Genomic DNA, 55,427 nt, shown 5'->3' on the forward strand with positions numbered 1-55,427 from the left:
GTGGGAGATGACCCGCGAGGCCGAGCTGAAGGCCCGCGACTTCGTCACCCTGGTCGCCGGCGGGTTCGACACCGAGTCCGAGATCGGCGTCGTGCAGCGGCTCCTGCTGCAGGCCCAGACCGCGACGGCGTCGTACTGCACCCCGGAGTGGGCGCACGGCCGCGGCTGGCCGCTGCTGACCGACGCGCTGCGGTTCCGCCTGGACACCGCCCCGCCCGGGTCCGACGTCCAGCTGGCGGTGGTCAACGCGCTGACCGCGTCGGTGCTGCCGGAGAACACCCTGGACCGGATGAAGGGCTGGCTGCTCGACATCGACGTGCCGAAGGGCCTGACCGTCGACGCCGACCTGCGCTGGCGGCTGCTGCACGCACTCGTCGCGCACGGGAAGGCCGGCGAGACCGAGATCGCCGAGGAGGCCGAGCGCGACGCCACCTCCACCGGGGCGCGGCAGGCCGAGCGGGCCCGCGCGCTGATCCCGACCGCGGAGGCCAAGGAGCGGGCGTGGCAGCGCGCCGTGCACGACGACTCCCTCCCGAACGCGATCAACGAGTCGGCGATCTCCGGGTTCTCCCACCCCGCGCTGTCCACGGTGAACCCCGGCCTGCTCGACGGCTACGTGCGGCGCTACTTCGACGAGATCGACGGCGTGTGGGCCCGCCGGACCTCGGAGCTCGCGCAGAACGTCGTCGTCGGGCTGTTCCCGTCCTGGGCGGTCGCGGAGCCGACCGTCGCGGCGGCGGACGCCTGGCTCGCCGACGAGTCGAAGCCGGCGGCGCTGCGCCGGCTCGTGTCCGAGGGGCGCGCCGGGATCGTGCGCGCGCTGGCCGCCCGCGAGTTCGACGGTCAGGCCACTCCGGACCCGGAGCGGACCACCGCGGTCCAGCAGCCCTGACCCACACGAACGGCGCCCCGGAAGCACGTGCTTCCGGGGCGCCGTTCGTGTGTCGGGGTGTGGTCAGCGGCGGCGCAGCCACCGCCTCAGGGGGTTGGCCGGCGCCGGTTCGTCGGCGGAGCGGAAGCCCGCGCAGACACGCGGCCCGCAGCTGCCGCAGTCGGTGCCCGGGCGGTAGTGCTCGTGCACCTCCTCCGGGTGGCCACAGGTGCACAGTCCCACCTGCGGTACGGCGGGCGCCGGCGGACCTGCCGGGGTCCGGGGCTCGGACGGGGTGCGCGGCCGGGGCAGCGCCGGGACGGGCTGCAGGCCCGTCGGCGGTGTCAGGACCGCGGCCGTGGGGGCGGCGGGGGTCCCGCGGTCGGTGCCGTCGTTCTCGTGCGCCATGTGACCTCCTTCGTGCCGGCGAACGGCAGCGCGGACGACCATTGCGTCATCGCACCGTGCCGCTGCGTCACCAGTATGAGATCGCGTGGGGCGCGTGGGAATGGCTCGGAGCGACGAATAGACCTTCCGTGGACGGATCGGCAGCTCACGGACACGGCATCACCCGATCAGCGGGCCACCGGAAGTGTGAGTACGGCGAGACAGCCGCGGGGTGCGTGCACCGTACGGAGCACCAGGTTGCCGCCGTGCTCCTGAGCCAGCTGGGCGCTGATGTGCAGCCCGAGCCCGGAGCCGCCGGCGGCCTCGTCGTGCCGCCCGCGGACGATCTCGAGCTGCTCCTGCCCGCCGGGCAGGCCGGGGCCGTGGTCGCGGACCTCGACGGCCACCAGCCCCGGCTCGTCGGCGAGCCGGGCCCGCACCACCACCGGGGTCCGGGGCGCGTGCCGGTCGCAGTTGGCCAGCAGGTTCGTCACGACCTGGCGGGTCAGCGACTCGGGCGCCGCGACCGGGGGCAGGTCGTCCTGGGTGTCGAGGGTGATGGAGCGGCCGTCGCGCAGGTCCACCAGGGTGCGCAGGGCCGCCCCGACGTCGTGCTCGCCGCCGGTGTCCGCCCCCGGCGGGGAGGCGACCGGGGCGTACGCCGGGCCGAAGTCGAGCAGGGCGGCGTCGCTCCGGCCGGTCGTCGGGTCGGCCGCGGCGTCGTCGACGGCGACCGGGGTCTGCAGCATCTGGCGCAGCCGGTTCAGCTCGGCGAGCACCGCCTCCCGCATCCGGTCGACCTGGGGGTCCTCGCCGCCGGGGCGGGTGGTCAGCAGCTGCGCCGCTCCGGCCAGACCTGCCAGCCCGTTGCGCAGCTCGTGGTCGCGCTCGGCGGTCTGGCCGGTGGCCCGTTCGAGCAGCGCCGAGGCCTCGCCGAGGGTGTCCTGGAGCTGGTCGTAGTCGTCCTGCATCCGGGTCACCGTGCGCAGCGCCATGGTCAGCAGCGCGGCGAGCACGACGCCCATCCCGAGCACCCGCAGCGACGGGTAGACCAGGCCGGCCATCGGCTCCTGGCCGGGCACGATCGCCCGGTACAGCTGCGACACCGCGATGATCAGCAGGCCGAGCCCCATGCGGGCCCGGACCCGGCTCGGGCGCCGGTAGCCGTCGAGCAGGAACAGCACCGCGACCAGGGCCCAGCCGCTCTGCACCACGACCGAGTACAGCGGCGAGGTCGCCAGCATCCGGGTGAACGGACTCTCCGTCTGCAACGCGACGACCCCGCCGACGACGAGACCGACCGCGGCCAGCGCCCAGCCACCCCAGGCCCCGAGGACCGGCGGCGGCCGGAGCCCGGCGACCAGGATGCACAGGCTGATCACGAACATGGTCAGCACGGCCAGCCGCGGGGTGCCCGCCGGGTACTGGGGCAGGACCAGCGCGGACAGCGGAAGGAGCACCACGCCGTAGAGCAGGAGGGCGGCCCCGAACCACGACGGACGGGGGTCACCGGACAGCCGGCCCGTCACCAGCGCGACGATCGCCGCCGCTGACCCGACCGCGGCAGCGACGAGGGTGAGCACCGCCGTCGCGTCGGAGAGGTCGACCCGGCCGTCGACGACCGCGGGGCGGCTCACGGCCACCACGACGACGGTCATCACCGCGACGACCAGCACGTCGGTCAGGTGACCTGCCAGGAACCGGGCCCGCCGCTGCGGCCCCAGGACCTCGCCGACGACACCGGACGCCACGTCGTCTCCGCTCTGCAGATGTCGCCGGACTGGTTGAGAACGCGATGATAGGACTCGTCATTCTCGGTGGCCCCCGGCGGCGGCGCCGAGGGCCGAACGGGTCAGATTCCGGCGGCCTTGCGGTACAACGCGACGGCCTCCAGCTGGGAGCCGACCTCCAGCTTGGTCAGCACCGCGCGGATCTGTGTCCGGACCGTCGCCAGCGAGACGACGAAGTGGTCGGCCACCGACTGCGCCCGCTTGCCCCCCGCCAGCAGGGCGAGGACCTCGCGCTCGCGCTGGGTGAGCCTGCCCAGCTTCTCGTGCAGGTCGCGGCGCTCGTGCTCCCGGTCGCGGTGCAGCCGGATGAACTGCTCGCGGCGGCCCGGCGGCATGATCGAGCGCCCGGCGTGGGCCTCGCGGATGGCGCTGAGCAGCGCCGGGAACGGCGCGTTCTTCGGCACGAACACGAACCCGCCCGCGGCCAGGGCGGCGCCGACCCGGCCGGCGTCGGAGCTGCCCGACAGCACCACCACCCGCCAGCCCGCCTCGCACAGGGGGCCGACGAGCCGGACCCCGTCGATGCGGTTGCCCTCCGGATCACGCCCCAGGTCGAGGTCGAGCACGATCAGCCCGGGCGTGACCCGCCGGGTGTGCTCGAGCACGGCCGCCGCGGAGCGGACCGGGAGGAACGTCGCGTCCTCACCCTCGGCGCGCAGGTTGAGGGCGAGGGCGGACCCCACCAGCTCGTGGTCGTCGACGATCAGGATCGGGCTGCCGGTGGGCCCGGTCACCGCTCGGTCCTCCCACTACGCGACATGCTGACACCTTAGAGCCGTGACACCGATCGTGGTGGCCCACGGGTGCCCTCCGGTTCAGGGGCGGCTTCCGGCCTGGTCCGCCAGCATCCTCAGCCCGGACAGGATCCCACCGAACAGATCGCCCTCCTTGAAGGAGGCGACCATGCTCATGAGAGCGAGCTTGGCGCCGCGGTCGGGGAGGCGGACCTTCGCCTCGGCACCGGTGACGATCTCCAGCAGGCGCTGCTCAGGGCTCACGGCGACGAGCACCGCGTCGTCGTGGTGGTCGATGCGCCCGTGCAGGTCGACCGCGGTCGCCCGCGCGTCCGAGCCCAGATCGCCCAGGTACAGCGCGAACCGCAGACCGGTCTCGCGGCTGGCCAGGTAGAGGGCCTCGTCCAGGCGGGTCAGCTGCACCGGGGTGAACGGGTGCGCGGCAGCGGACGGCTCGACGAAGTTCTCGGCCACCGAGAGGCGGCCGGAGTTCGTGACGACCGCCCCTTCGGGCAGATCCTCCTCGTTGCCGGTGAAGACGGCGAGGTCACCACTTGCCACCGGTACCTCCTCGGGTGTCGCCGCCCTCGGACGGGGCGGTGTCGCCGTGTCCGGCGTGCGCGGCGTGGTGCCCCGCGCCGGACGGCTCGGCGATCCAGAACAGCGGCTCGTACGGCCAGGGGTCACCCGCGTGGTAGCGGGGGCGGTTGCTCCGGTTCCGCATCGCGATCCAGCCCCAGATCGCGAAGTAGAGGACAGCCGGCGCGACCACGAAGACCAGCAGGGTTTCGACGACGGTCACGGGGCCAGAACCTAGCCGATGGCCGTGCCCGGCACCTGCTCAGGTGTCCGATCCGACAGCCGCCCGGACCGCACCGCGCGGACCAGTGCGTCATGATCGGCTTCGGTCTGGTCGGCGTAGGCCCTGGCGAAGGTCGTCAGCGCCCCGGCCACCTTGCCGCCCTTGCCCAGGTAGCCGGCGATCATCGACGCTCCCGAGGTGCGGGCGTGCCCCTTGGCGAGCAGCTTGCCGCAGACGTCGGCGTAGTCGGCCAGGGCGGTGGCGTCGAGGGTGTCGGGGACGATCGCGCCCTTCATGTCGCGGAACTGGCGGACGTAGTACTGGCGGCCGTTGATCGTCGTCCAGCCCAGGAGCGGGTCGGAGACGGTCTGCAGGGCCTGCTGGTACTCCACGACCCGCTGCCCCTGGTGGGCGTGCCACGCCTCGCCGCCGTGCACCCACGGCGCGACGACGGACCGGCGCGCCTGCTTGAGCTGCAGGAACAGCACGTCGTCGGGGCTGGAGCCCTCGCAGAGCACGAGGTAGGCGCGCAGCCCGACCGAGCCGACCCCGACGACCTTGTGGGCGACGTCGACGGCGTGGTAGCCGCCGAGGATCCGGCTCCAGTGCGGCGGCAGCGTCGTGAGGTAGCCGTCGAGGGCGGCCAGGATACGCGCGGTGTGCTCGTCGTCGGGGTGGGTGATCAGCGGCGGCTCGGTGACGATCCGCCGCGCCCCGCCCTCCTCGGTCACGAACCGGGGCAGCGCGCGGTCGCTGGTCCGCCGGCGCGCCCGCTCGGCGGCCTTGTCGATGGCCCGGCGCGAGGTCTCGTGGTCGGCGTCCGAGCGCAGCGTGTCGACGTCCATGACGTCGAACGAGCGGGCGAGCAGCGGCTCGTCGGCGAGGTGGCGCAGGTGCTCGGCGTAGGAGGTCACGCAGCGGGTGACGGCCTCGCCGCACTGCTCCTCGGTCGCGCCGGAGACCCGGCCGGCGACCCAGGTGGAGGACACCAGCCGGCGCAGGTCCCACTCCCAGGCACCGGGGTGGGCCTCGTCGAAGTCGTTGAGGTCGAAGACGAGGTCGCGCTCGGGCGAGGCGTAGAAGCCGAAGTTGCCCAGATGGGCGTCGCCGCAGATGACGGGGTGCACGCCGGTCTCGGGCAGCACCGCGAAGTCCGCGGCGTGCAGGGCGGCGGCGCCGCGCAGGAACGCGTGCGGCGAGGCGGTCATCCGCTGGATCCGCAGCGGGACGAGCTCGTGCACGCGCCCCGCGTTCTGCGCCTCGACGACGTCCACCGGGTCGGCCCGACGCACGTCCGCCGACCACGTGGCGAGCCCGGACCGGGGCGCGACCTTCCGCAGGCCCTTCCCGATGCGGTAGCGCTCCGCGCGTGGCGTCGAGGCCCGCTGCAGCGAGTCGAAGGCCGCGCGGTCCGATCCGGCGAGGACGGGGTGGGAGGTCACGCCTGCGTTCTACCGCAGCCGGACGTCCGCAGCCCCTCCACGGTCAACTGCAGCAGCCTCCGTGCGGCAGCCGGGTCCTCTCCCGCGGCCGTGGACACGGCCGCGGTGAGGGCGACGACGTCCTCGGGGCGGGCGTCGGGATGCAGACCACCCGCGGCCGCCGCAGCGGCGACCAGCGGGTGGGCGGCGGCACACACCCGGTCGCTGTGGCACACGGGGGCCTCCGGGGACGGCTCGGCGAGCAGGACCTCGACCATGCCCCGGGCGGACGCCACGTACTGGACGAACTCGTCGAGCCAGACCCACAGCGCGGTGGCGGGCTCGGCGCGGCAGAGCGCCTCGGCCCGGGCGCAGAGCGTGTCGACGCCGTCGGCGAACACCGCCTCGAGCAGCACCCTGCGGGAGGCGAAGTGCCGGTGCATGGTCGCCGACCCGACACCCGCCCGGCGGGCGATCTCCTCCATCGACGCCTGGGCACCGTCCCGCGCGACGACCTCCATCGCGGCTCTGAGCAGGCGTTCCCGGTTGCGGAGGCGGTCGGCCCGTGGGGTGGCCGTGGCGTCGCGCGGCATGGGGTCTCCCGGACTGCTCGACAAAACGGGGTGGTCCTCCATATCGTAGCGGACAGAAAACGGGGGACCACTCCGTTTCAACGGGAGGAGCACGTCATGAACGCACCGGTTCTGGTCACGGGGGCGACCGGCAAGCAGGGCGGGGCGGCGGCCCGGGCACTGCTGGCCACGGGCACGCCGGTCCGGGCGCTGGTCCGTGACCCCGGCACCGCCGCGGCGCGGGCACTGGCCGACGCCGGCGCCGCGCTGGTCACCGGCGACCTCGACGACCCCCCATCGGTGACGGCGGCCGCCCGCGGCTCCCGCGGGGTGTTCTCGGTGCAGATGCCCGACCTGGAGGACCTGCTCGGCGGCCGGGAGCTGCGCCACGCGGAGTCGATCGCGGCCGCCGTGCGGGAGGCCGGCGTCGCGCAGGTGGTGCACACCTCGGTGTCCGGGGTCGCCGAGCTGGGACACCCCGGCGCCGTCGACGCCGCGGTCTGGGGTGAGCACATGGCCCACTACTGGCGGTCCAAGGCCGCCGCGGAGGAGGCGCTCGCCGGGGCCGGGGCCCGGTGGGTCACCCGGCTGCGGCCCAGCGGGTTCATGGAGAACTTCGTGCCGTGGTCGATGTACCTGGCCGGCGGCGACGCGCCGCGGCTGCTGCTGGCGCTGGATCCGGACCTGGTGCACCCGTTCGTCGCGGTGGCCGACATCGGGGCCGCGGCGGCCGCCGCGTTCGCCGACCCGGACCGGTTCGACGGCGTCGCGCTTGACCTGGTCGGCGAGCGCCTGAGCTACCGGCAGGCCGCCGCGGCGCTCACCGAGGCCTGGGACGTGCCGTTCACCCTGACCGAGAGCCCGGAGCAGGCCCGCGCGGAGGGGCTGGTCGAGGCGTTCGTGCAGTCCCACGCCTTCCTCGACGCCCACCCCCGCGCGGCGGGTCCGGAGCGGGCCCGGGAGTTCGGGCTCGACCCGGTCGGCTTCGCGGCGTGGGCACGGAGGGTGGGCAGGCCTCAGACGTTGCGCCTGCCCAGCGCGCGGTAGGTCCAGCCCGCGGACTCCCAGGTCTCCCGGTCCAGGGCGTTGCGGCCGTCGAGCACCCGGCGGGTCTTCACGACCTTGCCGAACGAGCCCGGGTCGAGCTCGCGGTACTGCTTCCACTCGGTCAGCAGCAGGACGACGTCGGCGCCTTCGGCCGCCTCCTCGGGGGTGTCGACGCAGTCCAGCTGCGACCAGTGCCGCCGCACGTTGGGCAGCGCCTGCGGGTCGGTCACCCGGACGTTGGCGCCCTGCAGCTGCAGCTGCGCGGCCACGTTCAGCGCCGGGGAGTCGCGGATGTCGTCGGAGTCGGGCTTGAACGCCGCGCCGAGCACGGCGATCCGCTTGCCGAGCAGCGAGTCGTCGCACACCTGGCGGGCGAGCTCCACCATCCGGATCCGGCGCCGCATGTTGATGTTGTCGACCTCGCGCAGGAAGGTCAGCGCCTGGTCGGCGCCCAGCTCCCCGGCACGGGCCATGAACGCCCGGATGTCCTTGGGCAGGCAGCCGCCACCGAAGCCGAGCCCGGCGTTGAGGAACTTGCGGCCGATCCGGTCGTCGTGGCCGATCGCGTCGGCGAGCTGCTTCACGTCGGCGCCGGTGGCCTCGCACAGCTCGGCCATCGCGTTGATGAAGGAGATCTTGGTGGCGAGGAAGGAGTTCGCGGCGGTCTTGACCATCTCCGCGGTGGCGTAGTCGGTGACGACCTTCGGCGTGGCGTCGGCGACGATCCGCGCGTAGACGGTGTCCAGGACCTTCTCCGCGTCCACGTCGGCGTCCACACCGGACAGCGACGGGACGCCGTAGACGAGCCGGTCCGGGTGCAGGGTGTCCTGCACCGCGAACCCCTCGCGCAGGAACTCCGGGTTCCACGCCAGCGCGGCGCCCGGCACCCGGGCGGCGACCTGCTCGGCGAGCCGGGCCGCCGTGCCCACCGGCACCGTGGACTTCCCGACGACCAGCTCGCCGGGGCCCAGCACCTCGATCAGCGACGCCGTCGCCGCCTCCACGTACGTCAGGTCCGCGGCGTACTCGCCGCGCCGCTGCGGGGTGCCGACGCACACGAAGTGCACCGCCGCGCCCCGGGCGTCGGCCATGTCCGAGGAGAACGACAGCCGCCCCGAGTCCAACGACCGGCGCAGCAGCTCCTCGAAGCCCGGCTCGAAGAACGGGACCCGGCCCGCGGCCAGTGACTCGGCCTTCGCGACGTCGGCCTCGATGCCGACGACCTCGTGGCCCAGCTCCGCCATCGACGCCGCGTGCACGGCACCCAGGTAGCCGCACCCGATCACGGAGAGCTTCAGCCCGGTGGTGGTATCCGACATGGGCGGAGGCTATCTCCCCGTCCGGGGGACGGGTCGCGCACGTCGGGCAGTGGGCGTGAGGGTGACGCTGCGGTGGCGCGACGGTGCCGTCGGCCGGGCGATAGCGTCACCGGGTGTGAGGACGCTGCTGCTGGCCGAGGAACTGCTGCTGCTCGGGCTGGACCGGGCGACCGGCCGGATCAGCGACCGGTTCGACGCCCGGGTGCTGCCGGTGGCGCTGGTGCGCGACCTCGTCGACGCCGGTGCGCTGCACCTCGACGCCGGTCCCGCGGGTGCCGGGGAGCCTGCCAACACCGTGACGCCCTCGGGCGGGGAGCCCGAGCACCCGGCCCTGGCCGCGGCGCTCGCCGCGGTGACCCACGACGGCACCGACTCGGGCTCGCGGACGGTCACCGCGGCCGCGGTGCACCTGGCGCGGACCCCGGCAGGGAGCGCAGGCGGCGCCGTCGGGCAGCTGGTGGCCGACGGGGTCCTCGGCGCACAGGAGTACCGGCGGTTCGGTCTGTTCCGCCGGGTGCACCTGACCGAGCAGGACCCGGAGCCCGCCCGTGCGCTGCGGACCCGGCTCGCGGCGGCGCTGGTGACCGACACCCCGCCCGGCGATCGCGACGGGCTGCTGCTCGTGCTGCTGTCGCACAGCGACCTCGCCGTGGACGTGCTGCCGCCGGAGATCGACGCCGGGACGCGGGAGCAGGCGGCGCGGCGGGCGGCGCTGCTGGCCGAGGGCGCCGCGCGGGACCCGTTCGTCCGGGCCTACTTCGCGGTGCGGTCCGGCTGGGCCGGCAACTGAGCCGCTACCCGCGCAGCTGCGCCAGGCGGGCGCGGCAGTCCTCCCAGGTGGGCAGGGCGCCCGCGGCGAGTGCCTCCTCCAGGGTGGGCGCGGCGCGGTCCTTCTCCGACAGCACCGGCTCGACCCCCTCGAGCCAGGGCAGTGCCAGCGCCGGGTCCAGTGGGCTGATCCCGTGCTCCGCCGCCGGCGCGTACGACGTCGAGCACAGGTACCCGACGACGGTGGTGTCGGCGAGCGCCTGGAAGGCGTGCCCGAGCCCCTCGGACAGGTAGAGCGTCCGCGGGGAGGCGGCGTCGAGCTCGACGGCCTCGAACCGCCCGAACGTCGGCGACCCGACGCGCAGGTCCACCACGACGTCGCGGACGGCACCGGCGGCCACGTAGAGGTACTTGGCCTGGCCGGGCGGCACGTCGGCGTAGTGCACGCCGCGGACGACCCCGCGCGTCGACACCGACTGGTTGGTCTGGGCGACGGTCAGGTCGAACCCGAGCGCGTCGCGGAACGCCGGGCCCTGGAAGGGCGCGGTGAACGAGCCGCGGTGGTCGGCGAACGTGGTCGCCTCGAACAGCCAGGCCCCGTCGATCGACAGCGGTGTGGCCTTCATGCCCACCAGCTCCGGTGGTCGCGGTACCAGGCCACCGTCGCGGCCAGGCCCTCGTCGAAGGGCACCCGGGGGGCGTAGCCGAGCTCGTCGCGGATCTTCGACCAGTCCACCGCGTACCGGCGGTCGTGTCCCTTGCGGTCGGCCACCCGTTCGATGCGGTCCTCCCCCACACCGACGGCCGCGAGCAGCGCGCGGGTCAGGTCCAGGTTGGTCAGCTCGGTCCCGCCGCCGATGTTGTAGACCTCTCCGGCGCGGCCCGCCGTGGCGGCCAGGGCGATGCCGCGACAGTGGTCGGAGACGTGCAGCCAGTCGCGGATGTTGAGGCCGTCGCCGTAGAGCGGCACGGTGCCGCCGTCGAGCAGCCGTGTGGTGAACAGCGGGATCACCTTCTCCGGGAACTGGTACGGCCCGTAGTTGTTCGAGCAGCGGGTGATCACCACGTCGAGGCCGTGCGTGCGGTGGTAGCTGCGTGCCAGCAGGTCGCTGCCCGCCTTCGCGGCGCTGTAGGGCGAGTTCGGCTCCAGCGGGTGGGTCTCGGGCCAGGAGCCCGACTCGATGGAGCCGTACACCTCGTCGGTGGAGACGTGCAGGAACCGGCCGACGCCCGCGTCCAGCGCCGCCTGCAGCAGCACCTGGGTGCCGAGGACGTTGGTCGTCACAAAGTCCGCCGCGCCGGTGATGGAGCGGTCGACGTGGGTCTCGGCGGCGAAGTGCACGAGCAGGTCGGCGCCGCCGTCGAGCACCTCCGCGACGCGGCGCGGGTCACGGATGTCGCCCCGCTCGACCGTGAGCCGCGGGTCGTCGGCGACGGGGGCGAGGTTCTCGATCCGGCCGGCGTAGGTGAACGCGTCGAGCACCCGGACCTCGGCCCCGGCCAGCTCGGGATGCTCCCCGCCCAGCACCTCCCGGACGAAACAGGACCCGATGAACCCGGCCCCCCCGGTCACCACGATGCGCACGTGCCCTCCCCGCTCACTGTCCGCCCCCACCAGCGTGTCAGAGTCGGTCGCGACGATATCCGGAGGTGGGCGAGTGCGCGCGTGTGTGCTGGGGGCGAACGGGCAGCTCGGGCGGGCGCTGGTCGCCACCCGGCCCGATGCGGTGGCACTCGACCGTGCGGCACTGGACATCGGCGACGCCGACGCCGTCGCCGCGCACGACTTCACCGGCGTCGACGTGGTGTTCAACGCGGCCGCCCACACCGCCGTCGACCGCGCCGAGACCGAGCCGGCCGGCGCGTGGCGGGCCAACGCGGCGGGCCCCGCGCACCTCGCCGCGGCGGCCCGGCACCACGGCTTCCTGCTGGTCCACGTCTCCACCGAGTACGTGTTCGACGGCACCGCGCCCGGCCCGGTGCCGGAGGACGCCCCGCTGTCCCCGCTCGGGGTGTACGGCGCGTCGAAGGCCGCCGGGGAGCTTGCGGTGCGGGCGGCACTGCCGGATCGGCACGTGATCGTGCGCACCAGCTGGGTCGTCGGCGACGGCGGCAACTTCGTCGCGACCATGGCGCGGCTGGCCCGCGACGGGGTCCGCCCCGCCGTCGTCGACGACCAGGTGGGGCGGCCGACGTTCGCGCCGGACCTGGCCACGGCGCTGCTCGTGCTGGCCGGGTCCGGGCAGCACGGCACGTTCCACGCGACCGGCGACGGCGAGCCGGTCAGCTGGTACCAGCTGGCCCGGGAGGTGTTCGCCCGCTGCGGCCGCGACCCCGGCGACGTCCGACCGGTGTCGAGCAGCGAGTACGCCGCGGACAAGCCGCACCTGGCCCGCCGCCCGGCGAACTCGGTGCTCGAGCTGTCCCGCGCGACCCGGGCCGGGGTCGCGATGCCCGCCTGGCGCGACGGGCTGGACCAGGTCCTCGCCCGGACCCCACGGTGAAGGGCATCGTGCTGGCCGGCGGCACCGGGAGCCGGCTGTTCCCGCTGACCGCGGCGGTGTCCAAGCAGCTGCTGCCGGTCTACGACAAGCCGATGATCTACCACCCGCTGACCACGCTGATGCTGGCCGGGATCCGGGACATCCTGCTCATCTCCACCCCGCACGACCTTCCCGGCTTCCGGCGTCTGCTCGGCGACGGCAGCCGGCTCGGCCTACGGATCACCTACGCCGCCCAGGAGCACCCCAACGGCCTGGCCGAGGCGTTCGTCATCGGCGCCGACCACGTCCGCGGCGGGCCGTCGGCGCTGGTGCTCGGCGACAACATCTTCCACGGCGCCGGGTTCGGCGACCTGCTGCGCCGCCGCGCCGCCGAGGTCACCTCCGGCGACGCCGGCTGCGTGCTGTTCGGCTACCCCGTCCGCGACCCGCAGCGCTACGGCGTCGGCGAGGCCGCCCCCGACGGCACCCTGCTCTCGATCGAGGAGAAGCCCGAGCACCCCCGCTCGGACCGCGCGATCACCGGCCTCTACTTCTACGACGACAGTGTCGTCGACATCGCCGCGCGCATCACCCCGTCGGCCCGCGGCGAGCTCGAGATCACCGACGTCAACCGCGCCTACCTCGAACAGGGCCGCGCCCGCCTGCAGGACCTCGGACGCGGCTTCGCCTGGCTCGACACCGGCACCCACGAGTCGCTGATGGAGGCCGGTCAGTACGTCCGCGTCCTGGAGAACCGCCAGGGCATCCGGATCGCCTGCGTCGAGGAGGTCGCCCTGCGGATGGGCTTCATCGACGCCGACGCCTGCCACGCCCTGGGGGCACGGCAGGCGGGCTCGGGCTACGGCGAGTACGTCATGGCCGTCGCGGATCAGTTCAGGTCGTAGATCCGTTACTTTCCGTTACCAAATGGCTGCAGCGGTTACGGCGGCGCGACACACTCTCTCATAACACTGTGCGTTCTCCTTGAAAGAGCAAGCAGAGCAAAGGAGTGATGCACGTCCCACGTTCGCCGATGTAACGAACGGAACGAGCGTGACGAGCGTGCAGGTCGTACGGCAAGTTCCCAAGGACACCTCCGAACGGACTAATGCCGTGCCCGCAGCTCGGCCCGTCTCTGCGATTGGTGGTTACTCATCGTGACAACGCCGGCACCACCCTCCGCTACGCTCCGTCGCACGAACACGCGGTCCGCGGTGTGGTTCTCGTTGTCGCAGAGCACCTTCCGAAGGGCCGGCCGGCCATGAGCTCCGGATCGATGCAGACCCGTCGACCCGGGAGCGCCACGCCCCGCACCCACCACCGGCTCGTGGACCGGCGGCCGGTCCGGGCCGCGGGCCCCGCCGGACGGGCCGGGTCCGGGGCGCGGGCCGACTCCTCTGCCGCGCCGGCGCCGGTGCGCAGGCTGTCCGCGCGGGTCAGCCTCGTCCGGTCGGCGCTGGTGCTGACCGACGTGGTGGCCGTCGGGATCGCCGTACTCGTGGTCGCGCCGACCGGCGGCAGCGGAGTCGTCGCCGCGTCCGTGCTGCTGCTGGGGGTGCGCTCGGCGGCCCGCCTGCACCGTTCCCGGCTGCGGCTGTCCTGGTTCGACGACCTGCCCCGTGAGCTGGCCGCCCTCGTCGTGACGATGGGCCTCCTGCTGGCCGGGGCGATGGCCGTGCAGCAGAGGCTGGACACCCGCATCGACGTAGCCGGACCGGTCCGGGTCGTGCTGCTGGCCACCCTGCTCGCCCTGGTCCTGCGCGCCGTGGTGCTGTCCGCCGCCCGACTGCTCCGGGTCCGATGGACCGTCGGCGAGCCCACGCTGATCGTCGGCACCGGGACGCGGGCGGTGGAGCTCGACGAGACCATGCGGGCGCACCCCGAGTACGGCCTGCGCCCGCTCGGTCACGTCCTGTCCGAGGACCTCGACCTCCTGGTGGAGCGCGAGCGGGCGGCGCTGGCGGCCCGGATCCGGGCCGCCACCGAGCAGCACCGGGTGCGCGTCGTCGTGTTCGCCTGTCACACCGTCGACGACGCGGCCGTCCTCGACGCGGCGATCGAGGCCCGTCGCGACGGGCTCGACGTCCTGCTCCTCCCCTGGCTCTCGGAGCTGGTGCACGACCACTCCGGCGTCGAACGGCTGCGCAGCATCCCGCTGCTCCGGCTGCCCGCGGACCCCATGAACCGGCTCTCCTGGCGGCTCAAGCGCCTCGCCGACATCGTGGTGTCCGCATCGGGGCTGGTGCTGACCTCGCCACTGCTGCTTGCGATCACGGTCGCGGTGCTCGTCGAGAGCGGGCGGCCGGTCATCTTCCGCCAGGAACGCATCGGGCTGGGCAACAAGCCCTTCACCGTCCTCAAGTTCCGCAGCATGCGGCCGGTCGACGAGCGCGAGCAGCAGACACAGTGGTCCATCGCGAGCGACTCCCGGGTCGGCCCGGTCGGCAGGTTCATCCGCCGCACCTCGTTCGACGAGCTGCCCCAGCTCTGGAACATCCTGCGCGGCGACATGAGCCTGGTCGGTCCGCGCCCGGAGCGGCCGTCGTTCGTGGAGCGCTTCGCCACCGAGCACGAGCGCTACACCGCCCGCCACCGCGTCCCGGTCGGACTCACCGGGCTCGCCCAGATCTCCGGGCTGCGCGGTGACACCTCGATCGCCGACCGGGTCCGGCACGACAACTACTACATCGCGAACTGGTCGCTGTGGCTCGACGCCCAGATCGTCGTGCGCACCGTGCGGGAGCTGGTCCGACGCGGCCAACACTGAGCGGTGGCCGGGAACCGGCGGCTCAGAGCGGCAGGTACCCCGAGAGCACGACGGCCACGGCGACCGCGGCGGTGAGCACGACCAGGACCGCGGCGACCCTCGTCCGGCGGCGCACGGTCGTGGGCCCCGGCGACGTGGCGGATCCCGGGTCCGGCCACACCGGCTCGCCCGTCCGGCGGGCGGCCGGCCACGGGGCGACGCCGTCGTGCTCCCGGCGCGCGGCCGCGGTCAGCGCCGCGGCCCGGTCGGCCGTGGCGGGGTCGACTCCCCCGTCCCCGGCCAGCGCGGCGAGCAGCGCGCGGGTCGCGGCCTCGTCGTCGGGCAGGATCCGCCCGCGGGCGATGCCGCGGACCCGCGCCACCGGGGTCCGCAGCCTGCGCGCGATGTCGCGCTCGGACCGGCAGCCGTTCCGGTCGTGGACGGCGCCGAGCAGGTCCAGGAGCTCGCGGTGCGGGCCGTGCTCGGGCCAGGACGTCCGGTCGAAGCGGCGCAACGGCACCCGTCGCCTCCTCACGCAGGATGATCGTTCGATCACCTGTCGCATTCGGGCGGGCCGGCGTTACGCAAAACTGATGAGTCGCTCAGGCGAAGAGCTTCTCCTGCTCCTCGCGCAGCACGTCGACGAGCCTGCCCGGGGGCAGGGTCACGTCGTCGTAGGTGAGCACGGCGTCCTTGGCGACGTCGCGGGTGAGCGTGCACCCCTCCGCCACACCCATCGGGAGCAGCCGCTCCGACCGCGTGACCGGGGAGGCCTCGGCGACGCCGTAGGTGTCGTAGCCGCCCAGCCCGTCGAGGGTGTGCCCGGCCCGCAGGTTCTGCTTGGCGGTGGCGACGACGTCGACCCGCTGCCCGGCGGGCGGGCTCAGCGCGGCGTCGGCGAAGTCCACGGCCCGCACGATCGTGTTCGGGACCTCGAAGTGGCACAGGTGGTAGGGCGTGTAGAAGCTGTACAGCGGGCCCTCGCCGAGCTTGTACAGGTTCAGGTAGTGACGCTGCTTCGGGTCGTCGTGGGTGCCGAGCACGTAGATGCCGGGGCCCGGCTTGGCGCCGACCACGTAGTCCACGACCCCGCCGAGCTCGCGCAGCTCGTCGACGTCGTAGGCCTGCGTCAGCTCGTCGACGTGCCCGGCGTGGTCGCGCCCGTACATCCCGCGCTTCCCGACGGTGAAGCCGAACGCGTTGGCCACGATCGCCTGCTCGAACGACACCTTGGTGCCGTCGGCGAAGCTGGTGACCATGTAGGGGTCCTGTCCCCACTTCTCGGCGAACGCCTGCTGCGTGGTGGGGGTGCGGTACTCGTCCTGCAGGCCCTTGATGTTGCCGGCGACGAGCGGGGTGACCCCGATGCCCTTCACGAAGCGCAGCAGGTTGGCCTGGACGCCGGGCTGGTCGCCGTCGGCGCCGGTCAGGACGACCCCGGCGGCGCGGGCGCGGTGCGCGAGCAGCGGGCCGACGGTGCCGTCGAGCTCGGCGTTCATCGTGACGACGGGCAGCCCGCGCTCGATGGCGGCGACGGTGACCCGCGCGCCGAACTCCACCGCGCCGGTGACGTCGACGAGCACGTCGATGTTCTCCGCCGCGAGCAGCGCGAACGCGTCGCCCAGCACCGCCGGGACGCCCTTCGCGATCATCGCCTCGACCTGCGCGGTGCTCGACACCTCGACCGGCTCCAGCCCGGCCTCGGTGTAGGCACGCACCCCGGTGGCGACGCTGCGGTTGGCGATCGCGACGACGTCCATCCCGGGGGTGGAGTTCACGATCTGGTTGACCAGGCCGCGGCCCATGAACCCGGCACCGACCAGGCCGACCCGGATCGGTCGGTTCTCGGCGGCGCGCTTCGCGAGCGCGGTGTCGAGGATCAGCATCAGCGGCCCGCCGCCCCGGTGGCGACCGACGGGAAGTCGGCGTTGTCGGCCAGCAGGGGCCAGTTCGCGTCCTTGTCCGAGACGTGGTCGACCGAGTGCGGCCACGCGACGTCGAGCGCCGGGTCGTTCCAGCGCAGGCCGCGCTCCGCACCGGGGGTGTAGGGCGTCGAGACCTGGTAGATCGTCGTCGCGTCCGGGGTGAGGGTGAGGTAGGCGTGCGCGAAGTTCCGCGGCACGTACATCGCCCGGTAGTTGTCCTGGGACAGCTCGGCGCCGAACCACTGCAGATAGGTGTCGGAGTCGGGGCGCAGGTCCACGATCACGTCGTAGATTGCGCCGCGGACGCAGCGGATGACCTTGACCTCGGCGTTGGGCTCCAGCTGGTAGTGGAAGCCGCGCAGGGTGCCCGCCTCGTGGTTGTACGAGAGGTTGCACTGGGTGATCGTCGGGTCGAGCCCGGCGTCGGTGAACTCCTGCTCGCAGAAGGAACGCGCGAAGAAGCCACGGTCGTCCTCGAGTCGCCTCAGGTCGATGAGAGCCGATCCGGGGAGCGGGGTCGGATGGATGTCCATGCCCCTCTTGTACGTCACGACCGTGGCTTCGTTAACCGCAGGGTGGCGACGCCCCGGTCACACCGAGCCGGGCGCCACCGGGTGGATGTAGGTGCCGGGGCGGGTCGCGCCGTCCTGGCGGAGCACCGGACCCTGGTCCCACCTCAGCGTCGTCGACGTGGTCTCGTCCGGCGCGGTCACGACGATCTCGGTCGGCGTCCAGCTGCCCCCGGGCAGCCAGGTGATGACGGTGTGCGCGGTGCCGCCCGGCTTCACGACGAGCGTGGTCGGCTCCTCCGCCGCGCGCGGCAGCGAGTAGGACGGCCCCCACTGCGGGTCGTCCGGTCCGCGCAGGTCGACGCCGCCGAAGCCGGTCATGGTGCAGGGCGCGGCCGAGGTGTTGCGCCAGACGATGGTCGTGTCCTTCTGGTCGTTGCCGAGGGTGGTGCCGACCGACGCCTCGAGGCTCTGGCTGGTGCAGCGGGCGACCTGGCCGGCTTCCCCGGTGGGCTGCTGCGCCGCGGTGGTGGGCGGGGACGACAGCGCCGCCGGCGCCTGGTTCGCCGGCTCGGCCGCGCCGCCGCACCCGGCGACGAGCAGGCCGGCCGACAGCAGTCCGATCAGCAGTGGTGCGCGGTGAGTGGTCATGCGCGACACCGTTCTCCGGTTCGTCCGATCACGCTGGGCCGCGGCGGCAGAACCACCCGGCCGTGACGACGACCTGTGACCCGCGTCGCCGGTAACGATCACCGGCCGTCGCCGAGGCCATTCCCGTGATCGTTGCCCCGTCCCGTGTGCCGGCCCTCGACGGCCTGCGCGGCGTCGCCTCCCTGGTCGTCGTGGTGAACCACTGCCTGATGACCGACCCGACGCTGGCCGCGGTGGCGGCCGGAACGGGCCACGCGGCACCGGGAACGCTCGCCTGGTGGCTGGCCTACACCCCACTGCACCTGGTGTGGGCGGGCACCGAGGCGGTGCTGCTGTTCTTCGTGCTGAGCGGCTTCGTGCTCACCGGATCGGCGACCCGGGACGGGTTCGGGTGGGGCTCCTACTACGCACAGCGGCTGCCCCGCCTGTACCTGCCGGTGTGGGCAGCGCTGCTGTTCGCGGCGGGCTCGGCCGCCGTGGTCGCACGTGGTGTGCCGACCGGCGGGAGCTGGTGGGTCGACGCGCACACCGCCCCGGACCTGCCGGGCGCGCTGCGCGACGCGGTGCTGCTGGGCGGCACCGGTTTCCTGGACAACCCGCTGTGGTCGCTGACCTGGGAGGTGTGGTTCTCCCTGGCCCTGCCGGCGTACGTGCTGCTGGGTGTGGCGAGCCGCCGGCGGCCGTGGTTGGTGGTCCCGTCGGCGGCCGGGCTGCTGGCGGCCATGATCGCCGGGTCGGTGTTCGACGCCGACGCCCTGCGCTACCTGCCCGTGTTCGGCTTCGGCGTGCTGCTGGCCGTGCACCGCGAGCGGGTCGTGCAGGCCGCCGCACGACTCGGTGCGGTGTGGCCGTGGCTGGTCGTGGTGGCGCTGCTGCTGCTTGCCTCCTACTGGGTCGCGCGGGTCTCGCCGGACGTGCCCGGGATCGTGGTGTCCGGGGCCCGGGCGCTGCAGATCGTGGGTGCGCTGCTGCTGGTGGTCGCGGCGCTGTGCCGGCCTCCGGTTCTCCGCGTCCTGGAGCGGCCGTGGGTGCAGTGGCTGGGCAGCCGGTCGTTCAGCCTGTACCTGACCCACGACGCCGTGGTGATCTCGACGGTGCTGTTGTTCGGCGGCCGGCCGCCGGTGTGGCTGACGATGCTGGTCGCCGTGCCGGTCGCGTTGGTCGTGGCAGAGGTGTTCTTCCGGGTCGCGGAGCGCCCGGCGCACCGGCTGGCCCGCAGGATCGGTCGTCGTGTCGAGGGAGCGGCGCAGGTCCGGCCGGTGGCCTGACCCGGCACACCGGCCCGGGCGATCACGACACCGGCCCGCGGCCGGCACCGGCGCCGACGAGATCCTCGATCGGCACGGGTGGGTCGTCGCCGTGCGCGCAATGATCGTCGCCGCCGAGCAGGTCGGGACGGTGCAGGAGGTTGCGGTGGGGGCCGCCCGGTATCCAGGGCGGCGGGTGGAAAACCGGGAACCCGCTGGTGACCAGCACCAACCAGTCCCCCGTGTGGATCATGCGGTGGTGGTGCGGGCACAGCAGCACCAGATTGTCCAGGTCGGTGGCTCCGCCCGAGGCCCAGTGCACGACGTGGTGGGCCACGCACCACTGCGGTGGGGCCTCGCAGCCGGGGAAGACGCACCCGCCGTCGCGTTGGGCCAGGGCCCGGCGCTGCGCCCGGGTCGCGAGCCGGTGCTCGCGCCCGACCGCCAACGGCTCCCCCGTGCCCGCGAGCACGACCGGCACCACCTTCGCGTCGCAGGCCAGCCGCAGCGCGTCCTGCGCAGGGACCGGCGCGGCCAGTCCGCCCGCACCGAACCCGAGCAGCGCCGCCCCGGTGGCCGTGGTCAGGGTCTCCAGCGGCACGGTCACGGTGAGCGCGACCGGCTGCCCGTTCTCGATCCCGAGTCCGTCGGTCGCGAGCATGCGGCGGGCCAGTTCGGCCAGCCCGTCGCCCATGCGCTCGGCCGTCGATCGCTCGTCGCGCCCCGCTCCGGCCGGCCCGTCGGCAGGGGCCGGAGCGGACAGCGGCGACAGGGCGGTACGCAGCAGCGCCGCGGACTCGATGTCCAGCCAGCCCCGCGCCTCGAACCCCGCACCCTGCGGGCGCAGCGTGAGCCGGTTGCGCGACGGCGTGGGCTCCTGGGGACGGGGCCCGTCCGGGTCGAGCATCGCGATCGCGCGCCGGCCCAGCTTCTCCACCGCGTCGGGGTCCAGGCCGCGGGCGTGGTGGACCAGGTCGGCCTCCAGCGCAGGCCGATGTTCGTCGAGGTGCGGCGGGAGCGCAGCCAGCACCCGGACGATCACGCGGACGTGCTCGGGCGTCGCCGCGCCCTCGGCGAACGCAGCGGCCAGTTCGGGGAGCTCGGCGTCGACCTGCTCGCCGGTGATCAGGAACAGCGGCGAGAGCTTCCGGGCGGCGTCGACGCGGGCGCGCGCGGTCGACAGCGACACGTTCTGCACCGTACGCAGCAGGTCCGCGGTGTGGCGGAAGCCCCGTGCCTCGGCCAGGCCCCGGGTCGCGACCTCCGCGACCAGCGCCACCAGGGCGTGGGACTCGCGGTTGATCCGCTCCTGGACGGCCGCGACCGCGAGGAGAAGCTCCTCGTCGCCGGTCTGCCAGGTTCCGTCCACGCACTCCACTCTACTCGAACTAATGTTCGACTCATGGCGTCTGAGCTGGGCGGCAGACTGGTGGAGACGAGCGGTCACTCCACCGCAAGCCAGGTCAGCGTAAGTCCCACCCGTACACAGGTGGGCAACACGAGCGGAGCCTGCCAGCCGGGAGCTTCAGCCGTACGGGGTCACGCCACGCCGTACCGGTCTCGACCAACCAGTCTGCCAGGTGGGCAAAGCCTCATTGGCGAGAGTCGTCCAGGATCACGCATACTGAACGATTCAACGCCGCTCTTGCGCTAATGTCATGGCGAGGTGTCTGATTCTTGAAACGCTGACCTCCCAAGAGTGTTTGCTCTGCCACCACGAGGGTTCGATCGGCATAGCAGGCTGATCGCAGACCTGACGTATTCCTCGACTAATATCTTGAACGTTATTCGGATTGACAAACACGGCATTATCTTGAAGTGTCTCACGGAACACAGGAATGTCACTCACCACCGACTTCGTGCCGAAGAATGCCGCTTCGACCGGAGGCATCCCGAAGCCCTCATCGAACGACACGAAGACTAGCGCTCGAGTATTCTTGTACAACCACGTCAGCTCTGAGTCGCCGATATACCCAGTAAACAGAATCTCATTCCGATCTATCCCTTCGCGTGCGGATTCAGACAACTGTGATTGACGCCCATCACGCTCGCCGACCACTACCAGCGGAAAATCCTTGCATACAAGCCCGCTCGCTCGAGCTGCGTCGATCGCCCGTCCAAGGTTCTCTCTCTTATTGAGGCGTCCAACAGCGAGAATGAAGCTATCGGCGACCAGGCCGAGTCGCATCGCGACAGATTTCGTTGGCGTGATCTCGGTCAGTTCACTACTGAGGCCGAGACCGACTGCATCTACAGGCCGGGAGACATGCCTTGCGATTCGCTTGGCCTCAGATTCAGACGAGGTAACGATCGAGTCGGTGAATCGAGCGGTCAGACTCATGCCGCGAAAGTATGCACGCTCGACGAAGGAGAACCACTCCGGGTGCTCGAGGAACATCAAGTCGTGTATGTACGTCAGTTTAACGGCGGGATTCTTCAAGATCGGAGTAAAGTTCTGACCGATGTACACGCACGGCTGAAAGTCTCTCAAAGCCGCCCCGCTGCCCAACGCCACACCCAAGCCGTGGGGGCGCAGCCGGGTCCAATAGTAGACACCTGGGAAGTCGCCACCCTTGGCCAGCTCGTTGCGGTTGTTTTCGTAGAACACTCCGGCCAACTCGTCCTGCGGATATTCCGTGCTCCACGTGGTCACAATATCGCGAAGAACATGCCTGTTCGACGGCGGGCCCTCGAACCACCAGTAGCAGTCGAACATGACTCTCAAGCTTCTCTCCTAGCGGATAGGTGCAGCATCTCGGTCCTTCGGACGACAGGATCTACCAGGCTCGACGCATCACGAATTCTGCTCCGCACTGACTGTGTTGATCAAGCAAAGTCTGAGGTGGCGCTCGAGCACACAATCGATCATACTATTGACGTCTGTGTCAGCAGCCATACTGACATGCGCACCGGCCGGACGATGGGCTGTGATCGCAGCAGCAGTCCTGTTTTAATTGTTCCGCGGTCGGGCATAACCGGCCTCGGTCTCACAGAGGGCGTATCAGGCTTGCCACTCGTGCCGCTCTCCCACGGCGTCGTGCACGGCACCTTCTCACCACTCACCGTGACCGCGCTGATCCCGCGATCGCAGCCGAGGGATCAGGACACCGGCTACGCCGCGTCGCCGTTCGTCGCTCCCCGACGCTGCTGGCAACACAGCACCACGTGCGGCTCCACTCTCGCGGCCCGGTTCGACCGGGCGGACGACCTGCGGCTGTCCGGACTGGAGTCCGACGACGCACCGAACGGCCGCACCCGCCGGGCGCTCGACGTCACCAGGCCCGCCTGCAGCGTCGAATGCGAGAACGGTTCGTCAGCGTCGACCGTCCGCTACCCGCGTTGGTAGCCCGGTGCCACATGCGCGTCCTCGATCCACCCATGATCGACCGCTGAGCGTGACCGCACCGCCGGCCGCGCCTACACGGTCCTCAACGCCGTCGCCGCGCTGCTGCATCCTTCTGCTCGCCCCGGTAATGCTGGCCGTCGCGATCGCGGTGAAGCTCGACGGCGGCCCGGTGCTCTTCCGCCAGTCCCGCGTCGGCAAGCACGGCACCGAGTTCGGGATGCTGGCCCGCACCGCCGGTGCGATCGCCCGCGCCGGGGGCGCCTACTGACCCCGTTCCCCCACCTCCTCCACGACGGCGGAGATCATGAGGTGCATGACCGGGGTCGGGTCACCGCGGTCGACCGTCCACCGACCTGCGCCGGCCGGGTATGTTTCCGAACCGGAAGCACCGGGCCGAGGCGGCGTCGCTGCGGCGCCCCAGGTCGCAGCAACGCACCATCGCGCTGCGTAAAACTAGAGTTACGGACCGTGTCCGTTCCCGCACGGTGTGAGCCGGCGAACAGACACACGGCGCTAACAGTGCGGTAGTGGTGTTCGGTTCCCCTGTACGACAGGCGCCGCCGCCCACCACGCTCCCCACGAAGGAACGGATACTCAGCCCATGGATCCCGAGACCCCCGTCGTCATCCTCTGCGGAGGCAAGGGCACCCGCATCCGGGAGGCCTCCGAGAGCCTGCCGAAGGCGATGGTCGAGATCGGCGGACGGCCGATCGTCTGGCACATCATGAAGACCTACCGGGAGCACGGCTTCCGCCGGTTCGTCCTGTGCCTGGGCTACAAGAGCTGGGCGATCAAGGAGTACTTCCTCGACTACCGGGCCCGCTCCGCGGACTTCACCCTGTCCATGTCGGACCGGCACCGCATCGACTTCCACAACAGCGTCGACGAGGACTGGGAGATCACCTTCGCCGAGACCGGCCTGGAGGCCGCGACCGGCTCGCGCGTCCGGAAGATCGCGCAGTACGTCGACACCGAGAACTTCTTCCTCACCTACGGCGACGGCGTCGGCACCGTCGACATCACCGCCCTGGCCAAGGAGCACGAGGAGTCCGGGAAGATCGGCACCGTCACCGGGGTGCACCCGACCTCCAAGTTCGGCGAGATGAACGTCGAGGGCGACCGGGTCGTGGAGTTCAACGAGAAGCCCACCCAGGTCACCGGCTTCGTCTCCGGCGGCTTCTTCGCCTTCCGGCGCGAGTTCCTCGACAGCTACCTCGGCGAGCCCGGCGACGACGGCGTCTGGCTCGAGCACGAGCCGCTGCAGCGACTGGCCCGTGACGGGCAGCTCAACGTGCACCGCCACGAGGACTTCTGGTCGGCGATGGACACCTTCAAGGACTACGAGTACCTCAACGACCTGTGGTCGCGCGGCGAGGCGCCCTGGAAGATCTGGGCCTGATCGGCCTTCACCGCGGGTCGGGGAGCGACGGCTCCCCGACCCGGTGGCTCATCAGGTCCCCCGGCTGGCAGCCCAGCACCGCACAGATCGCCGACAGCGTCGAGAACCGGATCGCGCGGGCACGGCCGTTCTTGAGCACCGACAGGTTCGCGTGCGTGACACCGACCCGGCGTGCGAGCTCGGTGAGCGTCATCCCCCGCTGTGCCAGCAGCGCGTCGAGGTGGATCTCGATCGCCGCCCCGTCCTCCGCCGGCACCGCTACACCGTCCCGTCGAGCTCGCGCCGCATCCCGACGCCCTCGACGATGATCGAGCGCAGCAACAGGACCCCGACGCCGACGGCCACCGTCGACCACTCGAGCGCCGCGCCGAACGCCGGGCCCAGCTCACCGCCGACGGTCGCACCTGCCAGCACCTGGCTGCGCAGGTACGCGGTGGTCGTCGCCTCGACCAGGGCCCACACCGGCTGGCCCGCCAGCGCCCAGCCCAGCAGGCCCACCCTGTGCGGCAGGCCGTCGCAGAACAGGCCCCGCTCCCGCGCCAGGTCCAGTGCCCGCAGCGCGAGGCCGATGACCACCGCCCCGTAGAGAGTGGGCAGGAGCTGCGGCAGCTCGGCGAGCACCGAGCCGAGGCGCGGCGAGTCGTGGCCGGTCACCAGGGGCGCTCCCTCGACCATCCGCGCGGAGTCCGCCAGCGGCGGGTGGTCGTACCCCAGCTCGAACACGTACGACGTCGGCTCCCCGGCCAGCGACTGTCCGATCTTCCCGACCGCCGCCGCGGCGAGGACCGCCAGCCCGACCGCCAGCAGCACGAAGTAGAGCCTCGCGACCAGCCTGACGGCGCTGAGCACCCATGAATCCACTGTCATGACACCCCCCCAGATGCATCGTTCCTCGATACATCGAAGAACAGTACATCGAGGAACGATATAGATCACGACGGCGTCGAGCTCAGCGCCTCCGTCGGGTTGCGGTCCGCGTACTGCGCCACCGACCCGTTGCGGACCGCTCCCCACAGCTCCGCGCTGCGCTGCTCGTCCAGGTGGACGACCGACTGCTCGCCCTCCCGGCCCAGCCCGGCCACCGGCGCCGTCACGAACGCGACGCCCGACCCGCGTAGGTTGCGGTTCTCCAGGGCCAGCCGGACCAGCCCCGTGTTCGACAGCGAGTCGTCCACGCTCACCGCGTCGCCGACACTGGTCGCGAACGAGTAGAGCGCGGTCGGGTCCGTGGTGGCCTTCTCCTGCACCGTCGCGAGCAGCGCCTTGATCGCGTTCTGCTGGCGGGCGGCGCGGTCGATGTCGCCGTTCGGGAGGCCGTGGCGCTGACGGACGTAGGCCAGGGCCTGGGCGCCGTCGAGGTGGTTCTCCCCCGCCCGGAAGTCCACCCCGGCGTTGCTGGTGGCGTGCGCGACGGTCACGTCGATGCCGCCGACCGAGTCGACGAGCGAGGTGAACCCGGCGAAGTCGACGACGCCGAAGTGGTCCACCCGCACCCCGGTCAGCTTCTCCACGGTCTCGATGAGCAGCGGGGCACCGCCGAAGGCGTAGGCGGCGTTGATCTTGTTCATGCCGCGGCCGGGGACGTCGACCCAGGAGTCGCGCGGGATCGACACGACGCTGGCGTGCTCGCCGTCGGGGGCGAGGGTGCCGAGCATGATCACGTCGGACCGCTGGGAACCGGCGTCGACCCCCGGGGCGGCGTCGGTGCCGGTGGTGGGTGCCTCGGCCCGGGAGTCGGTGCCGACGAGCAGGAACGTGGTGCCGCCGGACGTGGCGGGACGGCTGCCCCCGTCGATCCCGCGGAACGCGTCCGGGATGCGGGCGATGCCGCCGCCGATGCTGGAGGTCAGGTAGGCCACCACGCCGCCGACCGCGAGCAGCAGCACGAGCACCAGCGCCAGCAGCACGGCCAGCACCCGCCGCCCGCGCCGACGGGGAGGCCCGCCACGCGGGCCGGGCACCACGTCGTCGTGCCGGGTCGGGGGGACGGCATTGCGCATCGGGTCTCCTGGGTCGGGCGTGGGCGGTCGTCCGGTCCGTCGCGGCCACGCGCACGGCGTTACGCGACACCGCACGGTCCCACTCCCGGTGGTGCGACACGCCACCGGACCGTGCACGACAGACCTTCAGTGTGCACACAGCGCAGTCACAGGGACGTGCTGTGTCATCAGATGCAGGGAACCCACGGCGCTGGTGCTGACGGTCCCGACGGACGGGGCGATATCAGGGGCAGCACGGCCGCACGGCCCTCGTGCACCGAGGAGGAACCATGAACGTCACGCCCGAGACCCCCGCCACCACCGTCCCCGTCGGCACCGCCCCCGCCGCCGCGATCCCGGCTCCGCGGGCCGCTGCCGAGAACACCGCACTGCCGCCCGTCGCGACCACCTCGGTCGCGGTCGACCTGTGCCGCTGCGGTCACGAGCGCGACGCCCACGACCACTACCGCGCCGGCACCGACTGCGGTGTCTGCGGCACCTCCTGCCGCGCCTTCCACGCTCGCACCGGTTCCGCCCACGGCCGCCCGTCCGGTCGCGCCGCCCGGCTCACCTCGGCCCTGCTGCGCCGTCGCTGATTCCCTGCGTCCCCGGACGGTCCGCCGGGAGGCGGGGCACGAAGGCCCTCCCGGCGCCGGCCGGGCCGGGTCACGCCCGGACCGGGAGCGTGTCGGGGAGCAGCCACCGGCCGCCGGTCGCCTCCACCTGCGGCAATGCGCGGCGCATCTCCGGGAGCAGATCGTCGACGAACAGCAGCACCGACCGCGGCGCCGCCGCGACGAGCGCGTCCGGGGCGACGATCGGGATCGCCGTCCCCGGTGTGCGCCTGCCCTGCTTGGCGACCGAGCCGTCGGCGATCGCGGGCAGCAGGTCCGGGCCGATCCCGGCCCGCGACAGCAGCGCCACCGCCCGCGACGCCGCGCTGTAGCCCCACACCGGGCGACCGGCGGCGCGCTCGGCCTCCAGGAACTCCCGCACACCCGTCGTCGTCCGGTCCGCGGCCCGCTGCAGTGACGAGACCGTCGCCGCGTCGCGCACGCCGGCGGCGTCCTCGGCGGCGACCATCGCCCGCACCGACTCCTGCTGCTCGCCGCCCGCCCGCGCGACGAGCAGCACGGTGCCGCCGTAGAGCGGGAACCACCAGGCCCGGACCGCGGCGAGGCCGACGGTCTCCAGCATCCCGACCAGCGCCGGGGTCGAGTAGTAGGCGAAGTGGCCGTGGCGCAGGGCGTTCCACTGCGCGCCCTCGACGATCGCGTGCAGCGTGTGGAACCCGATCACCAGCGTCCCGCCCGGCCGCAGCCGGGCGGCCCGCTCACGTACGGCGGTGGCCTGGTCGGCGTCGTGCATGAGACCGAGGTTGTCGACGACGACGTCGGCCGGTTCGTCCGGTGCCACCGGCGTCGCGCCGGTCGCGGAGAGGTCGGCCACCCAGGAACCGCCGTGCGGGCTGCCGTACTCGACGAAGGACACCCCCGGTCCGACGACGCCGGCCGCGGCGAGGGCGGCGACGGCGGACCGGCCCTGCTCGACCAGTGCCGCGGGCTCCAGGCCGACGACCTCCTCCACCCCGCCCGGGTCCTCGGCGAGCTGGGCCAGCCCGCAGGCGTCGCACAGCCACATGCGCAACGGGGACGTCGCGTCCGGCCCCGGGTCGGCGGCGGGCGGGAAGGTCGCGCAGTCCGGCTGGACACCGAGGTCGAGCACGACCTCCCCGTCGGTCCCCGCGCAGAACCGGCAGGCCGTCATCGGCGGCCCTCGTCGCGCGTGCTGGGGACCTCGACCGGAGCGCCGTCGAGGGTGCGCAGGTAGTCCGCCCAGGACGGCGCGACACGGTCCCGTTCGCTGGTGGCCGACGGCGGCATCGGCCAGTCGACGCCGAGGTCGGGGTCGGCCCAGTGCACCGAGACGGCCTGGATCGGGTCGTGCACGCGGTCGATGGCGTAGCAGACGTCGGCGACCTCGCCGACCACCTGGAGCCCGACGAGCATCCGGCGCGGCACCCGGATCGAGACCAGGTCGCGGTCGTCGAGCCGGACGGCGACGTGACGGCCCAGCGTCGGCGACTCCAGTCGTCCGTCGACGACGACCAGGTGCGCCGCGCCGTGCGCCACCCGGATGATCTTGCCCTCGCCCCCGTGGTTGCGGCCGTGCAGCCCGCGGAGCACGCCGTGCCCGGAGCGGGACTGGCTGTCCTGGACGTAGTCGGCGCGGGTGATGCCCCACTGTCGCGCCACGGCGTCGTCGTAGGTGCGGGAGAAGAAGCCCCGGTCGTCGCGGAAGGGGCGCGGCCGGAAGAGCAGCACGCCCTCGATCGCGGTCGTCTCGACGTCCATCAGTGGTTCCTCCACCGCCGGCGGCCCGGTCGGCCGCACCGCGGGCGAGGTCGCCCCACCACTGATCAACGTTACGGGGTGTCGCGACGACGACGGCCCGTGCGGCGCAGACCAGCAGGAACCGGGGCGTTGCGCAACCGAACAGTGACCTTCAGTGACGATTGCGGCGGCCGAGCATCCGCACCACCGGGCCCAGGACGCGGCCCGCGGCGTCCCGCATCCGGGTGTCGGGCACCTCCACCACCGCGGTGTCCCGCCGCTGCGCGTCCAGCGCGGCCGACGCCACCTGCTCCGGGGTCGCCCACCGCCACGCCGGGACCCAGGACACGTCCTCGCCGTGCCGCTCGTGGAACGGGGTCCGGGTGAACCCCGGGCGCACCACGGTCACCCGCACCCCGTGCGGCGCCGCCTCGTGGCGCAGCGCCCCGGCGAGCGCCTCGACCGCCGCCTTCGTCGCCGAGTAGACGGGGGTGCCCGCCGTGGGGTGCACCGCCGCCGAGCTGGACACCATGACGACCCCGCCCCTACCGCGGCGCAGCATCGGGGGCAGCGCGGCCCGGGAGAGCCGCGCCACGGCGGTGAGGTTCAGCGCGACCTGGGCGTCGATGTCGTGGTCGGTGTGCTCGGAGAGCGTGCCCGGCCCGGCCGTCCCGGCGTTGTTCACCAGCAGCCCGACCGGGGCCTCGGCGATCGCCTGCTCGGTGGCGGCCAGACCGGCGTCGGTCGCCAGGTCGGCGACGAGTGTCCGGGACCGCGGCACCCCGGCGGCGACATCGCCGAGCCGCTCCGCGTCGCGCGCCACCGGCAGTACCGGGACCCCGCGGCGGCCCAGCTCCCGGGCGAACGCGGCGCCGATCCCGCTCGACGCGCCCGTCACGACCGCCTGTTCCGTCATCACGGTCCCTTCCGTCCCCCACGCCCCGGGTCCGGGATCTTGGCATGATCGGAGGTGTGTGTCACCGCCGCGTCCTCGTCACGCTCGTGCTGGTCGTGGCGGTGCTCGCCGGCTGCGCCGCCGCGGCCGCACCCCCGGCACCGTCGGGATCCGAGCCCACGAGCGCCCCCGCGGTGTGCGGGCTGTGGCTCGCCACCGGTGGCACCCCGACCGACGAGCAGGTCCGCTACGCGGCCGGGCGCTACGGCGTCGTCGTCCTCAACGCCTGGGAGACCGACGTCGCGCAACGGCTGCGCGCCCAGGACCCGGGGATCGTCCTGCTCGTCTACAAGGACCTGTCCTCCACCCGCGGCTACGCCGAGGTCGGGCTGCACGGCGGGCTCCTGCCGACCGGCGTCGACGGCGCCACCGCCGACCCGGCCTGGTTCGCCACCGACACCGCGGGCCGGCGCATCGAGTGGGCGCCCTACCCGCAGCACTGGCAGATGGCGGTGTGGGACGAGGCCTACCAGCGGGCCTGGACCGACCGCGTCGTCGCCGAGACCGTCCGCGACGGCTGGGACGGGGTGTTCGCCGACAACGACATGTCCTCGCTGCGCTTCTACTCCGACGCCGTGGTCGCCGGGACCCCCGACCGCAGCGGCACCGACGCCCTGCTGCGTGACGGCCTCGACGCGCTGGTGACCCGCGCCGGGACCGCGCTCGGCGAGCAGGGCAAGGTGCTCGTGCCGAACCTGTCCGAGGCGCGGCTGTTCCCCGGCCGCTGGACCCGGCACGCGCGCTTCGGCGGGGCGATGGAGGAGAACTTCGCCCAGTACGGCGACGACGGCGCCCTCACCACCTGGCAGGGCCACCAGTGGGCGGAGATGCTCGCCGCCCCACCGCAGGACCTGACGCTCCTGGTCACCGCGACCGCCGGACGGCCCGAGGCGCGGCCCGGCGCGGCCGAGCGGGCCGGGTTCGCCGGGGCCGCGCTGCTCGGCGGGCCGTCGCGCTCCTGCTGGACGCCGTCGACCACCCGGGACTACTCCCTGCCCGAGTGGTCCGGCTACCGGTCGCTCGACCTGGGCGCGGCGACCGGACCCGCGGTCCGCGACGGACGCACCGGTGTGTGGACCCGCGGGTTCGCCGGCGGCTGGGTGGCGCTCAACCCCACCCCCGACGACGCCGAGGTGCCGGCCCCGGGCGGGCTGCGGACCCTCGACGGGGGCCAGATCGGGGACACGGTGAGCATCGGATCCGCCGACGCGACGATCCTGGTGCGACGCTGACCCGCCCACCCCGGTCAGCCGAGCAGCGAGCGGTAGAGCGCCAGGTGCGACCGGGCCGACGCCGACGCCCAGTACCGCTCGGCGGCCCGGGCGGCGAGCAGCTTCCCGGTCAGGCCCGGGTCGGGGTCGGCGAACAGCGCGCGCAACGCCGTCGCCAGTGACTCCGGGTCGCCCGGGGCGGCGGTGAAGCGGGCGGCGCCGGGGGCGGCGAGCATCGTCGTGGTGTCGCCGGTGTCGGTGGCGAGCACCGGCTTGCCCGCGGCCATCGCCTCGATCACGACCAGCGGTTGCTGCTCCATCCGCGACGGCACGACGACGGCGTCCGCGGCACGCATCAGCTCCGGCACGTCGGTGCGGAACCCGAGCAGCCGGATCCGGCCGCCCGAGGCGGCCGCGCGGGCCTCGATCGCGGCGCGCTCGGGGCCGTCGCCGACGACGGTCAGCGTCGCGTCGGCGGGGAACACCCCTGGCCGCTCCACCGCGTCGATCAGGTCGGTGATCCCCTTGCGGGGCAGCAGGAGCCCGGCCGTGAGGAGGTGACGCACCGGCCCGGCGGGCGGGTGGGGCGGGCCGAGATCCAGGCCGTTGTCGATGTGCACGAGGCGGCGCGCGGGCACCCGCAGCCGCCCGGACAGGAACCGGCGCATCGGTTCGGCGCAGACCACGGTGCGGTCCAGCACCCGCCCGACGACGGCGTCCGCGGCGAGCGTCGCGCGGGTGTAGCGGGACGGGGCGGGCGCTGCGGCGGTGCCGCGGAACCACGCCTCGCCGACGTCCTCGGGGACCCCGTGGTAGGTCTGCAGCAGCCACGGGCGGCGGCGGCGCCACGCCGTCGTCGCGAGGACGAGGCCGGCGCGGCGGTCGTGGGCGTGCACCAGGTCCGGGCCCCAGTCGTCGATCCGGGCGAGCAGCGCACGGGCCGCGGCGACGTCGGTCTTGTCCCCCACCCCCGACTCGGTGAACACCTCGGCCGGTACGCCGGGCCCCCGGGCGGGCCGCGGGCCGAACACCCGGACCGTGGCGGCACCGGTGCGGTGGAGCTCGCGGGCCAGCGTCAGGCACACCTCGACCGGGCCGCCCCGGTCCTGGGTGAGGACGAACGCGACGCGCGGCGGCCCCGCGGGGCTCACTGGGCGCCCCGGTACTCGCCGGGCATCGCCGACGCGGGCAGCGGGGTGTCCGAGCGCGCCCCCAGGAACCACACGCCGCTGGCGCCGTCGGACTGGAAGGGCTCCGGGATGACGCGGTCCAGCAGACGCAGCCAGGACAGGGCCAGCCGCACCGCCCGCCCGGCGGCGCGGGAGCGGGTCAGGCCGGTCACGACGGCACCGATCGTCCAGATCAGCTGCACGCCGGGCCCGCCGACCACCCCGGACCCGATGCGGTCGAAGCCGCGGAACAGCCAGCGGTGGCCGGACTCGGTGAACCGGGTGAAGTCGTAGGGGCCCTCGTGGACCTGCTGCAGGAACGGCGTCTCGGCGTAGACGAGACCGCCCGGGACGAGCACGCGGTGGATCTCGGCGACGACCGTCGCCGGATCGAGCACGTGCTCCAACACGGCCTGCACCACCACGCCGTGCACGACCCCGGCGGCGAACGGGATGCGGTGCCCGTCGGCGACGAACTGCACGTGCGGGCTCGCGTAGATGTCGAAGGCGAGGACCTCGACGCCCGCGTCGGAGTAGAGCCGGTCCGCGCCGTTGCCGATCTCCCCGCCCCCGACGACGAGCACCGTCGGGCGGGGGTGCCGGGCGCGGAGCCGGTCGAGGAACACGTCGAGGTTGCGACGGGTGCCGCTGTCGGGGTTGGTGATCCGGCGCAGGTTCCGGCGCAGCGCGGCGAGCGCGCCGTGCCCCCGGTCGATCTCGCTGGCGGCGCCGCCGGCGAGCAGCCGGTCCTTGTCGAGGACGCTGGTGGCGAAGTCGACGTACACCGGGGTGCCGCCGACGTGGAGCGGCTCGTCGGGCCACTCGACGAACGCGCTCAGCCGCTCTGCGGGTGCGAGCATGTTCCCACCTCCGGGTCGGTCGGGCGGGCCCCGTCGTCCGGGGCGTCGCGAAGCCCACCGCGCAGGTCGCGCAGCAGGTCGAGGTTGGTCACCGCGGCGACGGCGGCCACCGTCACGACGACGACGGTGCCGGCCGCCAGCAACGCGGGCACCGAGGCCGGGTCGTCGGCCCCCGCGGCGCGGACGGCGAGGTCGGCGAGCTCGCCCGCGGCGAGCGCCGCGGCCAGCCCGCCCACGGTCCGCAGCACCGGCCACGGCCGGGGGAGGCCACCGGCCCGGTACAGCACGAGCAGCGCGGGCGGGACCACCAGCCACACCGCGACGAGCTGCGCCCAGGCCGTCGCGACGACGCCGTGGGGGACCAGCAGCGCCAGCCCGGCGACCAGCAGCGCCAGGTGCGCGAGCTGCAGCAGCAGGTAGGCACCCGGCCGGTCCACGGCCCGCACGACCTCCTGCAGCATGTACTGCAGGCCGAAACCGAGGCCGTACCCGCAGAGCACGACGAGTACCGGGGCCGCCGGGGCCCAGCGGCCGTCGAGCACGACGATCCGTTCGGCGAGCAGGGCGAAGGCCACGTAGGGCACCCCGGCGAGCACGAGCAGCGCCCGGACGAACCGGGTGACCGCGGGCCGCAGGTCCCGGCGCTCACGGCGCAGCCGGGCGTACACCGGGAACGACACCGCACCCAGCACCAGCGACACCATCACGTACGGCGCCCAGGCGATCCGGAAGCCCAGCGAGTACACGCCGACCGCGTGCGGGCCGAGTGTGCGGGACACGGCGAGGTAGTCGACGTTCACCAGCAGCACCGCGACGACCGCGCCCGGGCCGACGACCCGGGTCCAGCGCAGCGCCTCGGCGGCGGCCGCGGTGTCCCAGCCGGGGCGGATCCGCACCCCGGCGGCGATCCCGAGCAGCGGCAGCGCAACCGCACCGGCGAGCAGACCGACCGGCAGCGACAGCGCGCCGAACCCGCCCGCCGCGAGCGAGACCGCGAGCACCGAGGAGACCAGCGCGGACCCGACGTCGGGGACCATCCGGCGGCGGAACTGCAGGCTCCGGTGCATGAGCCCCATCTGCACGCCGCCGGCCGCGGTGAACGGCAGCGACAGCGACGCGATCCGCACGAGCGGTTCGGCGTGCGGCGCGCCCATCGCCGCCGCGATCGGGGCGGCGCCGAGCAGCCCGGCCAGCGCCAGCAGCACCCCGATGCCGACCGAGATCGTCATGAGGACGCCGGCCATCGTGCCGGGGTCGCGGTCGGTGCGGGCGACGATGTCGAAGACGCCCATCGACTGCACGACCTGCCCGACGCCGATCAGCGCGACGGCGACGGTGACCAGGCCGAGCTCGGACTCGGTGAGGAACGCGGCGAGCACGACCGTCAGGACGATCTGGCTGCCCTTGGCCAGCAGGTTGACCAGGCCGAGCCACAGGGTCCCGCGGGTGGCGCTGCGGGCGAGACCGGAGGCGGACCCGGTGTCGGCCCCGGTCGGGGTCACGGTCATCTCAGGACACGACGGCGGCGAGCACCCGGGTGCCCGGGCGCAGGGAGCGGACCACCGCGTCCAGGTCGGCCCCGTCGGCGGCCCGGTCGACGACGAGCACGAGCGACTCGTCGGCCCGCCCGCCCGCACGACCGCCGGGTTCCCGGGCCAGGTCGGCCTGCAGAGCGAGCACCGCGTCGGCGACGCCGGGCGACCCGGCAGCGACCTGGACCGGGCCGCCCGCGGCGCGGGCCAGCACGAGCAGGCGCTCGCCGGCGTCGGGGTCGCGGGCGCTCAGCACCGGGACGATCCCGTGCCCGGCCGCGACCAGCGTCGAGAGCACCGAGCGGCGCACGTCCCCGCGGCGGGCACGCATCCGGCCGACCAGCACCACGGCGGTGCCCAGCCCGGCGAGCGTCCCGGCGATCAGGCCCAGCCCGACGCCGAGCGTGAGGTCCGGGCCCTTCTCCAGCAGGGTGGCCTGCCGGTCGAGGACCCGCAACGTCCCGGCCGGGGCGAGGAGGTCGGCGGCGGCGACGCGGCCGGCGAAGGCCTCGGCCAGGCGCGCGGCGAGCTCCGGGGACCCCGCCGAGACCGACACCCTGGCCACACCGGAGCCGGCGAGCAGCTCCACCGACACGTCATCGGCCAACTCGGTGGGGGCCGGACTCCCGGGCACCGCGGCGGCGACGGCGTCGAGGGTCGACGGGGAGGTCACCAGGTCCGCGATCGAGGGCATCGCCAGGGTGACGACCTCGCCGTAGCTGGTGGACACCCCGGACTCGCTGATCAGCGCGGAACCGGTGGAGCCCGAGGGCAGGGCGAGCAGCCCCACCCGACCCTCCCAGCGGCCGGGCAGCACCGCGAACACCCCCGCGACGAGCGCAGCCACCAGCAGGCCCACGAGCACCGCGACCGCGGCGACGCGCAGTCCCGGGCGGCGCGGCCCGGCGGCCGGGGCCGTGCGGGTGGGCGGCTGGGCGGGGCCCAGAGGCGTCGTGCCCGGGGCGTGCCGATCGCGCACCACACCGTTCGACCTGCTCACCACGTTCCTCCCCCACCGGGCGGTCCTGTCGATCTCCCGGCTTCCCCTGACTCGTTCCCGGCCGTCGATCCGTTTCCCGGAGCCGTCTCCGGCGGGGATGACATGGGCCACTCCCCAGCGACCAGCTCGGCGACGAGCGCGGCGACCCGGGCCGTCACCCGGCTCCGGTCGAACAGCTCCTCGGCCCGGGCGCGGGCCGCCCGGCCCTCCCCGGCGGCCAGGCCGGGCGCGGCGAGCCGCAGGGCGATCGCGTCGGCGAGCGCGGGCACGTCGCCGGGCGGGACGGTCCGCCCGGCCGGTCCGACCGCCTCGGCCATCCCGGTCACCGCGAAGCCGACGACCGGTCGAGCGCTGGCCATCGCCTCCAGCGCCACCAGCGGCATGCCCTCCCACCGCGACGGCAGCACCACGACGTCCGCGGCCCGGTGGTACGGCGCGGGGTCGGTCGTCGGCGGGTGCAGCAGCACCGAGTCCCGCAGCACCGGGTCGGCCGCGCAGCGTGCCCGCAGCGCGTCGGCGTCCGGTCCGTCGCCGACGACCAGCAGCCGCGCACCGGGAACCCGGGCACGGACCGACGGCCAGGCGTCGAGCAGCAGGTCCTGGCCCTTCTGCTCGGTGACCCGGCCCAGGCACAGCGCCCACGGCCCCGGTCCGAGGCCGAGCACGGAGCGGGCGTCGTCCGGCCCGCCCGCGGTGAACCGGTCGAGGTCGACCCCGTTCGGGACGACGACCGCGGCACCGCCGATCCCCGCCGCGCGGCCGGTGGCGAGCTCGTCGGCGGAGACGCACAGCAGCAGGGAGGTCCAGCGGGCGCCGACCCGTTCCCAGGTCCGGGCGGCGCGGGCGAGGGGCCCGGCGACGGCGTCGAAGGACCAGGCGTGCGGCTGGACGATCGTCGGGACCCGACCGCGGACGGCGAGCCGCCCGGCCAGCCCGGCCTTCGACGAGTGCAGGTGCACGACGTCCGGTGCGGTGCGGGCCACGATCCGGGCGAGCGCGCGGACCTCCGCGAGGACCGACCGGCCGGGCGAACGGGTCGCCTGCCAGGTCCGTACCGGCACACCGGCACCGCGGGCGGCGTCGGCGAGCGGACCGTCGGGGCAGGCGAGGCTGACGTCCCAGCCGCGCTCGTGCTGGTCGGCGCACAGCGTGCGCACGACGGCGGCCACCCCGCCGTCGACGGGCTGGCTGACGTGCAGGACGCGTAGGGGGCGGCTCATCGGGGCTCCGCGGGGTGCGGTCGGTGGCGGCGTGGCGGCATGGAGGTTCAGTGGACGGACGCGAACACGACGATGTTGTCGGTGTAGGAGCGGACGGCACGGTCGAACGACCCGCCGCAGGTGATCAGCCGGAGCTGGGCGTTCGCGGTGCCGCCGTAGACCTCGGCGGCGGGGAAGGCGTCCTTCGGGTAGGTCGCGACCCGGTCGACGGTGAAGGTGGTCCGCTTGCCGTCGGTGCGCGGGACGACGATCTGCGCGCCGACCGGGATGTCGCGCAGCCGCCAGAACACCGCGGGCCCGGCGACCGAGTCGACGTGCCCGACGATCACCGCGGGCCCGGCCTGGCCGGGCCGGGGACCGGCGGCCCACCAGCCGATCCGGCCGAAGTCGACCGGGGCGCCGAGCGTCCCGTCCGGGCCGACGACCAGCTGTTCCGGTGCGCCGGCGGTCAGTCCGATCACGGGGACCACCAGCCCGGACGGCGGCGCGACCGGACGCGCGGCCCGGGACCCGGTCGTCGCGACGGTGGCGGCGCGGGTCGCCTCCGGGGCGGACGGCCCGGTGACCGAGGCGGCGGTGACCACCGGCGGCAACGACGGCCCCGGCTCCGCCGCCGGGGTCAGCACCGGGACCAGCGGCAGCGCGAGCACCGCGGCGGCGACGGCGGCCCGGGCCGCGGGCCCGCCCGGGGTTCGGGCGACCCCGGCGCGCGCGGACGCGCCCACCCCGGACGCCGCCGCCCGCAGCCGCCGGACCGGCCCGGGCGGGGTCCGCAGCGGCGGGGTCCAGGCAGGGGCGGTCGGCGTGCGCAGCGGCGCCCGCCAGGGCAGGCCGGTCGCGTCGAGCCAGGTCGGGTCGGGGGTTCCGTCGGGACGGGTGCCCTCGGTGCGGGTGCCCTCGGTGCGGGTGCTCTCGGTCCGCGGCACGGCCACCGTTCAGCCCCTGCGGCGGGCGGCGCGGAGCACCGAGGTCCCGTAGACGAGGACGGGCGCCGCGAGCAGGCACAGCACCAGTGGCAGCACGCCAGGGCCGTCGTCGTCCGCCGTGCCGCCGGCACCGGCGGGGACGCCGCCGCGGGGCGGCGGGACGCCGCCGTGAGCGGCGGCGGGCGCGGGGCCGACCGGCAGGCCGGGGGTGTCGGTGATCGGGTGCGCCGTGAGCGCCCCGCCGGGGCCACCGGTCACGACGACCGTGGTGACCGACCCGGCGCCGACCGGGAGCTGTGCGGCCTCGGTCGCGGCGCCGGAGGACAGGCGCACGTCCCAGGTGCGGGCCGCGACGGTCGCGTAGTCGGTGACGGCGCCGTAGGCGAGGTCGGTCGCCAGCCGGGGGCCGCCGACCGCCAGGGCCTGCAGCGGGGTGGGCGTCCGGACGCCCTGGACGATCCGGACCCGGCCGGAGCCGGCGGCGGGCGCGGTCAGGTCGTCGGGGACGAGGTCACCGCGGACCTGGCCGGAGCCGGTGTCGAAGAAGAACAGCGACTGCGTGGTGCCGGGTGCGATCTGCAGCCCCGCCGACAGCGGGGCCGGCCCGGCCGGGTCACTCCCGACCGGGCGCATGGTCACCGTGTAACGACCCGGGACGAGCCGCAGGTAGCCGGTGACGTCGCCGTACGCGGCGTCCCGGGCGACGACCTGCTCGGTCGAGCCCGCGCCCTCGGGGCCGGAGATCGTCGCGACGACGGCGCCGGTCCCCGGCGACAGGTGGCCGAGCCGCAGCTGCCCTGGCGGCTGCGCCGCGCCCGCGACCGGCGCGAACGCCAGTCCGACCGCCATCGCGAGCAGGACCGTGCCCACGAGGACGGCGGCCCGTTCACGCCCGCTCCGCCCGTGCATCCCGCTCTCCCCCCGCCCCGTGTCCGGCTCGGTCGCCGAGTCCATCGCATTACTGAATGCAACGATCTCGACAGCGAGACTACCCACGATCAGGGCATAGTGGCCAAGTTCGTCACTCTGCGTGCCCGACCGTGGACGAGCGGCTCACGCGGCGGCGGTCAACCACGGTTCCCAGGCCGGCAGCGGCTCCACGGCCAGCACCAGGACCCCGGCCCCGTTGCGGGCCGGCGGTGCCGGAGTGGTGCGCAGCGTCCAGCCGATCTCCTCGATCAGCCGGTCGGCCTTGCGGGAGTTGCAGGCCTTGCAGGCGGCGACGCAGTTCTCCCAGCTGTGCGCCCCGCCGCGGCTGCGCGGGACGACGTGGTCGATCGTGTCGGCACGTTTGCCGCAGTAGGCGCAGCGGCGGGCGTCGCGGCGCAGCACACCGGCCCGGGTCATGGGGACGACGCGGCGGTAGGGCACCCGGACGTAGCGGGACAGGCGCAGTACCGACGGGGCGGGGAGCGAGAGGGACTCGGAGCGGAACTCCGCCCCCTCGAGCGCCTCCTGGAGGCACTCGGCCTTGCCGGAGAGCAGCAGGCAGATCGCACGTTTCGACGTGACGACGGCCAGCGGTTCGAAGCTGGCGTTGAGGAGCAGGACCCGGGACCCCGCCGGGATGCGAGCCGTGGTCGGCGGCTCGGTCCCCGGTGCCGGGACGGGATCGTCGGGGAGCGGGTCGACCGCTCTCAGGTCGCCAGGGACGATCATCTCGGCACCACTGGGGACGGGTTGTCGGTACGGCACGCGACCACCTCCGGAACGCACGAGGTCCGTGATGTAGTCGACCATACGGAAGCCCGGTTACGCGAGGGTGATAACGCGGCCTCGGGGAGGTGACCGCGCGGCGCGGGCGCCCCGGGACCGCACACCCGCCCGCCGGTGCCGCACGACGGCCCTCCGGGTCCGCGCGACCGTTCGTCGGATCGGACCAGGTCAGGTCAGGACGACCGCCAGCACCCGATCCCGCTCCGGGACGGCCGTGAGGACACCGGTGAGGTCCTCGGTGCGGGTGCGCCGCGGGTCCGCGAGTGCCACGACCGCGCCGGGCCGCGCCGGGCCGGCCACCGGACCGTCGCGCAGCGCGAGTGCCTCGGTGATCCGCCGGGCGTCGGTCTCCAGGCCGGGACCGGCCGGCACCACCCGGGTGCGGTCCGGCCCCGCCAGCAGCCGGATCCGGTCGACGAGCACCGGGTCCGCCGCATCCAGCACCGCGACCGGGCCGCGGCCCGACGCGGCGACGGCGCGCAGCAGTCCCGAGTGCGGGGTGGCACGTCGGCGGGGCAGCAGCGCCGCCCCCGTCACGACGGCGACGACGATCCCCGCGAGCAGCGCGAGCGCCGCGGCCAGCGTGGTCGAGGTGGCGACCGGGGTGACCGCGGCCCGGGTGTCGACCGGCACCAGCCGCCCGGCCGGGTCGAGGACGTCGGCCGCCACGACCTGGTCGACGACGGCCTCGGCCAGCGCCTCCGCACGGCCCGGGTCGGGGTCGCGCACCGAGATCCGCGCCAGCCCCGACGCCGGGACCAGCTCGACCGACACGGCGCGGCGCAGCTGCTCGGGGTCGGGACCGCCGGGCACCGCCGCGGCCGCCCGGCCCAGCAGCGACGGCCCGGTCACGATCTCGGGCAACGCGGGCAGGGCCAGCGAGACGACCTCGCCGTAGCTGGTCGAGACCACGGGGCGGGCCGGGTCCAGCGAGACGGTCGCTCCGACGTCCGGGCGGGCCACCAGCGTGACGCTGGCCTGCTGGGTGACCGGTCCGAGCGCGACGGCCAGCAGCACCGCGGCCGTCGTCGCGAGCCCGGCCAGGGCGGCGACGCCGGCCAGCCAGAACCGGCCGGGCCCGCCGGCGCCCGCGGCACGGGCGTCGTGGAGCAGCGCGTCGTAGTCGGCGGCCAGCGCGGCCGGGTCGTGCTCGGCAGCCACCCGGGCCCGCCCGGCCGCGGCCAGTGCCCCGCGGCGGCGCGGGTCGGCCAGCCCGTTCAGCGCGGCGGCGACCGCGGCCGGGTCGCCCGGCGGTACGAGCAGCCCCGCCGCGGGTGCGTCGGCGCGCGGGCCGAGCGCCTCGCGGACCCCGTCGACGTCGGTGGCGACCACCGGGAGCCCGGCGGCCATCGCCTCCAGGACGACCATCGGCAGGCCCTCCCAGTCGCTGGTCAGCACGGCGACGTCGGCGGCGGCGAGCAGGGTGGGTATGTCGTCGCGGGCGCCGAGGAACCGCACCCGGTCACCCAGGTCCGCGACGCGTTCCTCGAGCCCGGCGCTCAGCGGGCCGTCCCCGGCGAGCAGCAGCACCGGCCCGCCCCGCACCGCGCGCCAGGCGTCGAGCAGCACGTCGTGGCGCTTCTGCGGGACCAGCCGGGCCGCGCACAGTGCGACGCCGACGTCGTCGGGCAGGCCGAGGGCGCGCCGGGCGTCGGCCCGGGCGGGCAGCACCGGCGGGGTGACGGCGTTGCGCAGCACCGCGATCCGGGTGTCGTGCAGGCCCGCGGCACGCAGCCGGTCGGCGACCGCCGCGGACACCGCGACCACGACGTCGGCGGCGCCCGACAGCAGCCGGGCCGCGGCCGGGTAGTCGTCGGCGGCGACGCCGTGGAACACCGTCACCAGCGTCGGTCGGCGGCGCCGGGTGTGCGCGGCGAGCCGGCAGACCAGCCCGACCAGCACGTTGTGGGCGAGCACGACGTCCGGGCGGTGCCGCCGGAGGGCGGCGGCCACGGCGAGGGCCCCGCGCAGGATCCCCACCGGGGTGCGGCGTACCAGCGGCATCGTCTCGGTGCGGTACCCCTGCGCGGCCAGCTCGTCGGCCCGCACCCCACCCGAGGACAGGACCACGGTGTCCCAGCCGAGGCCGGTCCCGTGCCGGGCGAGGTCGGCGACGACGCGCTCCGCTCCCCCGGTCCCCATCTCGTTGACGACCTGCAGGACCTTCACCGGATCGCTCCCTCGCTGCGCAGGCCCACGGCGCAGGCCGCGGCGGTCAGTGCCCACAGGGGCATGTAGTACTGCTCGGACAGGAACGTCGAGGCGACGCAGACCGCGATGAGCGCGGTCTGCACGGCCAGCGGCAGCAGCCGCCCGGGGCCGGGGCCGGCGGCCCGGACCGCCCGCTCGGCCGACCACAGCGCCGCCGCGATCATCCCGACGAAGCCGGCCAGACCGAGCACCCCGAGCTCGGCGGCGACCTCGACGTACATGTTGTGGGCGACCGGGGTCTGCTCCTCCAGCTCGGCGTTGTGGGACGCCGCGAGGTAGTGCGAGCGGAACCCTCCGGGCCCGACACCGAGCAGCGGTTGCTCGGGCAGCAGTGTGGCCGCCACCTCCCAGCGCAGCGCCCGGCTGTCGATGTTGGAGGCGGCGACCTGGTCCTTCTGGGAGAGCGCGCGGCCGACGTCGTCACCGAAGCCGGCGACCAGCCCGACCCCCGCGACCACGACGGCGACGGCGGCCGCGGCGAGCACCCGGGGCGCGATCGCCCCGCGCACCGTCAGCCACACCATGGCGACGACGAGCGCGATCATGCCGCCGCGGGACACGGTCACCGCCGCCCCCAGCACGAGCAGCACCAGCAGCACCCCGACCAGCACCTGCGCGGCCCGGGGTGCGCGCTCAGGCCCGTCCCGGCGCGGACGGCGCAGCCACAGCGCGAGCAGCAGCGGCACCGCCGAGACCAGCACGTAGGCCAGGTCGTTGGGGTCCTCCAGCGGCCCGGTCGCCCGCGGCGAGCCCTCGATGAGGAAGCTCCACAGGGCCCCGCTCGCGGCGACGGTCGCGCCGGTGACCGAGGCCCACACCGGCACCCGCACCGGGACCTCGCGGGAGCAGACGTCGATCAGCACCGTCACGGTGACCAGGAACGACACCCAGCGCTGGGCGTAGCTCATGGTGAAGGTGTCGCCGGCGTGCACCGCGGTCGAGGCGAGCACGGCCACGGCGAGCACGGCGAGCGGCACGTGGACCGGGTGGAAGCGCGGCAGCCGGAACGGGCGCAGCCGGGCCACCAGCCACACGAGCACGAGCGTCGCCGCGGGGAGCTTGGTGACGACGTCGTTGATGTCGAGCAGGTACCCCTCGCAGGAGGCCACGCCCACGGTCAGGAACACGAGCCCCTGCAGCAGCCGGGCCAGCGGCGTGCGGGTGGCGATCTCCTGCACCAGCGGGGTGCCGGGCCGCGGGCCGGTGTCCCGCAGGACCACCCCGGCCGGTGCGGTCCGCTGCACCATCCCGCCTCCGCCCGCCGCCCGCCGTGATCCGTACTGCGGTGCATTCGGCCGTTCACCAGGGATCGTTACCGCTCGTGGCGGAGATCGACGACACTGCGGCGTAACGCGGGTGCCACTCCGGGACGACGGTCATCCCAGCAACCCCGACAGAACGGACGAGAATGGGCCACCACCGTCAGGCACGTCCGCGGTTCAGCTTCCTGTCGACCGCCTACCGCACCGAGCACGCGGTGTCGGGGATGATCGGGTCGGTGCAGGCCCAGACCGATCCGGACTGGGAGCTCGTCGTCGTCGACAACGGGATGTCGGACGAGATGGCCCGGATCGTCGGTTCCCGCGCCGAGCGCGACGCGCGGATCGTGCTGGTCCGCCAGCCCAACCGGGGCGCCGCGGGCGGGATCAACCGCGCCTCGGCCGAGTCCTCGGGCCGGTACGTCACCCTGCTCAACTCCGACGACCGGGTGCTGCCCGAGTTCTGCGCCCGGCTCGGCGACGTGCTCGACTCCCGTCCGGACCTCGCCGCCGTCACCTGCGACGCCTGGTTCACCGACGCCGCCACCGGGGCGCGGCTGCCCGCCTCCTACCTGGAGAACGCCGGGGCGCCGACACCGGACCCGGAGCACGTGCTGACCCTGCCCGAGCTCATCGAGGGGCCGTGCCCGTACTACACCGGGGCGGTGCGCCGGGAGGTGTGGGACGCCCACGGCCACGTCGACGACGCCGGGGTGACCGTCGCGGACCTGCACCTGTTCCTGCGGATCGTCGCGGCGGGCCACCGGATGGTGACGCTGCCCGAGCGGCTCGCGAGCTACGCTCAGGCGCCGCAGTCGCTGTCCCGCGGCGGGCCCGCGGTGCTGGCCGTGGAACAGGCCCGGGAACGGGCGGTCCGCGCGGCCGCCGCACGCTCGGACGACCCGGCCGTCGCCGCCGCCCTGGAGCGGGAGCTGCGGCGCAGCCGGCACCGCCGCGGTGTCGTCGGCGCCCGGGTCGCGCTGTTCGAGGGCGATCTCGCGACCGCCCGCGCCCGGGTCCGGGCGGCGTTGCGGGAGCGGACCGACCCGCGGACCCTCGCCGTCGCCGCCGCGGTGCTGCTCGCCCCGGGCGCGACCCGCTGGGCCTACCGTCGCTCCCGGGGCGGGAAGGTCCCGGCGCCGGTCGTCCCGGTGCGGGTCACCGACGCCGCGCGCTGAGCGCGCTCACCCGGTCCGGCGGGCCAGCACGACGAGCTTGTTGCCCCGGCCCATCCGCCGGAACAGCGCCTCCGCCGCGGGCCAGCCGCGCGCGAGCAGCCGATCCACCGGGCCGGAGCCCTCGGCCCCGTGGTCGAAGGTGGCCTGCATCTTCGCCACCGGCGAGGTCATCCGGTGCACCTCGACGACGGTCACCCCGTGCGGCGCGAGGACCCGTTCCAGGCCCCGCTCGGTGAAGTAGATCTTGTGTTCCCAGTAGTACATGTTCTTGGCCAGGTCGATCCGCCCACCGGTGGCGCGGTGCAGCGCACGCACCAGCGGCCGCACCGGGAACGCGGCGTCCGGGGTCTCCAGCAGCACCCAGCCGCCGGGACGCAGCCGGGACAGCGCGTCGGTGAGGAACGGGCCAGGGTCCGCGACGTGCTCGATCACATCCCAGAGGGTGACCACGTCGACCTCGGTGTCCTGCGCGGCGAGCTGCTCGGGGGCGAACACCGTCAGCCCGCGGGCGGCCGCGCCGGCCAGCGCGCGCTCGTCGACGTCGGACCCGACGGCGTCCAGCCCGCGGTCCCTCGCCCACGCCAGGAAGTTCCCGATCCCACAGCCCACGTCGAGCACCCGCCCGCACCGGCCGGCCCGGTCCTCCAGCCGGTCGAACACGGCGGCGTAGCGCTGCTCGTAGCCCACCCGGACGGCGTCGCCGGCGTAGACGTCGAACTTGTAGTCCTCCCAGTACTCCCCCGCCGTCGAGCCGCCGGGGACCGGGTCGCGCAGGAACTCGGTGCCGCAGCCGGTGCAGCGCAGCAGCCGGTACCGCTCCTGGACGACGTGGCGGAGCAGCCGGCCCGGCGCAGCGCAGGCCGGGCAGGCGGCGGCACCGGCCGACCCGGTGCCGGACGTGCGCTCGGCATGGTCGGCGTAGTCGGTGTGGTCGGCGTGGTCGGTGGTCATGGACGGCACCTCGTCTCGCGGCGGATCGTGCACCGCTGCGCTCGTGCCGGACCTGCCCGCCGTTACCCCCCGAGGGCGCCGATCACGTCCGCGAGGAGGTCGTCGGTGTCCTCCACCCCGCAGGACAGCCGCACCAGGCCGTCCGGCACCGCGTCGCCCCACCGGGCCCGCCGGTCCGCGGCCGTGCGCAGTCCGCCGAAGCTCGTCGCCGAGTCGACCAGCGTAGCGGCGGCCAGGAAGTCCGAGACGGCGTGGGTGTCGGCCAGGGTGAACCGCAGGATGCCGTTCCAGCGCCGCATCTGGGTCCGGGCGAGCAGGTGCGACGGGTCGTCGGCCAGCCCGGGCCAGCGGACGTCCCGTACGCCGGGGGTCTCCCGCAGCGCGACGGCGAGCGCGCGGGCGTTCTCGGCCTGCCGGCCCAGCCGCAGGTCCAGGGTGCCGAGCCCGCGCAGCGCCAGCCAGGTCTCCATCGGCCCGGCGATCGCGCCGCCGCGGGTGCGGAAGGCGCGGACCCGCTCGTGGTGCACCGGGTCGGCGGCGGAGACGTGCCCGAGCAGCAGGTCCCCGTGCCCGGACAGCGCCTTGGTGTCGCTGGCGACGACCAGGTCGGCCCCCAGCGCGAGCGGCTGCTGCCCGAGCGGGGTGCACGTGGTGTTGTCGACGGCGACGACCGCACCGGCCGCGTGCGCGGCGGCGGCGACCGCGGCGACGTCGCAGACCTCCAGGCCGGGGTTCGACGGCGTCTCCAGCATCACCAGCGCGGGCCGGTGCCGGGCGATCGCCGACGCCCAGTCGCCCGCGGTCGCGCAGTAGGCGACCGGCACCCCGAGCGGGGCGAGCTCCTCGTCGGCGAGCAGGCGTGCGACGTAGTAGCCGTCGCTGGGCAGCAGCACGCCGCGCCCGGCGCCGGTGAAGGCGCGCAGGACCGCCGCGACCGCGGCCATCCCGGACGGGAACACCGTGCACGGCCCGCCGTCTAGCTCGCCGACGGCGGCCTCGAACTCCCGCCACGTCGGGTTGTCCGCGCGGGCGTAGAAGTCCGCGCCCTGGTCGGCCTCCTCCGGACGTCCGAGGTGGTACGTGCTGGTCAGCACCGGTCCGCGATGGATCGGGTCGCCCACGGCGTGGGCGTGCTGCTCCCCGCCGTGCACACAGCGGGTGCCGTCTCCGAGCATGGGGTTCACTCCGGTTTCGGGGCCCGGGAGATCAGTTCCTTGGCCATCTGGTGGGCGGTCATGCCCTCGTGGCAGACCCGGCGGACCGCGTCGGCGATGGGCAGCTCGACCCCGGCGCGCTCGCCGAGCTCGCAGATCGACAGGCAGGACTTCACACCCTCGGCGACCTGGCCGTGGTTGGCCTTCTCCGCCTCGGCGAGGCTCGCGCCGCGCCCCAGCTGCTCGCCGAAGGTCCGGTTGCGCGACAGCGGGGAGCTGCACGTCGCCACCAGGTCGCCCATGCCGGCCAGGCCGGCGAAGGTCAGCGGCGAGGCGCCGAGCGCCATCCCGAGCCGCGACATCTCGGCCAGCCCACGGGTGATCAGCGACGCCCGCGAGTTGTCACCCAGCCCCATCCCGGAGGCGACGCCGACGGCGAGCGCGATGACGTTCTTGCCCGCCCCGCCCAGCTCCGCCCCGACGACGTCGGTGTTGGTGTAGGCGCGGAAGTAGCCGGTCGCGCAGGCGGTCTGCAGCGCCACCGCGCGCTCGTGGTCGGAGCAGGCGATGACGGTGGCCGTCGGCTGCTCGTGCGCGATCTCCGCGGCCAGGTTCGGCCCGGACACGACGGCGAGCCGGTCCGCGCCGACACCGGTGACGTCGTCGATGACCTCGGTCATCCGCTTGAGCGTCCCCAGCTCGACGCCCTTGGCCAGGCTGGTCAGGGTGACCCCGGCCGGGACCAGGTCACGCCACTGCTCCAGGTTGGCGCGCAGCGACTGCGACGGCACCGCGAGGATCACCGCGTCGACACCGTCGAGGGCCTCGGCGGCATCGTGGGTGGCGCGCAGCGTGTCCGGCAGCGCGACGTCGGACAGGTAGTCCGGGTTGCGCCGGTCGGCGTTGATCGCCTCGGCGATCTCACAGCGGCGGGCCCACAGCCGCACGTCCCGGCCGGCGTCGCCGAGGACCTTCGCGAACGCGGTGCCCCAGCTGCCCGCGCCGAGCACGGCGACGCGCTGGATCGAGTGCACCGGCTCGTTGACCGGGCGCTCCCCGAACGACGGGACCCCAGGGACGCTCATCGGCCTGCCTCGCTCTCCGGGCGTCGGCGGTAGAACTCCTCCGGCGCGTCCTCGTCGCGGACCTCGGCGAGCAGCTCCCGCACCCGTCCCATGATCAGGTCGGTGACCTCGCGCAGGACGTGGGCGTCCAGCGGGCGCCCGCGGTAGGCGCTCAGGTCCACCGGGTCCCCCGCGCGCAGCACGACGTCGGTGCGCGGCAGCGGGCGGAACTTCTTCTCGTAGCCGTTCAGGACCTCGCGGGTCCCCCAGTGCACCATCGGGATGACCGGCGCGTCCGAGGCCAGCGCCATCCGCGCGACGCCGGTGCGCGAGCGCATCGGCCACCCGTCGGGGTCCCGGGTGATGGTGCCCTCGGGGTAGATGATGACGATCTTGCCGTCGGCGAGCGCCTGCGTGCCCGCGGCGAGGCTCTGCTGGGCGTCGGCGGAGTCGCGGAACACCGGGATCTGGCCCGAGCCGCGCAGCACCGCGCCGAGCACCGGCACGTTCCACAGGCTGCTCTTGGCCAGGAAGCGCGGCACCCGGCCCGCGCTGTGGACGTAGGTGCCGGTGTGGATCGGGTCCAGATGGGAGATGTGGTTGCCGACCAGCAGCGCACCGCCGCGGGCCGGGAGGTGCTCGCGGCCCTGGTAGCGCGGCCGGCCGGTGAGCCAGCCGATCGAGTAGAAGAACGGGACGGCGAGACCGACCCAGAATCCGCCCTTCTCGCGTGCCACCGGCGGCCTCCTCCTGCCCGCCGCTGCGGCGGGTCGTGGGGTCGTCGCGGATCGGGATGATCCGGATCTGATCCGTGGAGTCTCCCCACAGAGGCCCCACGCTGTCACGCGGGGTGCCAGACTGGGGCCGTGACCCTGCGGGTGGACCTGGTGGTGCCGGTGAAGCCGCTGCCCCGCGCGAAGACCCGGTTGCGTGGTGCCGCCGACGGCGGGGTGGGTGATCTCGGCGCGCACCAGCGGCTCGCGCTGGCCCTGGCCCGCGACACGGTCGCCGCCGCCGTCGCCGCGACGGCGGTCCGGCACGTGCTGGTGATCTCCTCGGACCCGGCGGTGGCGGTGGAGGTCGGCGCGCTCGGCGTCGAGGTCGTCACCGACCCCGGGCGCAGGCTCAACGGCGCGCTGCGCCACGGTGCCGCGCTGCTGCGCTCGCGCGACCCGCACGTCGCGCTGGGGGCGCTGCAGGCCGACCTGCCCGCCCTGCGCCCGGCCGAGCTCGACGCCGCCGTCGCCGCGGCCGCCGTGCTGTTCGACGGCGGCGCGACCCGCGCCTTCCAGCCCGACGCGCCCGGCGAGGGCACCACGCTGCTGCTGGTCGCCCCGGGGCAGGACCTCGACCCGCACTTCGGCCGCGGGTCGGCCGCCCGGCACCGTGCCTCCGGGGCCCGGCCGCTGCCCGGTGACCGTCCCGGTCTGCGCCGCGACGTCGACACCGCCGCCGACCTCGACGACGCCGTCGCCCTCGGGGTGGGGGCGTGGACCCGGGCCGTGGTCGACGCCCGGCACGGACCCCCCGCCGTACCCCGCCCACCCGGATGTCACCCGCCGGGGGAGGCCGTCGCCCGACGGTGTGGCACACCACGTACGTGACGGTGTGGCAGGCCACGTACGTGACGTCGTCGGCCGGGGCCGTGTCCCCGTGGACGGTTGCGGAGCGGTACGAAACAATCGTGACGTGAGCGACGACTCGGCGACCCCGGACGGACGGAACGGCACCTCCGCGCACCCGGGCGGCCGTCCCCGGACGGCGGCGCGCCGTGCCCCGCGGCCGGCGTCGCGGCGGTTGCACACCGCGAGCCGCAGCGTCGCCGACCAGGCACCGTCCGCGGAGATCCCGGCCCAGCAGCACGCGCCCTCGGGTCCCGCGGCACCGCCCGCCCCGCCGGCCGCCACGCCGTCGCCGAGCCAGGGGGCGGCCCCGATCGCGCCGCCCGCGGGGGCGACCACCCCGGCGTCGACGATGGGCGAGCTGCTCCCCGAGGACCGCTACCTCAACCGCGAGCTGTCCTGGCTCGACTTCAACGCCCGCGTGCTGGCCCTGGCCGAGGACTCCAGCCAGCCGCTGCTGGAGCGCGCGAAGTTCCTCGCGATCTTCGCCTCCAACCTCGACGAGTTCTACATGGTCCGGGTCGCGGGCCTGAAGCGCCGCGACGAGACCGGCCTGTCCGTGCGCAGCGCCGACGGCCTCACCCCGCGCCAGCAGCTGGCCCGGATCACCGAGCGGAGCCGCGCGCTGTCGCGGGCGCACGCCGAGGTGTTCATGGACGAGCTGCTCCCCGAGCTCGACGCGGCCGGCATCCACCTGCGCAGCTGGGAGGACCTGACCGACGCCGAGCGCCTGCGCCTGTCGGACTACTTCACCGAGACAGTGTTCCCGGTGCTCACCCCGCTCGCGGTCGACCCGGCGCACCCGTTCCCCTACATCTCCGGGCTGTCGCTGAACCTGGCGGTGACCGTCCGTGACCCGGAGGGCCGGACCGAACGCTTCGCCCGGGTGAAGGTTCCGAACAACGTGCCGCGGCTGGTGTCGGTCGACCCGCCGGACACCGACACCCGCGCCGGGAACCGGCAGTGCACGTTCCTGCCGATCGAGGACCTGATCTCCGCGCACCTCGGTGACCTGTTCACCGGCATGGAGGTCACCGAGGTCCATCCGTTCCGGGTCACCCGCAACGCCGACCTCGAGGTCGAGGAGGACCGCGACGAGGACCTCCTGCAGGCCCTGGAGCGCGAGCTCGCCCGGCGCCGGTTCGGGCCGCCGGTGCGCCTCGAGGTGCTCGACACGATGTCCGAGCACGTGCTGGAGCTGCTGCTGCGCGAGCTCGACGTCGATCCCAACGACGTCGTCACCGTCCCCGGGCTGCTCGACCTCACCAGCCTGTGGCAGGTGCACGGGGTCAACCGCCCCGACCTGAAGGACGAGCCGTTCCGCCCCGCGACGCACCCCGCGTTCGCCGAGCGGGAGACCCCCCGCAGCGTGTTCGCGACGCTGCGCGAGGGCGACGTGCTCGTGCACCACCCCTACGACTCGTTCTCGACCTCGGTGCAGCGCTTCATCGAGCAGGCCGCCGCGGACCCGAACGTGCTCGCGATCAAGCAGACCCTGTACCGCACCTCCGGCGACTCCCCGATCGTCAACGCGCTGATCGACGCCGCCGAGGCGGGCAAGCAGGTCGTCGCCCTGGTGGAGATCAAGGCCCGGTTCGACGAGCAGGCCAACATCCGCTGGGCGCGCGAGCTGGAGAAGGCCGGCGTGCACGTCGTCTACGGCCTCGTCGGGCTCAAGACGCACTGCAAGACCTGCCTGGTCGTGCGCCAGGAGGGGTCGGAGATCCGTCGGTACTGCCACATCGGCACCGGCAACTACAACCCGAAGACCGCGCGGCTCTACGAGGACGTCGGCGTGCTCACCGCCGACCCGACGATCGGCGCGGACCTCACCGACCTGTTCAACTCCCTCACCGGCTACTCGCGGCAGACCTCCTACCGGAGCCTGCTCGTGGCGCCGTACGGGATCCGCCGCGGCATCGTCCGCCGCATCGACGACGAGATCGAGGCGCACCTGTCCGGCGAGGCCGGCGCGCGGGTGCAGATCAAGGCGAACTCGCTCGTCGACGAGGCGATCATCGACGCCTGCTACCGGGCGTCGCAGGCGGGGGTGCCGGTCGACATCGTGGTGCGCGGCATCTGCGCGATCGTCCCCGGGCGGCCGGGGCTCAGCGAGAACATCACCGTCCGGTCGATCCTCGGGCCGTTCCTGGAGCACTCCCGGGTGCTGCACTTCGGCTCGGCCGACGAGTACTGGATCGGCTCGGCGGACATGATGCACCGCAACCTGGACCGCCGGGTCGAGGTGATGCTGCGGGTCGCCGACCCGAAGCTCGCCGACCAGCTCGGCGCGATGTTCGACTCCTGCCTGGACCCGGCGACGCGCTGCTGGACGCTCGGCCCGGACGGGACCTGGTCGCCGTCGCCCGCGCCGGGATCGGAGAACATCCGTGTCCGCGACCACCAGGTGGAGATGATGAACTCCCGGCGAGGGAAGAGCGAGGACTGATGCTCTCCGCGCAGTTCCGGACCGACGGGGCCGAGGTCGACCCGGCGGGGATCGCCGACGTCGTCGCGGCCGGGACGGTGCCGTGGCGCCGCGCGGACGACGGCACCGTCGAGGTGGCCCTGGTCCACCGCCCCCGCTACGACGACTGGTCCTGGCCCAAGGGCCACCAGGACCCGGGCGAGGCGCTGACGTCGACCGCGCTGCGCGAGACCGTCGAGGAGGCGCACCTGGAGTGCCGCCTCGGCGCGCGGCTCGGCCACACCGCGTACGACGTGCCCGGCAAGGGCCACAAGGTCGTGCACTACTGGGCCGCCGAGGTCGTCCGCGACCCCGGCTTCACCGCCACCGACGAGACCGACGAGCTGAGGTGGCTGCCCCGCGACGAGGCCGCCACGCTGCTCAGCCGCCCGGCCGACGCCGACCTGCTGGACCGGCTCGACCAGGTGGGGCCGCCGTCGTCGACGGTGGTGCTCGTGCGGCACGCCAAGGCGGGCAGCCGGACCGCCTGGGAGGGCGACGACGACCTGCGCCCCCTCTCCGGCACCGGGTTCACCCAGGCCGACCGGCTCGCGGACTTCCTCGCCCGCTTCGGCCCGGACCGGCTCGCGACCGCCCCGCCGCTGCGCTGCGGCCAGACGATCGAGCCCTACGCACGGGCGTCCGGTGCGGGCGAGCCGGACGTGGAGCCGCTGCTGGGCGAGCACGGCTACTGGGTCTCGCCCGCCGACGGCCTGGCCCGTTTCCGCACCCTCGCGGCCCAGCCCGGCGTGACGCTGCTGTGCAGCCAGGGCGGGGTCATCCCGGACGTCGTCGGGCACCTGCTGGCCGACGCGGGGAGGTCCCCCGACCCCGACCTGCCCTCGCACAAGGCCAGCACCTGGGTCCTGGGCTTCGGCGACGACGGCGCCCTGCTGTCGGCCGACTACTACCGCCGCCCGCCGGCCTGACCCGCCTCGCCGTCCCGCTCCGCCCGCCTCCCGGCATCCCCGGTGCCGCACCACTCGTCGATCAGTACCTGAGTGCTGTTCGGGCCCGGATCGACAACACTGGTGTGCTGATCGACCCCGGGTCCGGGAGGCGCCCTCCTCGCGTCGGGGTGTGCGATCGCGAACGGGCGCACCGGTTCCGGCCCGGCGGAGGTGGGCAGAGGTGCAGGGTGCGCGGGTGGAGGAGCCGTTCCGGGGGTCGGACGCCGTCGCGCGCGGGATCGTCACGCCGGCGCGGCTGCGCGGGCCACGGTTCGTGCGCCTGTTCCCCGACGTGTACGCGTCCGCCGCGGTCCCCGTGACGCCGGTGCTCCGGGCCCGGGCCGCATCGATCTACGCCGGGCCGCTCGGGGCGGCGTCGGCCTACTCGGCGGCCGAGATCCTCGGCGCGTCCTGCGGACCATGGGGTGCACCGGCCGAGCTCGTCGCGCCACGGCGGATCCGGCCCCGCCCGGACCTGCTCGCCCACCAGGGCGTCCCGCTCGAACCCGGGCTCTGCGACGGCGTCCGGGTCACCTCGCCCCGCGCCACGGCGTGGGAGCTGTGCCGGCGACTCGAACTCGTCGACGCCGTCGTCGCCCTCGACGCGCTCGCCGCCCGGAGGCGGGACCGGCCGGTGTTCGTCCCGCTGCGGGACACACCGGCACCCGAGCAGCGGAAGCTGTCCCGGATGCGGGTGCCGTGTCCCGGCTTCGACCCCGCCGACCTGCTGGTCCTGCGCTCGCTGTACCCGCACGTGCGGGGCTCGGCCCGACTCGACCGGGTCGTCGCGCTCGCCGACCCGCGTGCGGAGTCCCCGCCCGAGACCCGGCTACGGCTGCTGCTCGTGCTCTCCGGGCTCCCGGTCCCACAGGTCCAGTTCCCGCTGTACGACGACCGGGGCCGCCCCTGGGTGCGGTTCGACCTGGCCTACCCCGACGCCCTGCTGGCGATCGAGTACGACGGCGCGGAGCACGACGACCCGCTCGACCGCGTCCGCAACGCCCGCACCGCGGCGCTGGGATGGCAGACCCTGCGGATCACCGCCGACGGCCTCACCCGCAACGCCCGGCGCACCGTCAGGACGGTCCGTGCCCTGCTCGCCCAACGGACCCGCCTCGCGTCCCGCTGACCCGCACCGGCGCCGGCTCGGTCGGGCAGCACCGCGGGACAGGAGCGAGCCGCACGCGACGCCACCGGCCCGGAACCGCCTGGCTGCCCCCACCCAGCTCGACCCGCCCACACCGGCGCGCTCGCCGGGCCACCCCGATCCCAGGGCGCACACCGTCGGAAGCCCGTCGATCAGTACATGAGCGCTGTCCGCACCCGCTCGAACAGCACTCATGTACTGATCGACACGCGCAGGCAGCGCTGGGCGGGTGGGGCGGGGAGCGCGGGGGTGCGGTTACTTCTCCGCGGCGGTCTTCCGTCGGGCCGGCTTCTTCTCCGCAGCAGCCCCCTTCTTCGCGGAAGCGGCCGGCTTCTTCTCCGGGGCAGCTGCTGTCCTCGCCGGGGCAGCCGTCTTCTTCGCCGGAGCGGCCGTCTTCTTCCCGGGGGCGGCGCCGCCGGCCGAAGGGGCTCCGCCAGCCGGAGCGGCTGCGGCGGCCGGGGCGGCCGGGGCGGCTGCGGCGGCCGGGGCGGCCCGCTCGGCGCGGCGGGGGGCGCTGGTCGCGTTCGCGGCGGCGGCCTCGCTGGCGGCCACCCGCTCCTTGAAGGCCGCACCCGGCCGGAACGACGGCACCACGGTCTCCCCGACGGGCACCGTCTCCCCGGTGCGTGGGTTGCGGGCGGTGCGAGGAGCACGTCGACGCGGCTCGAACACCCCGAACCCGGTCAGGGTGACGGTCTCACCGCGGCCGACCGCGTCCACGATCACGTCGACCATCGCGTCGACGGCCGCCGTGGCGGCACGACGGTCTCCGAGCCGGGCGGTCAGCGCGTCGACGAGCTGAGCCTTGTTCATGGTCACGAAAGGTAGGGCTGCGCCCTGCCGCGCACCAGATCCCGGCGCGAGTCCAGGTCGCATACCCTCCATTGGTACAGGTCCGAACGGGTGATCACCACGACTTCTGTCAGGTCATGGTGACCACCCGTGTTCGGTTCAGGCCAGCGTGCGTGGCATCCGGGCGGGCCGGGTTCCCTCGAACGCGGTGATGTCGGCCTCGTGCCGCAGCGTGAGTCCGATGTCGTCGAGGCCCTCGCGCAGCCGCCACCGGGCGTAGTCGTCGATCTCGAACGGCACGGTCAGGTCGCCGGCCTGCACGGTCTTCTCGCCGAGGTCGACGGTGACCTGCGTGCCGGGCTCGTTCTCCAGCTTCTTCCAGAGCAGCTCGACGTCGGGCTGGGCGACCTGGGCCGCCACCAGACCGGCCTTCGCCGAGTTGCCGCGGAAGATGTCGGCGAACCGCGAGGAGATGACGACCCGGAAGCCGTAGTCCATCAGCGCCCAGACGGCGTGCTCGCGCGAGGACCCGGTGCCGAAGTCCGGTCCGGCGACGAGGACCGACCCGCGGGCGTAGGGCTCGGTGTTGAGCACGAACGACGGGTCCTGGCGCCAGGCCGAGAACAGGCCGTCCTCGAAGCCGGTGCGGGTGACCCGCTTGAGGTAGACCGCCGGGATGATCTGGTCGGTGTCCACGTTGGACAGGCGCAGCGGCACGCCGATCCCGGTGTGGGTCTCGAACTTCTCCATCAGTCCAGGTCCTCCGGGCTGCTCAGGGTGCCGCGCACGGCCGTCGCGGCCGCGACGAGCGGCGACACCAGGTGGGTACGACCGCCCTTGCCCTGCCGCCCCTCGAAGTTGCGGTTCGAGGTCGACGCACAGCGCTCGCCGGGCGCGAGCTGGTCGGGGTTCATGCCCAGACACATCGAACAGCCCGCCGAGCGCCACTCCGCGCCGGCGTCGAGGAAGACCTTGTCCAGCCCCTCCTCCTCGGCCTGGAAGCGGACCCGCATCGACCCCGGGACGACGAGCATCCGCACGCCCTTCGCGACCGTGCGCCCGTTCAGCACATCGGCCACCGAGCGGAGGTCCTCGATCCGGCCGTTGGTGCAGGACCCGACGAAGACCGCGTCGACCGGCACCTCGCGCAGCGGGGTCCCGCCGGTCAGGCCCATGTAGGACAGCGCCTTCTCCACCGCGGCGCGCTCACCGTCGTCGGTGATGGCGGCCGGGTCCGGCACCGACTCGCCCAGCGGCAGGCCCTGCCCGGGGTTGGTGCCCCAGGTGACGAACGGGGTGAGCTCGTCGGCGTCGATGTGCACGACCCGGTCGAACTCCGCGCCGTCGTCGGTGCGCAGGGTGCGCCAGTCGGCCACCGCGGCGTCCCAGTCGTCGCCGGCGGGGGCGTGCTCGCGGCCCTTCAGGTAGGCGAAGGTCGTCTCGTCGGGGGCGATCATGCCCGCGCGGGCACCGGCCTCGATCGACATGTTGCAGATCGTCATCCGGGCCTCCATCGAGAGGTTCTCGATGACGTTGCCCCGGTACTCCAGCACGTGGCCCTGTCCACCGCCGGTGCCGATCTTCGCGATCACCGCGAGGATGACGTCCTTGGAGGTGACGCCCGGACGCAGTGTGCCGTCGGAGCTGGTCACCTCGATCGCCATCGTGCGGAACGGCTTGAGCGGCAGCGTCTGGGTGGCGAGCACGTGCTCGA

Annotated in this window: 56 protein-coding genes (2 of these 56 running past the window's edge); 17 read left to right on the top strand and 39 right to left on the bottom strand. The window is 74.3% G+C overall.

Features of this window, described 5'->3' with window-relative positions:
• Positions 1–892, top strand: partial view of an aminopeptidase N gene (gene pepN, locus Ae717Ps2_RS20335; protein ID WP_075333773.1) — the 3' portion only. Its footprint begins 1,715 nt before the window's first position; only the last 892 of its 2,607 coding nucleotides appear in the window; the start codon falls outside the window, past its left edge; the stop codon is at positions 890–892.
• A 63-nt stretch (positions 893–955) separates the two neighbouring features.
• Here the strand turns inward: pepN and Ae717Ps2_RS20340 are convergent, their stop codons facing one another.
• The 7 genes from Ae717Ps2_RS20340 to Ae717Ps2_RS20370 all read right to left on the bottom strand — a co-directional run bounded on the left by Ae717Ps2_RS20340 (position 956) and on the right by Ae717Ps2_RS20370 (position 6,598).
• Positions 956–1,279, bottom strand: coding sequence for a hypothetical protein (locus tag Ae717Ps2_RS20340; RefSeq protein WP_075310761.1), 324 nt, complete (start codon positions 1,277–1,279; stop codon positions 956–958).
• 167 nt (positions 1,280–1,446) lie between these two features.
• Positions 1,447–3,009, bottom strand: coding sequence for a sensor histidine kinase KdpD (locus Ae717Ps2_RS20345; RefSeq protein ID WP_075310760.1), 1,563 nt, complete (start codon positions 3,007–3,009; stop codon positions 1,447–1,449).
• 101 nt (positions 3,010–3,110) lie between these two features.
• Positions 3,111–3,782 carry a response regulator transcription factor gene (locus tag Ae717Ps2_RS20350; protein ID WP_075333774.1) on the bottom strand — a complete coding sequence of 224 codons (672 nt, stop codon included), beginning with the start codon at positions 3,780–3,782 and terminating at the stop codon, positions 3,111–3,113.
• A gap of 81 nt (positions 3,783–3,863) precedes the next feature.
• Positions 3,864–4,343 carry a DUF5130 family protein gene (locus tag Ae717Ps2_RS20355; RefSeq protein WP_020626928.1) on the bottom strand — a complete coding sequence of 160 codons (480 nt, stop codon included), beginning with the start codon at positions 4,341–4,343 and terminating at the stop codon, positions 3,864–3,866.
• Complete coding sequence (locus tag Ae717Ps2_RS20360) at positions 4,330–4,584, bottom strand: hypothetical protein (RefSeq protein ID WP_020626927.1); 255 nt, start codon at positions 4,582–4,584, stop codon at positions 4,330–4,332. The genes Ae717Ps2_RS20355 and Ae717Ps2_RS20360 overlap by 14 nt, the downstream gene beginning before the upstream one ends.
• 11 nt (positions 4,585–4,595) lie before the next feature.
• A complete protein-coding gene (locus Ae717Ps2_RS20365; RefSeq protein ID WP_020626926.1) occupies positions 4,596–6,026 on the bottom strand; it encodes a DUF2252 domain-containing protein in 1,431 nt (476 codons plus the stop codon).
• Positions 6,023–6,598, bottom strand: coding sequence for a TetR/AcrR family transcriptional regulator (locus tag Ae717Ps2_RS20370; RefSeq protein ID WP_075310755.1), 576 nt, complete (start codon positions 6,596–6,598; stop codon positions 6,023–6,025). The genes Ae717Ps2_RS20365 and Ae717Ps2_RS20370 overlap by 4 nt, the downstream gene beginning before the upstream one ends.
• Before the next feature lie 96 nt (positions 6,599–6,694).
• Between Ae717Ps2_RS20370 and Ae717Ps2_RS20375 the strand changes: the two genes are divergently transcribed.
• Positions 6,695–7,624, top strand: coding sequence for an NmrA family NAD(P)-binding protein (locus Ae717Ps2_RS20375; protein WP_075310753.1), 930 nt, complete (start codon positions 6,695–6,697; stop codon positions 7,622–7,624).
• Here Ae717Ps2_RS20375 and Ae717Ps2_RS20380 read toward each other — a convergent pair.
• Positions 7,594–8,943 carry a UDP-glucose/GDP-mannose dehydrogenase family protein gene (locus Ae717Ps2_RS20380; RefSeq protein ID WP_198932219.1) on the bottom strand — a complete coding sequence of 450 codons (1,350 nt, stop codon included), beginning with the start codon at positions 8,941–8,943 and terminating at the stop codon, positions 7,594–7,596. The two genes, Ae717Ps2_RS20375 and Ae717Ps2_RS20380, sit on opposite strands and share 31 nt — an antisense overlap.
• A 115-nt stretch (positions 8,944–9,058) precedes the next feature.
• On the opposite strand from Ae717Ps2_RS20380, the gene Ae717Ps2_RS20385 reads away from it, so the two are divergent.
• A complete protein-coding gene (locus Ae717Ps2_RS20385; RefSeq protein ID WP_075310751.1) occupies positions 9,059–9,733 on the top strand; it encodes a GPP34 family phosphoprotein in 675 nt (224 codons plus the stop codon).
• Between the two features lie 4 nt (positions 9,734–9,737).
• Here Ae717Ps2_RS20385 and Ae717Ps2_RS20390 read toward each other — a convergent pair whose 3' ends face one another.
• Positions 9,738–10,337 (bottom strand): dTDP-4-dehydrorhamnose 3,5-epimerase family protein, encoded by a 600-nt coding sequence (locus Ae717Ps2_RS20390; protein WP_075312916.1) that lies wholly within the window; start codon positions 10,335–10,337, stop codon positions 9,738–9,740.
• Positions 10,334–11,296, bottom strand: a complete 963-nt coding sequence (rfbB, locus tag Ae717Ps2_RS20395) for a dTDP-glucose 4,6-dehydratase (protein WP_075310749.1) — start codon at positions 11,294–11,296, stop codon at positions 10,334–10,336. The genes Ae717Ps2_RS20390 and rfbB overlap by 4 nt, the downstream gene beginning before the upstream one ends.
• A 73-nt stretch (positions 11,297–11,369) precedes the next feature.
• On the opposite strand from rfbB, the gene rfbD reads away from it, so the two are divergent.
• The 3 genes from rfbD (at position 11,370) to Ae717Ps2_RS20410 (ending at position 14,961) form a co-directional block, all read left to right on the top strand.
• Positions 11,370–12,215: a dTDP-4-dehydrorhamnose reductase gene (rfbD, locus tag Ae717Ps2_RS20400; RefSeq protein ID WP_075333775.1), complete on the top strand. Its 846-nt coding sequence runs from the start codon at positions 11,370–11,372 to the stop codon at positions 12,213–12,215.
• Entirely contained in the window at positions 12,212–13,099 is an 888-nt protein-coding gene (gene rfbA / locus Ae717Ps2_RS20405) for a glucose-1-phosphate thymidylyltransferase RfbA (RefSeq protein WP_075310745.1), read from the top strand. Before rfbD ends, rfbA begins: the two co-directional genes overlap by 4 nt.
• A gap of 356 nt (positions 13,100–13,455) precedes the next feature.
• Positions 13,456–14,961, top strand: a complete 1,506-nt coding sequence (locus tag Ae717Ps2_RS20410) for a sugar transferase (protein WP_158071525.1) — start codon at positions 13,456–13,458, stop codon at positions 14,959–14,961.
• A 22-nt stretch (positions 14,962–14,983) separates the two neighbouring features.
• Here Ae717Ps2_RS20410 and Ae717Ps2_RS20415 read toward each other — a convergent pair whose 3' ends face one another.
• The 4 genes from Ae717Ps2_RS20415 to Ae717Ps2_RS20430 form a co-directional block, all read right to left on the bottom strand.
• Positions 14,984–15,460, bottom strand: coding sequence for a hypothetical protein (locus tag Ae717Ps2_RS20415; protein WP_075310741.1), 477 nt, complete (start codon positions 15,458–15,460; stop codon positions 14,984–14,986).
• Positions 15,461–15,542: 82 nt separating this feature from the next.
• The gene (locus Ae717Ps2_RS20420; RefSeq protein WP_075310738.1) at positions 15,543–16,826 is read right to left on the bottom strand and encodes an NAD(P)H-dependent oxidoreductase; all 1,284 of its coding nucleotides are present in this window, start codon (positions 16,824–16,826) and stop codon (positions 15,543–15,545) included.
• Positions 16,826–17,398, bottom strand: a complete 573-nt coding sequence (gene rfbC / locus Ae717Ps2_RS20425) for a dTDP-4-dehydrorhamnose 3,5-epimerase (protein ID WP_020628444.1) — start codon at positions 17,396–17,398, stop codon at positions 16,826–16,828. The genes Ae717Ps2_RS20420 and rfbC overlap by 1 nt, the downstream gene beginning before the upstream one ends.
• Positions 17,399–17,455: 57 nt before the next feature.
• A complete protein-coding gene (locus Ae717Ps2_RS20430) occupies positions 17,456–18,025 on the bottom strand; it encodes a DUF4232 domain-containing protein (protein WP_020628445.1) in 570 nt (189 codons plus the stop codon).
• Positions 18,026–18,150: 125 nt separating this feature from the next.
• Here Ae717Ps2_RS20430 and Ae717Ps2_RS20435 point away from each other — a divergent pair, with 125 nt between their 5' ends.
• Positions 18,151–19,293, top strand: coding sequence for an acyltransferase (locus Ae717Ps2_RS20435; RefSeq protein ID WP_075329685.1), 1,143 nt, complete (start codon positions 18,151–18,153; stop codon positions 19,291–19,293).
• 22 nt (positions 19,294–19,315) lie between these two features.
• On the opposite strand, the gene Ae717Ps2_RS20440 is transcribed toward Ae717Ps2_RS20435, so the two are convergent.
• Together Ae717Ps2_RS20440 and Ae717Ps2_RS20445 are read right to left on the bottom strand one after the other, a co-directional pair.
• Positions 19,316–20,641, bottom strand: a complete 1,326-nt coding sequence (locus Ae717Ps2_RS20440; protein ID WP_075333776.1) for an HNH endonuclease signature motif containing protein — start codon at positions 20,639–20,641, stop codon at positions 19,316–19,318.
• Positions 20,642–20,905: 264 nt separating this feature from the next.
• Entirely contained in the window at positions 20,906–21,988 is a 1,083-nt protein-coding gene (locus Ae717Ps2_RS20445) for a glycosyltransferase family 1 protein (RefSeq protein WP_075333777.1), read from the bottom strand.
• Positions 21,989–22,114: 126 nt separating this feature from the next.
• Here Ae717Ps2_RS20445 and Ae717Ps2_RS20450 point away from each other — a divergent pair, with 126 nt between their 5' ends.
• The 3 genes from Ae717Ps2_RS20450 (at position 22,115) to Ae717Ps2_RS20460 (ending at position 24,017) form a co-directional block, all read left to right on the top strand.
• Entirely contained in the window at positions 22,115–22,618 is a 504-nt protein-coding gene (locus Ae717Ps2_RS20450) for a hypothetical protein (protein WP_139320103.1), read from the top strand.
• A gap of 127 nt (positions 22,619–22,745) precedes the next feature.
• Positions 22,746–22,886 (top strand): sugar transferase, encoded by a 141-nt coding sequence (locus Ae717Ps2_RS40080; protein ID WP_083695205.1) that lies wholly within the window; start codon positions 22,746–22,748, stop codon positions 22,884–22,886.
• Positions 22,887–23,219: 333 nt separating this feature from the next.
• On the top strand, positions 23,220–24,017 hold the full coding sequence (locus Ae717Ps2_RS20460) for a glucose-1-phosphate cytidylyltransferase (RefSeq protein WP_020628449.1): 798 nt from the start codon (positions 23,220–23,222) through the stop codon (positions 24,015–24,017).
• Between the two features lie 7 nt (positions 24,018–24,024).
• On the opposite strand, the gene Ae717Ps2_RS20465 is transcribed toward Ae717Ps2_RS20460, so the two are convergent.
• From Ae717Ps2_RS20465 to Ae717Ps2_RS20475, 3 genes are all read right to left on the bottom strand, one after another.
• On the bottom strand, positions 24,025–24,273 hold the full coding sequence (locus Ae717Ps2_RS20465) for a helix-turn-helix transcriptional regulator (RefSeq protein ID WP_075310724.1): 249 nt from the start codon (positions 24,271–24,273) through the stop codon (positions 24,025–24,027).
• A gap of 2 nt (positions 24,274–24,275) precedes the next feature.
• Positions 24,276–24,866 (bottom strand): hypothetical protein, encoded by a 591-nt coding sequence (locus Ae717Ps2_RS20470; protein WP_075310721.1) that lies wholly within the window; start codon positions 24,864–24,866, stop codon positions 24,276–24,278.
• A gap of 83 nt (positions 24,867–24,949) precedes the next feature.
• Positions 24,950–26,017, bottom strand: a complete 1,068-nt coding sequence (locus Ae717Ps2_RS20475; protein ID WP_075333778.1) for an LCP family protein — start codon at positions 26,015–26,017, stop codon at positions 24,950–24,952.
• Between the two features lie 269 nt (positions 26,018–26,286).
• Between Ae717Ps2_RS20475 and Ae717Ps2_RS20480 the strand changes: the two genes are divergently transcribed.
• Complete coding sequence (locus Ae717Ps2_RS20480) at positions 26,287–26,592, top strand: hypothetical protein (protein WP_075310717.1); 306 nt, start codon at positions 26,287–26,289, stop codon at positions 26,590–26,592.
• A gap of 70 nt (positions 26,593–26,662) precedes the next feature.
• On the opposite strand, the gene Ae717Ps2_RS20485 is transcribed toward Ae717Ps2_RS20480, so the two are convergent.
• The 3 genes from Ae717Ps2_RS20485 to Ae717Ps2_RS20495 all read right to left on the bottom strand — a co-directional run bounded on the left by Ae717Ps2_RS20485 (position 26,663) and on the right by Ae717Ps2_RS20495 (position 29,245).
• Positions 26,663–27,763, bottom strand: a complete 1,101-nt coding sequence (locus Ae717Ps2_RS20485; protein WP_075333779.1) for a class I SAM-dependent methyltransferase — start codon at positions 27,761–27,763, stop codon at positions 26,663–26,665.
• Positions 27,760–28,350, bottom strand: coding sequence for a dTDP-4-dehydrorhamnose 3,5-epimerase family protein (locus Ae717Ps2_RS20490; protein WP_075312907.1), 591 nt, complete (start codon positions 28,348–28,350; stop codon positions 27,760–27,762). The genes Ae717Ps2_RS20485 and Ae717Ps2_RS20490 overlap by 4 nt, the downstream gene beginning before the upstream one ends.
• Positions 28,351–28,501: 151 nt before the next feature.
• Entirely contained in the window at positions 28,502–29,245 is a 744-nt protein-coding gene (locus tag Ae717Ps2_RS20495; RefSeq protein ID WP_075333780.1) for an SDR family oxidoreductase, read from the bottom strand.
• Between the two features lie 44 nt (positions 29,246–29,289).
• Between Ae717Ps2_RS20495 and Ae717Ps2_RS20500 the strand changes: the two genes are divergently transcribed.
• Positions 29,290–30,516, top strand: a complete 1,227-nt coding sequence (locus Ae717Ps2_RS20500; RefSeq protein ID WP_075310710.1) for a putative glycoside hydrolase — start codon at positions 29,290–29,292, stop codon at positions 30,514–30,516.
• Between the two features lie 14 nt (positions 30,517–30,530).
• Here Ae717Ps2_RS20500 and Ae717Ps2_RS20505 read toward each other — a convergent pair whose 3' ends face one another.
• The 10 genes from Ae717Ps2_RS20505 to Ae717Ps2_RS20550 all read right to left on the bottom strand — a co-directional run bounded on the left by Ae717Ps2_RS20505 (position 30,531) and on the right by Ae717Ps2_RS20550 (position 42,376).
• Positions 30,531–31,646 carry a glycosyltransferase family 4 protein gene (locus Ae717Ps2_RS20505; RefSeq protein WP_075333781.1) on the bottom strand — a complete coding sequence of 372 codons (1,116 nt, stop codon included), beginning with the start codon at positions 31,644–31,646 and terminating at the stop codon, positions 30,531–30,533.
• Positions 31,643–32,524 (bottom strand): bifunctional 2-polyprenyl-6-hydroxyphenol methylase/3-demethylubiquinol 3-O-methyltransferase UbiG, encoded by an 882-nt coding sequence (locus Ae717Ps2_RS20510; protein WP_075310706.1) that lies wholly within the window; start codon positions 32,522–32,524, stop codon positions 31,643–31,645. Before Ae717Ps2_RS20510 ends, Ae717Ps2_RS20505 begins: the two co-directional genes overlap by 4 nt.
• A complete protein-coding gene (locus Ae717Ps2_RS20515; protein WP_075310704.1) occupies positions 32,500–34,032 on the bottom strand; it encodes an oligosaccharide flippase family protein in 1,533 nt (510 codons plus the stop codon). The genes Ae717Ps2_RS20510 and Ae717Ps2_RS20515 overlap by 25 nt, the downstream gene beginning before the upstream one ends.
• Before the next feature lies 1 nt (position 34,033).
• On the bottom strand, positions 34,034–35,056 hold the full coding sequence (locus Ae717Ps2_RS20520; RefSeq protein ID WP_139318952.1) for a hypothetical protein: 1,023 nt from the start codon (positions 35,054–35,056) through the stop codon (positions 34,034–34,036).
• Complete coding sequence (locus tag Ae717Ps2_RS20525; protein WP_075310702.1) at positions 35,053–36,276, bottom strand: glycosyltransferase; 1,224 nt, start codon at positions 36,274–36,276, stop codon at positions 35,053–35,055. The genes Ae717Ps2_RS20520 and Ae717Ps2_RS20525 overlap by 4 nt, the downstream gene beginning before the upstream one ends.
• A gap of 47 nt (positions 36,277–36,323) precedes the next feature.
• Positions 36,324–37,208, bottom strand: a complete 885-nt coding sequence (locus Ae717Ps2_RS20530) for a sortase domain-bontaining protein (protein WP_233147637.1) — start codon at positions 37,206–37,208, stop codon at positions 36,324–36,326.
• A 3-nt stretch (positions 37,209–37,211) separates the two neighbouring features.
• Positions 37,212–38,198 (bottom strand): DUF4397 domain-containing protein, encoded by a 987-nt coding sequence (locus Ae717Ps2_RS20535; RefSeq protein WP_233147638.1) that lies wholly within the window; start codon positions 38,196–38,198, stop codon positions 37,212–37,214.
• Positions 38,199–38,255: 57 nt separating this feature from the next.
• Positions 38,256–38,897, bottom strand: coding sequence for an HNH endonuclease (locus Ae717Ps2_RS20540; protein ID WP_369804849.1), 642 nt, complete (start codon positions 38,895–38,897; stop codon positions 38,256–38,258).
• A 189-nt stretch (positions 38,898–39,086) separates the two neighbouring features.
• A complete protein-coding gene (locus tag Ae717Ps2_RS38390; protein WP_075310698.1) occupies positions 39,087–41,087 on the bottom strand; it encodes a glycosyltransferase in 2,001 nt (666 codons plus the stop codon).
• The gene (locus Ae717Ps2_RS20550; protein ID WP_075333783.1) at positions 41,084–42,376 is read right to left on the bottom strand and encodes an O-antigen ligase; all 1,293 of its coding nucleotides are present in this window, start codon (positions 42,374–42,376) and stop codon (positions 41,084–41,086) included. The genes Ae717Ps2_RS38390 and Ae717Ps2_RS20550 overlap by 4 nt, the downstream gene beginning before the upstream one ends.
• Positions 42,377–42,537: 161 nt before the next feature.
• On the opposite strand from Ae717Ps2_RS20550, the gene Ae717Ps2_RS20555 reads away from it, so the two are divergent.
• Positions 42,538–43,566 (top strand): glycosyltransferase family A protein, encoded by a 1,029-nt coding sequence (locus Ae717Ps2_RS20555; RefSeq protein WP_075310694.1) that lies wholly within the window; start codon positions 42,538–42,540, stop codon positions 43,564–43,566.
• 6 nt (positions 43,567–43,572) lie between these two features.
• Here the strand turns inward: Ae717Ps2_RS20555 and Ae717Ps2_RS20560 are convergent, their stop codons facing one another.
• From Ae717Ps2_RS20560 to Ae717Ps2_RS20575, 4 genes are all read right to left on the bottom strand, one after another.
• Positions 43,573–44,517 (bottom strand): class I SAM-dependent methyltransferase, encoded by a 945-nt coding sequence (locus Ae717Ps2_RS20560; protein ID WP_075310692.1) that lies wholly within the window; start codon positions 44,515–44,517, stop codon positions 43,573–43,575.
• 62 nt (positions 44,518–44,579) lie between these two features.
• Positions 44,580–45,692 carry a cystathionine gamma-lyase gene (locus tag Ae717Ps2_RS20565; protein ID WP_060714811.1) on the bottom strand — a complete coding sequence of 371 codons (1,113 nt, stop codon included), beginning with the start codon at positions 45,690–45,692 and terminating at the stop codon, positions 44,580–44,582.
• A gap of 5 nt (positions 45,693–45,697) precedes the next feature.
• Positions 45,698–46,756: an NAD(P)H-dependent glycerol-3-phosphate dehydrogenase gene (locus Ae717Ps2_RS20570; RefSeq protein ID WP_060712981.1), complete on the bottom strand. Its 1,059-nt coding sequence runs from the start codon at positions 46,754–46,756 to the stop codon at positions 45,698–45,700.
• Positions 46,753–47,472 (bottom strand): 1-acyl-sn-glycerol-3-phosphate acyltransferase, encoded by a 720-nt coding sequence (locus tag Ae717Ps2_RS20575; protein ID WP_075310690.1) that lies wholly within the window; start codon positions 47,470–47,472, stop codon positions 46,753–46,755. The genes Ae717Ps2_RS20570 and Ae717Ps2_RS20575 overlap by 4 nt, the downstream gene beginning before the upstream one ends.
• Positions 47,473–47,607: 135 nt before the next feature.
• Between Ae717Ps2_RS20575 and cofC the strand changes: the two genes are divergently transcribed.
• The 4 genes from cofC to Ae717Ps2_RS20595 all read left to right on the top strand — a co-directional run bounded on the left by cofC (position 47,608) and on the right by Ae717Ps2_RS20595 (position 52,903).
• Positions 47,608–48,339 carry a 2-phospho-L-lactate guanylyltransferase gene (cofC, locus tag Ae717Ps2_RS20580; protein WP_083702592.1) on the top strand — a complete coding sequence of 244 codons (732 nt, stop codon included), beginning with the start codon at positions 47,608–47,610 and terminating at the stop codon, positions 48,337–48,339.
• A gap of 85 nt (positions 48,340–48,424) precedes the next feature.
• The gene (locus tag Ae717Ps2_RS20585; protein WP_233147639.1) at positions 48,425–50,806 is read left to right on the top strand and encodes an RNA degradosome polyphosphate kinase; all 2,382 of its coding nucleotides are present in this window, start codon (positions 48,425–48,427) and stop codon (positions 50,804–50,806) included.
• The gene (locus Ae717Ps2_RS20590; protein ID WP_075310686.1) at positions 50,806–51,753 is read left to right on the top strand and encodes an NUDIX hydrolase; all 948 of its coding nucleotides are present in this window, start codon (positions 50,806–50,808) and stop codon (positions 51,751–51,753) included. The genes Ae717Ps2_RS20585 and Ae717Ps2_RS20590 overlap by 1 nt, the downstream gene beginning before the upstream one ends.
• A 217-nt stretch (positions 51,754–51,970) precedes the next feature.
• A complete protein-coding gene (locus Ae717Ps2_RS20595) occupies positions 51,971–52,903 on the top strand; it encodes a hypothetical protein (protein ID WP_139318951.1) in 933 nt (310 codons plus the stop codon).
• Positions 52,904–53,176: 273 nt separating this feature from the next.
• On the opposite strand, the gene Ae717Ps2_RS20600 is transcribed toward Ae717Ps2_RS20595, so the two are convergent.
• The 3 genes from Ae717Ps2_RS20600 to leuC form a co-directional block, all read right to left on the bottom strand.
• On the bottom strand, positions 53,177–53,734 hold the full coding sequence (locus tag Ae717Ps2_RS20600) for an HU family DNA-binding protein (RefSeq protein WP_075310682.1): 558 nt from the start codon (positions 53,732–53,734) through the stop codon (positions 53,177–53,179).
• 138 nt (positions 53,735–53,872) lie between these two features.
• A complete protein-coding gene (gene leuD / locus Ae717Ps2_RS20605) occupies positions 53,873–54,463 on the bottom strand; it encodes a 3-isopropylmalate dehydratase small subunit (protein ID WP_020625107.1) in 591 nt (196 codons plus the stop codon).
• A protein-coding gene (gene leuC, locus Ae717Ps2_RS20610) for a 3-isopropylmalate dehydratase large subunit (protein ID WP_020625106.1) crosses the window boundary here: on the bottom strand, positions 54,463–55,427 show its 3' portion. Its footprint extends 463 nt past the window's final position; only the last 965 of its 1,428 coding nucleotides appear in the window; its start codon lies off the right edge, out of view; the stop codon is at positions 54,463–54,465. The genes leuD and leuC overlap by 1 nt, the downstream gene beginning before the upstream one ends.

This window comes from Pseudonocardia sp. Ae717_Ps2, assembly GCF_001932475.1.
Lineage (GTDB): Bacteria > Actinomycetota > Actinomycetes > Mycobacteriales > Pseudonocardiaceae > Pseudonocardia.

Excerpts from the sequence above, each read along its gene's own strand:
- rfbC (WP_020628444.1), bottom strand. The coding sequence starts at position 17,398 with ATGGACATCCATCCGACCCCGCTCCCCGGATCGGCTCTCATCGACCTG.
- Ae717Ps2_RS20460 (WP_020628449.1), top strand. The coding sequence starts at position 23,220 with ATGGATCCCGAGACCCCCGTCGTCATCCTCTGCGGAGGCAAGGGCACC.
- leuD (WP_020625107.1), bottom strand. The coding sequence starts at position 54,463 with ATGGAGAAGTTCGAGACCCACACCGGGATCGGCGTGCCGCTGCGCCTG.
- Ae717Ps2_RS20490 (WP_075312907.1), bottom strand. The coding sequence starts at position 28,350 with ATGGACGTCGAGACGACCGCGATCGAGGGCGTGCTGCTCTTCCGGCCG.
- Ae717Ps2_RS20485 (WP_075333779.1), bottom strand. The coding sequence starts at position 27,763 with ATGACGGCCTGCCGGTTCTGCGCGGGGACCGACGGGGAGGTCGTGCTC.
- Ae717Ps2_RS20475 (WP_075333778.1), bottom strand. The coding sequence starts at position 26,017 with ATGCGCAATGCCGTCCCCCCGACCCGGCACGACGACGTGGTGCCCGGC.
- Ae717Ps2_RS20495 (WP_075333780.1), bottom strand. The coding sequence starts at position 29,245 with ATGACGGAACAGGCGGTCGTGACGGGCGCGTCGAGCGGGATCGGCGCC.
- Ae717Ps2_RS20515 (WP_075310704.1), bottom strand. The coding sequence starts at position 34,032 with ATGACCGTGACCCCGACCGGGGCCGACACCGGGTCCGCCTCCGGTCTC.
- Ae717Ps2_RS20570 (WP_060712981.1), bottom strand. The coding sequence starts at position 46,756 with ATGAGCGTCCCTGGGGTCCCGTCGTTCGGGGAGCGCCCGGTCAACGAG.
- Ae717Ps2_RS20590 (WP_075310686.1), top strand. The coding sequence starts at position 50,806 with ATGCTCTCCGCGCAGTTCCGGACCGACGGGGCCGAGGTCGACCCGGCG.
- Ae717Ps2_RS20565 (WP_060714811.1), bottom strand. The coding sequence starts at position 45,692 with ATGCTCGGAGACGGCACCCGCTGTGTGCACGGCGGGGAGCAGCACGCC.
- Ae717Ps2_RS20445 (WP_075333777.1), bottom strand. The coding sequence starts at position 21,988 with ATGTTCGACTGCTACTGGTGGTTCGAGGGCCCGCCGTCGAACAGGCAT.
- Ae717Ps2_RS20560 (WP_075310692.1), bottom strand. The coding sequence starts at position 44,517 with ATGACCACCGACCACGCCGACCACACCGACTACGCCGACCATGCCGAG.
- Ae717Ps2_RS20380 (WP_198932219.1), bottom strand. The coding sequence starts at position 8,943 with ATGTCGGATACCACCACCGGGCTGAAGCTCTCCGTGATCGGGTGCGGC.
- Ae717Ps2_RS20550 (WP_075333783.1), bottom strand. The coding sequence starts at position 42,376 with ATGGTGCAGCGGACCGCACCGGCCGGGGTGGTCCTGCGGGACACCGGC.
- Ae717Ps2_RS20555 (WP_075310694.1), top strand. The coding sequence starts at position 42,538 with ATGGGCCACCACCGTCAGGCACGTCCGCGGTTCAGCTTCCTGTCGACC.
- Ae717Ps2_RS20480 (WP_075310717.1), top strand. The coding sequence starts at position 26,287 with ATGAACGTCACGCCCGAGACCCCCGCCACCACCGTCCCCGTCGGCACC.
- Ae717Ps2_RS40080 (WP_083695205.1), top strand. The coding sequence starts at position 22,746 with ATGCTGGCCGTCGCGATCGCGGTGAAGCTCGACGGCGGCCCGGTGCTC.
- Ae717Ps2_RS20375 (WP_075310753.1), top strand. The coding sequence starts at position 6,695 with ATGAACGCACCGGTTCTGGTCACGGGGGCGACCGGCAAGCAGGGCGGG.
- Ae717Ps2_RS20390 (WP_075312916.1), bottom strand. The coding sequence starts at position 10,337 with ATGAAGGCCACACCGCTGTCGATCGACGGGGCCTGGCTGTTCGAGGCG.
- Ae717Ps2_RS20340 (WP_075310761.1), bottom strand. The coding sequence starts at position 1,279 with ATGGCGCACGAGAACGACGGCACCGACCGCGGGACCCCCGCCGCCCCC.
- Ae717Ps2_RS20420 (WP_075310738.1), bottom strand. The coding sequence starts at position 16,826 with ATGCTGATCCTCGACACCGCGCTCGCGAAGCGCGCCGCCGAGAACCGA.
- Ae717Ps2_RS20525 (WP_075310702.1), bottom strand. The coding sequence starts at position 36,276 with ATGAGCCGCCCCCTACGCGTCCTGCACGTCAGCCAGCCCGTCGACGGC.
- Ae717Ps2_RS20510 (WP_075310706.1), bottom strand. The coding sequence starts at position 32,524 with ATGCTCGCACCCGCAGAGCGGCTGAGCGCGTTCGTCGAGTGGCCCGAC.
- Ae717Ps2_RS20370 (WP_075310755.1), bottom strand. The coding sequence starts at position 6,598 with ATGCCGCGCGACGCCACGGCCACCCCACGGGCCGACCGCCTCCGCAAC.
- Ae717Ps2_RS20500 (WP_075310710.1), top strand. The coding sequence starts at position 29,290 with ATGATCGGAGGTGTGTGTCACCGCCGCGTCCTCGTCACGCTCGTGCTG.
- Ae717Ps2_RS20600 (WP_075310682.1), bottom strand. The coding sequence starts at position 53,734 with ATGAACAAGGCTCAGCTCGTCGACGCGCTGACCGCCCGGCTCGGAGAC.
- Ae717Ps2_RS20430 (WP_020628445.1), bottom strand. The coding sequence starts at position 18,025 with ATGACCACTCACCGCGCACCACTGCTGATCGGACTGCTGTCGGCCGGC.
- Ae717Ps2_RS20410 (WP_158071525.1), top strand. The coding sequence starts at position 13,456 with ATGAGCTCCGGATCGATGCAGACCCGTCGACCCGGGAGCGCCACGCCC.